Source organism: Paraeggerthella sp. LCP19S3_G8 (assembly GCF_052119225.1).
GTDB classification, from domain to species: domain Bacteria; phylum Actinomycetota; class Coriobacteriia; order Coriobacteriales; family Eggerthellaceae; genus Paraeggerthella; species Paraeggerthella hominis.
Map to the genome: position 1 here is coordinate 1 of NZ_JBQKFQ010000011.1, position 56,065 is coordinate 56,065.

Consider the following 56,065-nt stretch of genomic DNA (forward strand, 5'->3'; position numbering starts at 1 on the left):
GCGGCGGTCGAGCCGGTCACGCCGGAGGTGCCGAGCACCTGGATGCCCCGGTTGTCGGCGGGGTCGGCCGTGCCGTTGCCGTCGGTGGCGTAGCTCACCGCGTAGGTCTGGGTTTCATCGACGACGAAGCGGGCCCAATAGCTGCCCCCGGCATAAACGCCGTCTACCTTAGAAGGAACGAAACGCGCGTCACGGGAAATCGGATTTCCCGATGCCTCCGCGTTGTCATACCAGCCGTCAAATCTATACCCAGAATCTGGCGAAGCCGTCGAGCCAGAAGCGATGCCCGTTACAGGAGCGATCGTTTCGGAAGCACTGCTTACCGACCTGCCCTGTCAAACATACTGTCAGGCAGCGTTACATAATCGTTCTTTTCAGCCGTCCATGTTTCCGTAGCAGGGTTGCTCCCGTAGTTAGCATTGAAGACAAGGCTCACCGCCAAACTAGGATTCACGTAACGAGCAACGAGCTTTGTATCGCCGTTCATCTTGATAGTGTTCCCCGGATAGTACGTGCGACCAGATCCGTCAACCTGCCAACCGACGAATGTCTTGCCGGACGCAGAAAGCAAAGCGTCTTTTACAGGAGCCTTTACGCCAAGCGCGTAGCTGTTAGTATCGACAGGCACGCTTCCGAAACCGATCCCCTTGTCGTACGTCAAAGAAAACCCATCGGTTTTCCAGCGCCCGTACAAGGTCACATCACCGGATACAGGCGTCTCCCAGCTATAGGCAACCAGGCGATCGGTTCCCGGAAGATACCAGTACCATCCAAGAAACTCGCCCAGACCCTCATAGCCCTGACCCACAATGTACACCCCAGGATCTTTGATGTACTCGCCCTGAGCAATACCCTGCGTCTTTACCGGGGTCCCATCTCCCTCGTGCGTGTAGAACTTGGCGGAGTATTGGGAGGACTCCCATTTCGCATATAATTGGACGTTGCTGCCCGGCATAGTGGCTGTACCGAAATCGTAGGGCAGCATATAGTCGCTATCCAGATACCATCCCTTGAATACGTAATGTTCGCGAGTGGGGTCGTCAGGTTCGTGCTGAGCCATAGGAGCTTCGTACAAGACCGTTTTAGAGAGAACAAAGCTTCCGCCCATGGAGTTGAAGGACAAGGTGTATGCATTGCGATCATAATAGAAGTTGTAGGTAGACACCCACTGGCTCCCGTCCCATTCCCAGACAGGATCTGTATTGTAGTCCGATTTTTTGGAAAACCCGCCGATGGTCTTCGCGCTTAGGCTTCCGCTGTGAAGCAGCTCTTGCGTATATTCGTTAAGAGCGCTGTAGTATTTGCCGTTCGGCATTTGTTTCGCATCCGCAGGAAGATTAGAGGGATCCGCCACCTCAAGCCAGTAGTTTACCTGGCTTCGCGACACCGTGTTCCACGACGCTGTCGCCGTTATCACCTTATCGTTGTTGGCGCTCGCTATGATATCTTCGGTCATCGTAAAACGATGGCTCACGAACGTGCTGTAGCCGAAGCCGGTCCACCCGGCAAAGCCCTGATTCCGGTTGCTCCAAAACGTCGCATTCTTAGATGACACCCAAAGGCTTCCGATAGACTGCTCGTATTTTGCTGCAAACGAATACTTGCTGGAGTTCCAGCCTCCACTGTACAGAACACCGTCAAAGCTCATCCAACGAGAACTGCTACTGCCCAGATCGAATTGCACCGTATACAGCGTACGCTTGTAATACACGTTTATTACCGTGGAGCCCGTGCCGGAAATCTGGGTCGTATCGCCGAACGCGTAGTATCCGTACTTAGCCAGGTCGCTGTATTGATTGGGATTCAAAAGACCTGAAGCCCGCAAGCTATCGCCCGACACCGTGCTCCCCGCTTGAGCGCGCATGGTAACTTGCTGGCTAAACGAGTAATTGCTCGTATTCGTGCCGGCATCGCCGGCAATATTCGCATGCTCGAAGTTGTACACAAGCGTGTAATCGACGGTCGCGCCCTTCCATACGCCGTACAAGACCGTATCGGCCTTGATCTGCGTATCGAAGTTGAACGCCCCCGAGCTTCCATCCTCGCTCGTCGACCAATACTGGAAGTCGTACCCCTCGCGAGTCGGATCGTTGGGCTTGGGGACGGTGCCGCCATCGCGCACGATCGCAGAAGGCACAGCCGACCCCTTGGAAACGAAGTGCACATAGTGCGTATCGGCGAAGTGCGGAACGAGCGTAATATTGCCCGTCACCGGGGTATTGAAGTTGTAAGGCTTCCCGTCAAGATACCAGGCATCGAACTCCTGCCCAGAAGGGGCAACGGGAGTATGCTCGGGCTGCTTTGCCTTTTGATTGTTCGAGACCTCTTGCGTCTCGACAACCTTGCCCGCAGCATCCTGGAACAGAACGACCCATTTGTCGCTGAATTTGGCAACAAGCTCGATATCGGCCACAACGGGCGAGGCGAAATCAAAGCGATTGGAAGACAGCGAACCGTCCTCCATCTTTTGATACCAACCGAGAAACGCAACGTAACCTGCAGGAATGACAGGCGTCGCAGGCTCGGGGCACATTTCGCCCTCTACCACGTTTTTCGAAATGGGATCGTTTCCTTCAGCAGTGAACGTGACCGTATGCAACGCAGCGCTCACCGCATCGACGGCAAGAACGGGCGACAAATGGCTCAACGTCGCCCGAGTTCCATCGGAAACCTTCTCAACGTCTGCTATATTGCCCTCGGAGTGATACAAAGACGTGGACCCGGCCTTCAAATCAGCGTTCGCCAACGTCAGGGAAACGTCGCCTTTAGGCTGGATCTGATTCCCCGCGGCGTCGAACAGCGTCACATCCACGGCGACAAAGCCGACCAGCTTCTTTCCTTCGGCCGAAGCTTTCTCCTCGGCAACTTGGCGAACGTCCTCGCCCCCAAGCGGAACGACCTTCATGGCAACGCCCGCAGGGAGCACGCCAGCGGGCGCCTCCAAAGAGACCGTGGTCGCACCGACCGTTTGGGAGAGAGAAACAGCCGGAGCATTGGAATTCCCAGTCGTATCAACCTTCGAGTCGCCGGTAATAGGCGTGGTCTCGGGCGCCGGCGCAGGCTGCTCGGCCTCCACGGCCTCGGCGTTCACGGTAACCACCAGCGTGCTGTCCACGTGCTCGGCGGCAATGGCGTAGCCGCCGTCAATCTCTTGAACCGGTACGTTCTCGCTCGCGGAGTTGCGTGCAACAACCTGGGAAACCCTGTAGCCCGTATCGGCCGAAGCGGCGAACTTCAGCTCTTTGTGCAGCTCGGTTGTAAGCGTCTTGGCATAAAGAATCTGGTCCTTCACGGACACGTAGGCATGCTCGGCCTCAAACGTGACCACCGCTTCGTCAACCTCGGGCGCAACGATAGGCCCGGCCTGCGATGCGGACGAGTCAGATCCAGCGGCATCGGCACCGTGCTGCACGGCGTCTTGAACCGCCTGCTGATCCTGAGAGGCCTCAATGGTCTCCGCCGATTTCTGCGCAGAAGAACCAGCCGACGCTCCGTCGGCGCCGCCTTCGGCAAAAGCCGCGAAATTCGTCATGGTCAAAACCATGACAACCGCCATGAACACGGCCAGGCATTTGCCTTCAAACGTGTTTTTGAGATCGAGCATCTTCTCTAGCATACGTATCACCCACACTTCTACCGGATCGCCATTCCGGATTGACGCTTGCGCCGGGCAACTAGCCCGCACGATGCGAAGCGCGACGAGCGCTTCCCCTGTCAGTGTGCCGTTACGTTATCGAGCATGCTCGTGTTCGTGACTCCCGTGGTAGGCTTGCCCGAGCTTCCGTTCATGCGAAAACCGTACAAACCCTTAATTAGTTTACCATGCAAGCGTTCAAATGTCTCTTTGTCGGGTGCATTTTTCGGCTGTTTACCCAACTGTTGAATAAGCGGTAAAACCTGATGAACGTACATAAACAAGCAAATCGAGCCCTGGGGCGCCCTTCGAAACAACACATCCTCCATGCCTTTCCCGCAGCTTGGCGTACCCTGCGATCCACGCTGCAGCATAGCGGTATAATGCCCAATACGGCTCAACCCCAGAAAGGCGTGCATGCAGGAAGACGCTGCGATAGTCGTCCCTTGTCGACAGTCTGCGAAATCGGCGGCTTCCATGCCCCGGAGAATTCGCGCGCACCGCATCTTCCGCTGCCTGCGCGCGGCCGCGTTCGCCTGCGCGCTCCTGGTTCTTTTGACAAGCTGCAGCGAAAGCGGCCGAGGAACCGACTCTCCGTCAAGCGGCAACCAGGAGCAAACCTCCGGGCCAGCCTTCACGCAGACCGAACCCGCCCTCTCCCCCTTCGACGCATCGGCCGCGACCAACCTCGACGGAGCGCTCATAGACGCTTCCCATCTTTCGGAGGGTTACGTTTCGGTCAGCGCCACATCGCAATCTCGATTGAAGTTCCAAGTGAAAAGCGGGGGTCTGGAGTACAACTACGACCTCCCCAACGACGGTACGCCCATATCGTGCCCGCTCAGCGAGGGCAACGCAACCTACTCTTTCACCGTATGGGAGAACACGTCGGGAAACCGCTATGTCGAACTGGCCAGCCTGCCCGATCAAAACGTGGCCCTTTCCGACGAGTTCCAACCGTTCATCAGGCCCAGCGTCTATTGCAACTACGGACCGGACAGCGCCGCGGCAAAACTGGCGAACGAGCTATGCGCCAACGCGCAGAACCAAGGCGACGTGGTGCGCGCCGTTTACACTTGGATCGTGGACAATGTAGCGTACGACGAGGAGAAAGCCGCTGCACTTGCCGACGCAACCGGATACGTTCCCTCCCCCGACGCAACCATCAACGCCAAAACCGGCATCTGCTTCGACTACGCATCCCTCGCAGCGGCTATGCTTCGTAGCCAAGGCGTTCCCTGCAAGATAATCACCGGAAACGTCTCGCCTGATAATATATACCATGCATGGAACATGATATATATTGATGGCACGTGGATCGGCGCCGGTATCGACGTCAGGCAGAACACCTGGACGCGCATCGATACCACGTTTGCCGCAGGGGGCGCGTCAAGCTACGTCGGAGACGGAACCGGCTACACCGATCGTTACACGTACTGACATGCTAGTTTGCGCATGAGGGCAAGATAAGGAGCGAGTAGGGACATGGCCACGAAGATGCTCGAAAGCAGTGCGATCGCCGCATTTTGCGAAAGCGCCGCCGTCATGCACTCAGCCGGCATTCAGATGGACGAAGCCGTCTACCTGCTAGGCGAAAACATGCAGGACGCCGCGTTCAAGAACGCCTGCGACAGCGTATATGCAGGGCTGATCTCAGGGAAATCACTGGCTGAGGCTTTGGAAAAGTCAGAGAGCTTCCCCCATCACGTGGTGGACATGGTTGCCGCCGGCGAACACTCGGGACGCTTGGAGAACGTGCTGTGGAGCCTGGCGAAGTACTACGACGAAGAAGACCGCCTGTACGCTAAAACCAAAAGCGCCGTTGCCTACCCCGCCGCGCTCCTGTCCGTGATGACGGTGATCCTGCTGTTCACCGTAGCCGTCATCCTGCCCGTGTTCGTTGACGTTTACACCGGCTTGACTGGCAACCTGACCAGCGGATCTTTCGCTTACGTGAACGCGTCCATCATCATCGGATGGACCGCTTTGGGCATTACGCTGCTTTGCACGGTGCTGGTGCTTGTTGGCATCGTCGCCAGCCGCTCGCCCCAAGGCCGCAGCAAGCTTGTCCGGCTGCTCGAACGCATGCCGCTCACGCGCGAACCGCTGCGTCAAATGGCCGTCGGGCGGTTCACGGCCGCACTCGCCACGTTCGTCGCAGCCGGCGTAAACACCGACACCGCTATGGAGCGCGCCGTTGCCATGGTCGACCATCCCGCCTTGAAATCCCAGCTTGAGAACGTGCGCGGCCAAATGACCGACCCGTCGCTCGGCAAAAGCCTGGCGCAAGCAGTATTCGACAACAACGTGTTCGAGCCCGTCTATGCGCGCATGCTCGTGGTAGGCACACGCTCGGGAAGCCTGGAAACCGTGCTGGCCAGCTTGTCGGACACGTTCTTCGACGACTCCTCCATCCGCCTCGATCGCCTCATCGACAGCGTGGAGCCCACCTTGGCGGCCTTTTTGACCGTCAGCGTGGGAGCAACGCTGATAGCCGTCATGCTGCCCCTTATCGGCATCATGGGATCGATCGGATAACGCCATGTACCGCGAGATGACAAAACAGGAGATCAGAAAGCGAACGCGCAAACGTATGTCGATATTTTTCGCCATCGTTGCCGCAGCGGCGCTCATTTGGGTCGCCTACGGTTTCGTCAGCGCAACCCTACGCGAGCAAGGCGAGCTTTCGGTGCGAAACGCCATACTGAACAGCGCGAAGCAATGCTGCGCGATCGAGGGCACCTATCCGCCGTCCTTGGCGTATCTCGAGAAAAACTACGGGCTTGTCGTAAACCGGAGCGACTACGCAATCACCTACGAGGTGTTCGCCGACAACGTCATGCCCAACGTCGTGGTGCTGGCAAAATGAACGGCAACCACAACATAGCACAGGCGCTTGTCCAGGCAACGCACCCGGGTCAAGCCGCAAGCCGCCCGAGCCAAAGTCGCGACCGCGTGTTCATCACGATCTTGTTCGCGGTGCTTTCGCTGTTTCTCCTGATCTCGCTGCTTGTAGGAACGAACGCGTACAAGTCCATCAACGCCGTGCGCACCGCCTCCGACGAAACACGTCTGGGATTGTCGCTCATAGGAAACTCCATTCGCGCAAACGATGCGACCGACGCTGTAGGAGTGGCCGAAGGACCGGAGGGGTCGGCGCTCGTGCTGACCGAGCGCCTGGAAAGCGGCGTGTACGAAACAAGACTGTACGCCTACCAAGGATCGATCGTCGAAGAATACGCTCGCGCCGACGCCGCCTTCACGCCGGAAAAAGCGCGTGAAATCGTGAAATCGAAGCGATTCGACTTCGCATACGAGAACGGCCTGCTAACCGTGTACACCGACCAGGGCTCGACCTCCGTCGCCTTGCGCAGCGTCCGAGGGGGTTCATGATGGTCGTGCAGATTCCGCGCCACAGGCGCGCACGCGAAGAGAACCGCCGTTCATGGCATGGCGGCGCGTTCATCGTTGAATCGCTTGTGCTTCTTGCATTTCTGATGGCCGCGCTTGCCGTGGTGGTTCAGCTTACGGGAATCGCGCACGAGCGCGGAACGGAAGCCGACCACCTTTCAAACGCCGTCACGATTGCTGCGAACAACGCCGAAGCGTTCGCAGCCGACCCAGCATCGGGGAACATGACCGCATCGTTCACCATTGCAAACGGTAGCCTGGTGGAAGTCGACGGTACGCCGGATGCAGGAAACGAAAGCACGACATACCAGGTCAACCGCACGGTAGAGCAACATGACAAGGGCGGCGGAACCCTGTATACCGCCCATATCGCAGTAACGCAAGGTGCCGAAACCGTATACACGTTGGACACGTCCCGCTACTCGACCAGCGCAGAGGAGGCTTGATGAGCAGATCGAAAGGATCGGTACGCATCGGACCCATCAGCCTGTTTACCCTGATGACCGTCTTGTGTTTGGCCGTACTGGGAGTTTTGTCCATCAGCACGGCTCAGGCAACGTACGCGGCAGCGGAGAAGCAGGCGGCGTTCACCGCAGACACCTACGTCAACGAAAGCGCGGCACAGAATCTGCTCGCAAACGTCGACGAAACGCTGGCAAGCGTACGGAAAGCAGGCGGCAGCCTCGACGCCGCCCTCGTTGCGGTGGACGGCATGCTGCCGAGCAACGCCAAGCGCGAAGGAACGACCGTTTCGGCGAAGTTCAGCACCGAAAGCGGCCGAGCGTTGGACATCGAACTAACCGTGCGCGCCAACGCAACGTACGAGATAACGGCATGGAAAGCAACGACGCAGTGGACGAACGCGAGCTCGGGCGAAACGCTCTGGTCGGGCGCCGCTCAAACACGATAGGAGACACCATGAAACTGGAACAGCTTTTGCAGGAGATGGTTGACGCGAAGGCGTCCGACGTCTTCATCATAGCAGGGCTTCCCCTGGCCTACGAAGCGAGCGGTCAGCAAGTTCGGCTGGACACGCCCCCGTTCAAGCCCGCCGACACCGAAGCGTTCGTACGCGCGATCTACGAAGTATCCGGGCGCAACATGGATCGATTCCTCGACAACGGCAATCACGACGAGGATTTCTCATTCGCCATTTCCGGAATCGGGCGTTTCCGCGCGAATATCTTCCGTCAACGCGGGTCGCTCGGCGCCGTGATCCGCGTCATCCCCTTTGGGCTGCCCGACCCCGCAGCGATGGGAATACCGGAGGAAGTCCTGCGCCTTTCGCAGCTGCAAAAGGGACTGGTGCTGGTCACCGGCCCTGCCGGCGTAGGCAAATCAACCACGCTTGCCTGCATCGTCGATCGGCTGAACCACGAGCGCAGCGGCCATATCATCACCATGGAAGACCCCATCGAATACGTGCACAAGCACGGCAGCTGCATCGTGACGCAGCGCGAGGTGCCCACCGACGTGGCCAGCTATTCCGAAGCGCTGCGGTCGGCTATGCGCGAGGCGCCCGACGTGATCCTGCTTGGCGAGATGCGCGACCACGACACGATCGGCACCGCCGTGACCGCTGCCGAAATGGCGCAGCTTCTGCTGTCGACGCTGCACACCACGGGCGCAGCCAGCACGGTCGATCGCATCATCGACGCCTTCCCCGCTTCGCAGCAGCGCCAGATCCGCATCCAGCTGTCCATGGTGCTGCAAGCTATCGTCAGCCAGCAGCTGGTTCCCGCAATCGACGGCGGCGCGGTGCCTGCATTCGAGATCATGTTCGCGAACACCGCCATTCGCAACCTTATCCGCGAAGAGAAAACGCACCAGATCGACAGCGTGATAGCTGCCAGCGGCGCGGAAGGCATGCGCACCATGGATCAAAGTTTGTTCGACCTGGTAAAAGAAGGCCGCGTGACAAAGGATATGGCCCTGCAGTACAGCATCCACCAGGAAGCTCTCAAGCGCCGCTTCGAAGCAGCGAGCCTGTAACAGCTCCCAACCGCATGGCAGAACGAAGGCGAGGTCGATGACCCCGCCTTCGTTTTATTGGGGGGACTGGCGGGGTGTTGCCGGGTAGCGGCGGGCGGCGGGCGCTGCCCGGCATCCCGTTGGCTCCGATCGACAGCGTCCCGCTACCAATCGGAGCGCCGTTGGCAGCTTGTCGGCAGCGCGCCGTTGGCAGCTTGTCGGGAGCGCGTCGTTGGCCGGCTTGTCGGGAGCGCGTCGTTGTCGACAAGCGCCCCCTTACCTGGCGGGGCCCCGCCAGCCGGCAGCGCGCCCCCCTCGTCGCCGCCCCAATCAAGAGGTTGCGCGCGAAAAACCGCTCCCGCTGGCAGGTTTTGACGGCTTGAGGTCGTTTGGTCCGGCGGGACGAGCGCCCTTGGGAACCTCATCCGACATCACAACGCTCTGATCAGGTAAAATAAAAAGTGAGCAAAGGGGTGAGACAAGCGGAGTTCATCTCGACGACCTCAAACCGTCAAAACCTGCCAGCGGGAGCGGTTTTTCGCGCGCAAGTCGTATGCAAGCCTCATTCCGGGGGACGGAGAACATGGGCGCCCCGTCCCGACCGCCGCATCGCATCGAGCGCCAAGCCTGAAGCACCCACCAACGACAAAAAGGGGCGCAGTTCAGTTCGCCTTGAACTGCGCCCCTTGCTCTAATACACGTTGTGGATGACCTCGGCCGACCCTAACAGGTTCGCCACTTCGAACACGGTGCCGTCGTCGAGCGTCACCGTACCGTCGAACCTTCCGAATACCTGGTGCTGGTCGGTGCGAATCACCTTGAAGTCCATCCAGTCAACGCGATCGAGCATCGGCGTGAACACCATATCCAAACGACCCTCGTCGTCGGTTACGTGCCAAGGCTGGTCAAGCTGGTAGCGATCCTCGGTCTTCTTCGCAACCGCAGCCCCCGCTTTCTCGGGAATGCCGAAGTCGACGCGATGCAGCTTGTGGGCAACGCCGTCCACGAACACCATGTTCTCGGACGCAGCGGACGTGTCGCCGAAACCGTACCCCAGGTTGAGTCCGAACCGATGAGCACCGGGCTGCGCCCCTCCGTGCCCATCCTGCCAACCTTGCGCGACGGCCCAGTACCACGTGTTGTCGCGCGTCCACACGCCGCGGCCCCAATCGAGCAAGCCAAACGAACGCTCCGGCGAAAAGCCATGTACGAGCAGGCCCTTCTTGAAGCTGCCCTGCGCTCGCATGGCAACGATCTTCTGGTTGTAGTAGAACGCGAGCGGGTCTTCGGCCCACGGCGTGGCAATCACCATCGTGTCGCGCGGCTCTTCGTCAAGCACCGCCTCAAACGTCAGATCGTCGCGCCCGTCGAATCGAGCGAACTGGGCCTTTATGCGACGGCACCCGTCCTTCACCTCGAAGTCGAACGACACGCGCCCGTTCTGGAACCGCGACACGCCGGAAGACGACGAGGACGGCAGCCGGAACCGGCCCAGGGTCAAGGGAACCATGGTGCTGGCCGTATGCGAAACGCCCTCGGCAAAGTCCATGACAGACGCCGAAATGAGTCCGCCGTACCCCAAATCGCCCAAGGTGAGCGCCACGGCGTACTCATCGTCGTTCACCAGGTAGTAGTCCCATTCCTTGATGCGCAGAGCCGGCGCCTTCACACGCGCGCGGTCGTAGGAACGAACGAGCGCGGTAGCCCAACCGCATTGGGCCAGAGATCCATCGTCGTTATGCAAAGGACCTTCGGTCAATCGCGTTTCAGCCATTCGTCCTCCCTCCCTCGTTTGCGGAATCCTCGGCCACTTGCTGCTTCCCCGCCAAAACACCGTCGATCAGATTAATGCCGCCTTCCCTGGTCAATGGAGCAATGGCACGCAGTACGGCATCGCCTGCCCGAGCACCCGTGCGGCTATCCGCCACGCGAAACACAATGGATCCCTTGAACCCCGCATCTTCGACAGCCGAAAAGGAAAGGGCCGGCTGCTTCGTCAGCTTCGCCACTTCGGATGCGGCCTCGGCGGCAACCCGCTCGATGGCCTCCGCCAAGTCGTCAAGACGGGATCCGTCGGTTGCCACGACAACGGGAATCGATACCTGGTTGGTGGGAGGAAGGTGCACGAGCGCCGTCTTGTTGATGATGGAGTTGGGAATGATGACCTCTGCGCCAGCGCTGTTCCTGATGGTGGTATGGCGCCATGTCACGTCCTTGACCACGCCCGAAGACGAGCCCACTTCTATGTTGTCGCCCGGCTTGACGATGCGCATGAGGCTCACCTGCAAGCCCCCGATCAGGTTGGATATCGTGTCCTGAAAGCCAAGCGAGATGGCGATACCGCCAATGCCCATGGCCGTTATAGCGGCGCTCACATCTACGTTGAAGCAGGTGGACAGCATGATGCAGATGCCCAAGACCCACACTGAAGCACGCGCGATGTTGACGAAGATGGAACTTGAGGGGAGGTTCTTCTCTTCGTTGAAATGCAGCAGCTTGCGCATGAACCGCATCACCAACCGCGCGCACACCGCCGTCAAGGAAAGAATCACCACAACCGTTATCGCCGTGATAACCCAATCGCTTCGCACGAAGCCTTCGATGGCTTGTTCGAGTTGTCCCATGCCGCCGTCCTACCCTCTTGCAATCCTCATCGCCCTGAAAGGCGAACGCCTCACCATGACGGAGGCTTTTGAAACACGTCTTCCTGAGTTTCCCACAAAACGATACGCCCCTGGCTCCTTGTTGCGGGAACGTCAATCAACCGTTGGTTGGAAGAACCGCGCCACGGCAGATCGAAGGAGTGAAACGCCTGCACGAACGGACCGTCCACCAGCACGTCGGTCTGGTCGAGCAAATCGCGTGCAGCGGCATCGGGAAAGCCGTCCTCCAGCTGCTCGTAGCGATAGCCGGAATACGTCCATACGTTCAAGCCTCGTTTTCGCAGCTGACGAGCAAGTTCGGCGCATGCGGCGGCCTGCTCGAACGGCTCGCCGCCCGAAATGGTCACGCCCCGCGCCAGCTTGTTGGCCGCAATCTCGGCCACCAACTCGTCGATGCGGCGAACCTCGCCGCCCGCGCACGGCTGGCTGTCGGGGTTGTGGCAACCCGGACAAGCGTGCGTGCATCCCTGCACGAACACGGCGAAGCGCAGCCCCGGACCATCGACGATGGAGTCCGGGGCCGTACCGTACAAACGAATGGTGGCGGGAGTAGTCACGAGAGGGTCTCCTTATGCGCCCGAAGGGCGCATATTGCACTCACAGGTTGGCGTAGTAAGTCAGCGAGGGCAGCCACGGTGCCCTGAATTCGCGGGATCGCGGAGGCGAAGCGTACTGTGTACGCGAGCTTCCGGGATCGCACGAAGGCAGGGTGCCGTGGCTGGCCGCAGCGGCGGCGCGTTCCGGCGGCCGGCAAAAGCCGCCGGAGCCGCCCGCGTCTGGCTACATCTGATGCTTGACGCGATCGTTCTCCTCGGCGCGCTTGGCGTCGTTGAAGCGATCGAGCGTGCCCACCAGGTAGCCCGTGATGCGGCGAATGCGCTCGAACGACGTGCCGTGCTCGGCCTCGGTGCGACCGCACTTGGGGCACACGTCGCCGATGATGCCGTTGTAGCCGCACACCGGGTCGCGATCCACCGGATGGTTCACGGAGCCGTAGCCGATACCGCTGTCCTTCATGTGACGAATGACCGCCTCGAACGCCTCCAGGTTGTCGGACGGGTCGCCGTCAAGCTCCACATAGGAAATGTGGCCCGCGTTCGTGAGCGCATGATAGGGCGCCTCGATCTCGATCTTGTCGAACGCGCTGATGGGATAGTACACCGGCACGTGGAATCCGTTCGTATAGTAATCGCGATCGGTCACGCCCTCGATGGAGCCGTAGCGCGCACGGTCCATGCGCACGAACCGACCCGACAAGCCCTCGGCCGGCGTAGCGATCAAGCCGTAGTTCATCCCGCGCTCCTGCGACAGCTTGTCCAGGTATCCGCGCATGTGCCCGATGATCTCCAGGCCCAGGTTCTGCGACGACTTCGACTGGCCGTGATGCTGGCCGGTCAACGCCACCAGCGCTTCAGCCAGGCCGATGAAGCCCAGCGACAGCGTGCCGTGCTTGAGCACCTCGCGCTGCTCGTCGTCGGGCGAAAGCTTCTCGGAATCGATCCACACGCCCTGGCCCATCAAGAACGGCGCGTTGTACACGCGCTTGCGCGCCTGGATTTCGAAGCGCTCGTCCAGCTGCCCCACCACCAGCGCAAGCTTCGCGTCCAGAAGGTCGAAGAACAGATCCAGATCGCCCTTGGCGCGAATGGCCAAGCGCGGCAGGTTGATGGACGTGAAGCTGAGATTGCCGCGACCGGGCGTCACTTCGCGATCGGGATCGAACACGTTGCCCATAACGCGCGTGCGGCAGCCCATGTACGCCACCTCGGTCTCGGGCGTGCCCTTGTAGTACTGAATGTTGAACGGCGCGTCCAGGAAGCTGAAGTTGGGGAACAGGCGCTTCGCAGAGCAATGCATGGCAAGCTTGAACAGGTCGTAGTTCGGATCTTCAGGGTTGTAGTTCACGCCTTCCTTCACGCGGAAGATTTGCACGGGGAAGATGGGAGTCTCGCCCGAACCCAAGCCTCCTTCGGTTGCCAACAGCATGTTCTTGACCACCATGCGCCCCTCGGGGGACGTATCCATGCCGTAGTTGACCGAGCTGAACGGCGTCTGCGCACCGGCGCGGCTGTGCATGGTGTTCAGATTGTGCACAAGCGCCTCCATAGCCTGGAACGTCGTGCGATCGGTATCGGCCGTGGCGTTCTTCGCGGCATACGCAAGCGCGCGATCAGCCGTAGCGTCGTCGGCGCCCGCCTGTGCAAGGGCGGCGCGCACGGCGGCCTCGAACTGCTCGTCCATGTGCAGGCTGGCGATCGTGCCCGTCTGGGCTTCCACCGCGTCAAGCGTGTCCTGCGCGAACGCGCGGGCGTCCTCTGCGTTCATCAGCAGATCGACGGCCTCGGCCAAGTGCTTTTTGTACAGGCGACGATACGTCTTGCGCACGCCGTCCGCCAAACCGTAGTCGAAGTCGCAGATAGCCTGGCCACCATGCTGGTCGTTTTGGTTCGACTGAATGGCAATGCAGGCAAGCGCCGCGTAGCTGGCGATGTCGTTCGGCTCGCGCAGCACGCCGTGACCCGTGGAAAAGCCACCCTTGAACAGCTTCTTCAACTCGATCTGGCAGCACGTGGTGGTCAGCGTGTAGAAGTCCATGTCGTGAATATGGATGTCGCCGTCCCGGTGAGCACGCGCAAATTTCGGATCGATGACGCACATTTCGTAGAACTGCTTGGCCGATTCTGACCCGTATTTGAGCATGGTGCCCATAGCCGTGTCGGCGTCGATGTTGGCGTTTTCGCGCTTCATGTCGGAATCGGATGCCTTGGAAAACGTGATGTCCTTGAGCGTTTGGATAAGGCGGCTGTTCACGTCGCGAGCACGGTTGCGCTCGGCACGATAGAGAATGTAGGATTTGGCGGTCTGAACGAATCCGTCCTCGATGAGCGTTTCCTCCACCAGGTCCTGCACGCCTTCCACCGTGGGAACGCCCTCGATGGCGCCGGCTTCAAGCTTGTCCACGACAGCCTGTGCGATGCCGTCGGCAACCGAACGATCCTGCATGGCGCCGCATGCCTGGAACGCCCGCTCCACCGCCTCGGCAATCTTGTCCGCCTTGAACTCCGCCGTGCGGCCGTCGCGCTTTACTATGGTCGTGACCATGCGCCTGATCCTCTCTTCGCCAGTCTTATTCAATCGCTTCCAAATGCGTGCTTTTAAGGGCGCGATCTGTGGTTTCGCTTGGTTTATGCGCAATCTTTCCACAGGATCTACCCAAGATTTTCCACAACATATAGTGGGTGAATGCGTTTCAAATGTTCAGATATAGTACCGGCCCGCCTACGGACGCGCAAGGCGTACACAGTTATTACACGCAGCAAACAGGCCCGGTCGCCGCTATTCGACGGTTCCGTACACCTGCCCCCACGCGTGCCCGCCGATAGCCGAGTTCAGCTGATCGCACAGACGCTGGCGAGTGTACGTGCCCGGAGGCAGCAGCGCGATGATCTCGGCCAGATCTTCGGGAAGATCCGCCGATTCCGCCGCGACAACCACATCGAGCCGTCGCACGGACTTCACGTCCCGATCCGCGAACAAAGACTCGACCACGCTCTGCAATGCGCCGTAGTGGGGACTGCGCACCGTGTTCGTCCGAAAAGAGTCAGCCATGGACTACGCCTCCACGTCCGGACGAACGACGTCGAACCCCTCGCTTGCAGCAACAAGGGCGCCCGTGTACGCCGGCGTGGCAGCGCCGCCAGCCCGCAGGAACTGAGCGCCCGCACCGCGCAGCTGCGTACCGGCCGCCACCAGAACATCCGGGCAGAAATACGGATTGGACTCCGTGGCGCCGCCCTGCTTCGGGTCGTGCGCCCCCACGATCAGCTGAGCCAGAACCGGCAGGGAGCCGGCTGCGCATGCCTGTCGCGCCAAACTCGTTGCGGCCTCAAGGGGAGCGCGCGTCGCAAAGCCCGCCACCGACGCCTCGAAGTCCACCATAACCTCCAACGCCTCCGCGAACGTATGGCGGCCGCCGGAAAGCACGCCGTCAGCATCCACGTCGACCGAAGCGAACACCAGCGCATCGCTCACCTGGCGAACGCCCATGAGTGCGCACTTGAGATCCGACGGGTTCGCGAAACCGTTCAGGAAGAACGCGTCGAACGTCGCCCCTGCGCATGCGCGCGCGGCGTCGGCATACTGGCTGCGATTCTCGTTCAGCGACGCTTTGCTGGAGGGATCGAGCGGCAGCCCGCACGGGCCCACCTCCACCAGCACGTGCTGGGGCTTCAGCTGGCAAGCGATATCCAGTCCGGCCTTCACGACCTCTTGCGCGCGCTCCTCCAGACCGTGGTGCGCCAGACGAGCAGCCGTGATGCCCGCCGTGCTAGTCACCAGGCACTGAGCGCCGGCAACCTTGTTGAGCCGCAGCGCTTCGCGCACAGCCTCGGGCTCCACCAGCGTGGCGTACTCCAGATCTCGGTCGATGTCGAAGCCCTGGCGCTGCAGCACGGCAGCAACCGGAGCGGACAGAACCAGCATATCCCGGTGGAAGCGAAGATCGATATCAGGCATGGAAGATTCCTTTCGTCGAGTGCTTATGATAGCAAAAGAACGGTGCCGCATGGGGCGAGTTGACGTTCACCGATCGTCCGCACCCGTTACACAAGACGAACACGCGCCGGTCACATGTTTTTCAAGGCTGACTTTTATACTGGGTATCGCAAACGAAAGACTCCCCTCCTTTCCGTTTGCACTGCGTAGAAGCAGTAGCGACGCCATCGAGCGTCGCATCATCCCCCTCCTTGTGGGCCGCGAAGTTCCCCTCTTCGCGGCCCGATCTTTTTTCGCGACAACCCCGAATTCCGCTGCTGAACCGCCGTCGACGCGCGTCGCGCTTTCGCCGCTGCGCCGAGCGCTTGCGACGATTTGCCAAGAAATTTGCTTATTTGTTACTTATAAGACCACCAATTCACAAAACGCGCACGTGCGTCACATATCATCTGCAACCTCGGCACGTATACTAGGCTCCAGCAAATGAAAGGCTCCCCTCCTTTTCAGTTTGCTTCTGCTTACCCCTTAAAGCAGAGTCGGTGCCCAAGAGGCACCGTACATCCCCTCCTTGTGGCCCGGCGGAGCTCCCCTCTCCCCGGGCCGATCTTTTTCCAGGGAAGGAATGCGTCCGCAAACCGCGATGAAGGACTCCTCATGAAGTACCTCAAAGACAAGGTTTCACGGCTCCCGCTTCCCGTAGTGCCCGCCACCTTGGGCCTGCTTGTACTGGGAGGGTTTTACGAAACGATCGGATACCCGTTCGTCCATGCGATAACCGCCGTAATCTCGACCGTCGTAGCGCTGGCGTACTGCCTGAAGATCGCCTTCCATCTCAAAAGCGTGATAGCCGCGGAATACGCGAACCCCATGCTTGCCGCGCTATACCCCACCCTCCCCATGCTGATCATGGTGCTGTGCGTATACTACGCAGGTCTCGCGCCCGTCCTGCACGACGGCGCTCAGGCGGTGTTCTTCGCGATGCTCGGGTTGCTGATCGTGCACGTTGCGGTGTTCTTCGTCCGCTTTTTCCTACGGCGATTCGAATGGAAGACGTTCATGCCCAGCTGGTACGTCACCACTAACGGCGTCATGGTGGCCACGGTCGTCGGCATGCCGTTCATGCCCGAGCCGCTGGCACTAGGCATAGTGGTTTGGGGCATCGCGGCGTACGTTGCGCTTACGCCCTTCATGCTTTGGCGCATGAAGCGCTGCGAAGTCGCCGAAGCCACCATGCATTCGCAAGCGATCATGCTCGGTCCGTGCAGCATGTGCCTGGTGTCGTACGTCAACGTTGCAAGCGAGCCGAACCTCATCGTGCTCGCGGCGCTGTTCGCCTGCGTGGCGGTATCGCTTGCGTACGTGGTGGCAAAGCTGCCGAAGTTTTTCAGCGTGCAGTTTCACCCCGGATTTGCCGGCATGACGTTTCCCATGGCCGTAGGGCTGCTGGCAACCCACGGGTTCGCTTCGACGCTCGCCGCCGCCGGATTCGCCAGCGCCGCGTCCATGATTCAGCAAGTGGAGGGCATCCAGCTGCTGCTGGCCACATCCATCGTGGCCATAGTGTACGCACGCTTCCTCGGCATGTTTGCGGCAGGCTTGAAGAACGATCGCGTCAACGGAAAGCTGGCTCCCGAGCAAACCGCAGCGCTGCGCGCGCTCAGAGCGTACCTCAAGCGCGGATCGGACGCGCTTGAGCACCCCGCGAAAGCCGAAGCCTTCGTCCCCGTAGCTGCGGGAATCGATTGCAACGCAGCGTGCGAAGAACCGGGCAAAGCCGAAGAGCGCTAGCATTTGCCGCGTTTTCCTCTCATGGTTACCTTCTTGTTACTTTCAGAAGCATCGATTCACAAAACGCGCACGGTCGACACATACGTTTTTCAAGGTCAACTTTTATACTGGGTATCAGCAAATGAAAGGCTCCCCTCCTTTTCAATTTGCTTCTGCTTACCCCTTAAAGCAGAGTCGGTGCCCAAGAGGCACCGTACACCCCCTCCTTGCGCCCGGCGGAGCTCCCCTCTCCCCGGGCCGATCCTTTTCCGGGCAAAAAGCAAGCAAGGCAAGACGGGGCATCAGCCTCGTTTCCCGCCTTGCTAGTCCTGCTCCCTTGCCCAGCCCGCCAACGCCTACTTTCCCGCGTTCTTTCGCTCGAACAGAATGTTGTTCGTTTCTAGCCAGCTTTCCACGGTACCGGTGTCGAACCCGTCGGCCGGGTCGATGACCAGCGCGTACATCTCCTCTTCGCGCAGCACGGCGTCGAGCGCGTCGGTCAGCTGGATCTCGCCGCCCACGCCCGGCTCCACGTCGGCCAAAAGCTCCATCACCCGCGCGGACAGCAAGTAGCGGCCGAACACCGCCAAGTTCGACGGCGCGTCTTCAAGCGCCGGCTTCTCCACCAGCGCGTCGATCTTCCACACGTCGTCGGTCACGGGAGCTCCCGCAATCACGCCGAAGCGGCTCACCTGGTCATCGGGCACCGGCATGACCGCGATCACGCTGGCTCCGCCGTGAGCGTCGGACACCTCCTGCATGCACGGCAGCATCTTGTTGTCCGGCACCAGCACATCGCCCAGCAGCACGTAGAACGGCTCGTTGCCGGTCTTCTCGTGGGCGCAGCGCACCGCATGCCCCAGGCCCAGCGCCTCGTCCTGGTACACGTAGCTCACGTTGTAGTTGCCCACCTGCTCCACCACGTCGGCGTACGCATCCTTGCCGCGGGCGCGCAGCGTGGCAACCAGCTCCGGGTTCGGGCTGAAGTGATCTTCGATAGCCTGCTTCTCGCGGCTGTTGATGATGACCACCTCGTCGGCGGCGGATGCAAGGCCCTCTTCGACAACGTACTGGATGGCCGGACGATCAACAACCAGCAGCATTTCCTTCGGCTGCGCCTTCGTGGCAGGAAGGAAGCGCGTGCCCAAACCGGCGGCGGGAATCAGAGCTTTCATGGCTTCGGGACCTTTCTTGAGTCGCATTTCATACGCGAAGCGCCGCAAGAGCGGCGCTTCGTCTCATTCGTTTCGCTATTGTAGCACGGACGCAAGATGCGTCGAACGTCCCGCTATTTCGCCGCGGTCTTCTCGGCCAGAGCCTCCTCGAGCACGGCCATGTGCGCTTCGGTCTTCTTCAGACCGCGCACGATAATGAACACGTATACCAGAATTGCAGCCCACATCAGGGCATACGCCGCGATGATATACGGGGCCGACGGAATGATGGTGCTGTAGATTTCAACAAGAACCGGATTCATGGATGCTCCTTCTCAACGACTCGTTCGTCATGTTCGCGCAATTCCCCGCTGCCGCATCGCCTATCGTGCAGACGCGGCAGCCGAGCGCGTTAGTCTTCCAGCTGCTCCTTGACGGCCTCCACGCGCTGCGCCAAGCGAACCTGACGAAAGCGCAAGCGGTACAAGGCGAATCCCACCATGATCATGCCCAGCATGACCACGCCCACCGTCATGCCCATATCCGGCGACATGCCGCCCTCGCGAAGCACCACGGGATGGATGCTCGAGGGAATAAGGCGCGTCACCATGTAGCAGATGGGCACGTCCACGCATGCGATGATGCCCAGAACCGACGAGTACGTGGCACGTCGCTCCGGCTCGTCGATGGCGTTGCGCAGCACGAAGTACGCAATGATGATCAGCATCAGGATAAGGTACGTGGTCAAGCGCGGATCCCACGTCCACCACACGCCCCACTCGAAGCGCGTCCACAAATCGCCCGTGATCATGGTGCACGTCACGAACAAAAGCGCAATTTCCATACACACCTTCGCGCACGTGTCGAAACGCTGGTTCTTCGTCATGAGGAACCGAACGCAGTAGTAGCCTGCAAACGCCAGCGCGCCGAACGAAACCAGGGCGACCGGCATGTGGAAATAGAAGATCTTCTGGGACAGCAGCAGCTTCGACGACACCATTTGGCCGCCGATCAGCTCCACGCCGTTCACGGCGGCGCCGTTCACCGGCCCCGCGTAAAGAAACGCCATAAGGAAGCCGACCGTGGTCAGCACGGCCCCTGCCAGCAACGCCCATGGCGCCACCCGGTCAGGCCACTGCCCCGCCTCCGGCAGCTTGAGCGGCTTTTTCTCGTCAGTCATAAACCCTCCTTTTGTCGAGCGCCCAACACCTTGCAGCGTTGAGCGGCTTCAGCGACCATCAGGCCGGCGAAGCGCCTACGCGCTGATAACGAAATCGTACAGCACCCAGCTCAGCAGCAGCATGATCACATCGTAGCCACCCGCCAGCATAAGCGACAGCGAAAACACGTCCATATACCCCTCGGCCCCCACGATCACGGCCGTCGTGGCCGACGCGCACGCGTACAGCAGCGGGAAGATGAGCGGCACGAACAGCACCGCCAGCATGACGTCCTTGCCGCGCGTGTTGATGGTGATGGTGGACAAAAGCGTGCCAATGCCCGCCATGCCCACGGTTCCCACCAGCAACGGCACTACGAGCAGCCAAAAATGCTCCGACGGCGAAACCGTTGTCAGGAAGAAGAAGTAGAACAGCGGCACGGCCAAAACCTCTACCACCAGCAAAAACAAAAGGTTCGACGTAGCCTTCGCCAGAAAGATGACCGATCGATCCAAGGGCACCAGCAAAATGCCCTCCATGCAGCCCTGCTCCTTCTCGTGCGAAAACGAACGGTTCAAACCCAGCAGCGACGTGAACACGATCAGCGCCCACAGAAGGCCGCCGCTGATCTGGAGCACGTCCAAAGCGCTCGTGGTCTGGCCGAGCGCCGCGCCGTACACGATAAGCACCAACAGTGCGTAGATGCCCATGGACGTGAGCATCTCCTTGGTGCGAAACTCCTGCTCCAAGTCCTTGCGCAAAAGCGTCTTGTACTGCTGGAACGTCGAGGGCTTCTTCAAAACCACGGACATGTTACGCCACCCCCATGCCGACGGTCTGGCGGTACAAGCCGGAAAACTCGTCGAAGTCCAGCGCGTCCTTCTGATCGAACGCGACCACCTTGCCCTTCGCCAGCACCAGCGCGTGCGTGCACATGGCGAAGCCCTTCTGCAGATCATGGCTGACCATGACGAAGGTGCGGCCCTCGCGCTGCTGCTCGATCAGCTCATCGAATATCTCCACGGCATGCGGGTCCAATCCCGAGTACGGCTCGTCCAGAAACACCACGTCAGGATCGTGAATCAGAGCGCGCGCAATGCTCAAGCGCTGCGTCATGCCGCGCGAGAACGTGCGCACGACGTCCAAGCGGCGATGTTTCAGCTCAACCGACTCCAGCAGTTCGAGGACGCGCGCCTCGGGGTTTTCCACCCCGTAGAGACGCGCGTAGATAAGCAGGTTCTGCTCGGCCGTCAAATCCGGGTACAACATGGAGTTGTGCGAAATGAGCCCGATGTGGTCGCGCGCTTTGTCGGGTTCCTCCTTGATGTCGATGCCCATGAGCGTAGCCGATCCCGACGACGCGCGGGCAAGCGTGGACAGCACGCGCAGAAACGTCGTCTTGCCCGCACCGTTCGGCCCGAAGATGGACAGGAACGCGCCTTGGGGAACTTCGATGGACACGTTGTCCACCGCGCGACGGTTGCCGAACACCTTGGAGAGCTTCTTGGTCTTGATAGCCGCTTGCGCATCGGTCATGACGATTACGCCTCCGCTTTCGCAGATGCAGGTTCGCAGCCCTCGCTCTTCGAATCTTCCATCGACGCAGCAGCATCCGCACCCGTCAGCTTGCGGCTGGCGCCGCGCTTGCCTGCCGTGGCAATCAACACGCCTGCCATCAGCAGGAAGAAGCCGATCCAAACCTGGGAGATCAGCGGGTTCACGCGCACGTCCATCGAGAAGTCGCCGTTTTCGTTCACGCCGCGATACACCACGAACAAGTCCTCGGTCGGGAACGAAATAACGCTGGCCACCAGCTTCTGCTGCTGAGTGGACTGCACGAACTGCACGGTCGGATCAACCGAGCCGACGAACTGGCCGTCCTTGTACGCATCGAAGTGCACCGTGTACAGGATGTCGTCCTTGTTGTCCTGCGGCACGATTTCGTTGCCGGTGTACTTGAGCGTGTAGTCCTTGACGACGAAGTCCTCGGAAGCGGTATCGGTGGCCTCGTCGTAGCCGACGTAGGCAACCTTCTCCGTCACGTACATGGACGAGCCGATCAAGCCCACCAGGATGACCGCCATGCCGAAGTGCGCGACGAAACCGCCGAACGTGGAAGCGCGATTCACCAGCATGCCGAAGGCAGCCGACACCGGATTGCCGCCATGCCCCTTTTGGTAGCCGCGAACCGCGCGGCCCAGCATGAACAGCGAGTTGAAGAACAGCAAGCTGGCCACCAGCAGACCCACGGCCGCCAAGCCGTTGTAGTACCACGCCGGACCTTCTTCCATCAGGCCCTCGGCATTGATGCCGCCTGCCGCGATCACCGCGTTGTAGCTGGGAACCAGATACGTCACGAAGTACACCATGAGCACGGCGAACAGCACGAGCGCGCACACGGCCGGCACGCGCGCGCGCTTCCAGAACTGCTTGCCGTCGGTCTTGCCCCACGAAAGCAGAGGGCAAATAGCCAAAATGGCAAGGTAGACAATGCCCAAAGGACGGGCGATGGCATTGTACGTGCCAGCGGAAATAGCCTGGCCGCCAAACGGCATCCAACCCGGCAGCGCAGAAGCGATGGTCAGGTACGCCAGCAACGTGGCGAACACCACCATGATCACGTTGTTGAAGTAGTAGGCCGCATCCTTCGAGAGCATGTTCTCAACATCGTCGGAACCCGAAGCGCCCGGACCGAAGCTCTTCCAACGGATGACCAGCCCAACGATACCGGCCACGACGGACAGCACGATCAGCGCCCCAAACAGCACAAGCGAAACCGGGTCGCCCTCGAACGCGTGAACCGACTGAACCAAGCCGGAGCGCGCGATGAACGTGCCCACGATTACGAACGCGAACGTCAGGCACGCGCACATCACGCTCCAGCGCTTGAACGCGCCGCGTTGACGATACACGGTGAAGCTGTGGATGAGGGCCACGCCCACAAGCCACGACAAAAGGCTTGCGTTCTCCACGGGGTCCCAGCCCCAGTAGCCGCCCCAACCCAGCACGACGTACGCCCAAACCGCTCCCAGGCCGATGCCCACGCCCAGGAAGAACCACGAGAACAGGGTGTAGCGCTGCGAACGGACCACCCACTCTTTAGAGGAGTCGTTCACGATGAGCGCGGCAATGGCGTACGCGAACGGGATGGTCAAACCTGCGTAGCCGATGAACAGCGTGGGCGGGTGAATGGCCATAGCCCAGTGCTCCAGCAGCGTGTTCATACCCAGCATGGAAGCCGAGCTGGTCAGCGTGCCGTCAGAATTGAAGTACTTGAGCGGCGTGGCCGTGAACGGCATGTTGCTTTCGGAAAGCAGCAGCACGCCCACGAACGCGGCCAACACCAGCTGGCTGACCAGCAAGGCCATGGAGTCCAGCTTGCGCGGGCTTTTCAAATTGCGCACGGCCACCACCGCATTGAACGCGGCGATGAGCCACGCCCAGAACAGAAGAGAGCCCTCGCGACCGGCCCACAAGCCGGACAGTTTGTACAGCCAGGCCAGCTCGCCCGAAGCGTCGCTGTGCTGGCGCAAAACGTATTCGATGCTCATGTCGCCCGTCATGAAGCAGAAGACCAGGATGCCGCAGCAGAACGTCAGCGCCACCGCCGACAGGATCACGCCAATATGGCCGCCCCAGGTCAGCGTCTCGCCTATACCGCCTGAGCGCTTACGCGCAAGCAGCGCGCCCGCAAGCAGGCACACGACGGACACCGCCACGCCCGCAAAAGCGACCAGAAGCCCGATCACACCAATAGTTGCCATGTAGTTTCCTTCCGAAGCGGCGGCCGAAGCCGCCGCCTATCGTCTTAAGATTCGCGTTTCCGCTAGCCCTGCAAAGCCACCTCGGTCGCGGCGAACTTGCCGCCAGCGTTGATGGAGCCCGTCAGCACCAGCTGGGTGCCGTCCTTGATCTCGTCGGAGATGGCGCCGTCGAACAGAACCGGCAGCTCTTCCCCGCTTTCCGCGTCGACAAGCACGAAGCGGTCGCCCGACCCGGCCGCGACCAGCGTGCCGGCCTTCACCGAGCCAGCCACCTTGACCGGCTTGTCAAGCACCTCGTCGCCGTAGCCCACCAACTGGGCGACCGTAAGCGCGTCGGCCGAGTTCTCGTACTTCGACGGGCACTTCGTAACCAGCTCGGACGCGTTCAGAACGCCTTCTTCGGTCATCTTGCCCGTGCAGATCGCCGTCACGTCATTGCCGAACGTAGCCGAAACGCCGCCCTCGAAGCGCACTTTGACCTGCTGGGACTTGTCGCCTTCAGGATCGTAAATGGCAAACGTCAGCACGTTGTCCTTCGTTTCGAAAGAATTCTCCACCACGTTGCCGCTCACCTGGATCTTCTGGTCAGCGTATCCCCCGGTTGCAGCTTCTGCAATCGAAACGCTCTTGGCAGAGCTCGATCCCCCGACCACGGCCAAGACCACGACCAGCACCATAACGATAATCCCCGTCACCACGACCATACGACGTTTCGTTTTCGCGTTCACGCTCGCCTCCTCATGCTGTTTCCCGTACTGTTTTCTGCAATGTCTCAAAGTTCCGAAGAGCGCCATGGCAAAATCCAAGAGCTTGCCATGCGAACCGTCCACGGCGTGTGCGCTCGCGATGCGAAGCGTACTTCGCACGTGCCGCGACCAGCCATTTCGTTCTTCGGACCTTTGACAAAAGGAGCCCGTCCAAGCGCATTGCGCTTAAGGCGGGCTCCCTCGTGCTATTCAATTGTTCGCTCGAAACGCGAGCGTACGAAGCAAAGCTTTACGCCGTCTGGAGCTTCTTCGCCTCAGCGACCGTCAGCCAGCCCTCGGGCACCTCGGCCTCGCTGTGGCACGACGTGCAGTACATCACCGACGCACGGTGTGCCTTATGGCACTCGGTGCACTCGATCTCGCCATGCTGCGGCACGTGCGGGTTGAACTCCATGCCGCTCGTAGCCTTCACCAGATCGTCGCGCGTCAGGTTGTGGCAGCTCTCGTTCAGGCAGAACTGGTCAGCCTCAAGACCGCGAGCCTCAACCAGATCGGCGCCCGTGCGCTCCTCAAGCGGATACACGTAGTTGCCGGTAACCCAGTTGATGCCTTCGGACATCTGCTCCGACATAGTCGGAATGTGGCAGCTCATGCACGTTGCGCCAGCGCCGCCCTGATCGGTCGGCATCTTGTGCGACACGCACAGCATAGAACTGGTGTTCTTCACTTCGTTGCCCCACTTGTCAACGCCTGCCGTGTTCGGCTCCTGGTCGTACGTAGCGTTGTACTGATCCATCGGCGTATGGCAAATGGCGTTGCAGAAGCTCGGCTGCTCATGCCAAACCCAGAAGCCGGCACCGGCTGCAATCAAAACAACCGCGACGACACCCACAACGATCGGCCACTTCTTTCCCTTTTTCTTAGGAGCGGCTTCCTTGGTCGTGGAGTTATCAGCCTCAGTTGCCTCGGTGGCGGCTTCCACTTTGGTTTCCTCTTCGCTCATACTCTTTAACCCCCTTTCAAACATACTCGTCTCTTGCATCCCGTCTGCGTCCGTTTAGGGAAGCATCGTTTCGATGCCAAACGGAAACACAAGAACTTTACCACATGCATACTACCGGTCAACCGGGAAAAAACCTATCACCCATTTGGGGGGAATTAGCCCGGATTGCCCCCATTTTTCGTGTGATTCGGCTTTTTTCGCTCAATTTTTTGCATAACCTCGCGTAACCCCGCACGACCGAAATCCGGCTCCCCTGGAACAGGGGAAGGAAGCATGCGCCCCCTTCCCCTGCCCTCAGAAACGTTGGAGAGAACGTCCCTGTCGCGTTATGCGAGTTTCGCAAGCCCCTCGTCGACAGCTTTCTCGGCCTTGTCAAGCGTTTCGAACGTCAGCGTGGGGTTATGGGCGCCCTCGCTGTTTTCGACCATCACGAAATCCCAGTAGAACTGAGCGTTGCGCTGAATCTTCTGCAAGGAGGCCAGTTCCTCGGAAGCGGCGGGAACCTCGGTGCCTGCTTCCTTGGCAGCCTTCATGGCGGCGATCTCGTCAGCGTACTTCTCGGCGATGCCCTTGGTCAGAGCCTCGATCTTCTCGCTGATAGCCGTCACGCGAGTTTCTTCTTCAGCCTGCCAATCGGCAACCTGCTTCTTGAGATCCTTGTGGCAGCTGTTGCAGTCGTTCTCGAGCAGCTGCTTGTTCTCGAGCGGGCTGGTCCAGTTGTGAGACGTGTACTCGCCGTTCTCGCCCTCGACGGTGCCCATGTGGCAATCGCCGCAGCTGTAGCCGTTCTTGGCCATCGTGGTCTGCTTGCCGCCGTAGATGGTCTCGAACTCAGGATGCTGCACCTTCAGCATGGGGGCCAGCGTGTCAGCATGCTCCCAATCTTTGAAGTTGCGTTCGTCGTAGTACGCCAGAATAGCGTCGGGGGTCATCTGCTCGAGGCCCGTGTACGGGTTCGTGGTGGCCTTGGTCTCGCCATCGAAGTAGTACTCGTTGTGGCACTGGCCGCACGCCTGGGCGCCCAGCGGGGCAGCCTTGTCGTCGTTGGCGGCGTTGCCCAGCGAGTCAACCCAGTACGAATGCGTCAACTTGATCTGAGACGGATCGTTCTCGTGGCAGTTGTAGCAGCTGATCGGCTCGGTGAACTGACCGATCATGTCGTTGAACTTCTCCTTGTAGACGCCCTCGCCCTTTTCGTTCACCATGGCGGTGAACTGCGGCGTCTTGCACGTGATACAGCCGGCAAGCTGCTCTTTCTTGATGGTACGAGGAGTCTCCTTCACGCTCTTCAGCGAATACACGTGGCTGGAAGCCTCGTCGTAGCCCAATGCGAACGCATAACCTTTGTACATGGTGTTCAGAGCCGGGTACAGCTCCAGATAGTTATGCTTGCCGGAATCCGGCGAATTGGCATCGTTTTCCTTGTACGTCTTGTACTGATCGGGATAGATGTCCTTCCACGAATCAGCAACGACAACGCCGAACTCGTCTGCAGCGGGCATTTCCACCTTCTGCGTCTTGCTCTCTTCTTTCTGGTCCGCTTTGCCGTCGGTAGCAGCCTGGGGCGCACATGCAACCAGCCCCATGACCATACCAAACGCGCATAGCGATGCGGTCCAGAGAGCGAGTTTGTTCTTCTTGACCTTAGTCATACAAATCTCCTCCCTTTGACTGACGATCTCTCCTCCACAAAATATACAAGCTTTCTCAACATAAAGCGAGCATACCAAGATCAACTGCGGGGATTTCACCCTGCGCATTAGGGGAAAACCCTTACATGCTGCGTCAGCCTCATGCCGATGCGGTTTCGATCCTCAATGTCGCAACCCGTTTATGCGGTATCATGGACTTATGAGTGACGCGCATATCTTTCTCATGTCTAAGGAGTTTGCGCCCGAGCGGGCCTTGCTTCAACTATAGGAGCCCCATGCGTGCAGGAATCAGAAACTCGACAGCTTCGCTGGTTGCCATGCTGGCCATCGACATCTTGGTCGTGCTTATCTTGTCCCTCGGATTTCTAAACAGGGACCAGGGCGACCTGGGAACGTTCCTGCAATTTGGCAGCGGCCGCATAGAGAGTACCCTTGGCCAAGCCTACCTGGGGATCGAGCTTGCGGAAGCCGTAGTGGAATCCGGCTACGATACGCTTTCCGACGACGAACTGGAAATCCTGCTCGACCCCATAGCCCGTCAGCCAGAAGTGCGCAATATCTCGTTTCTCCCCCATGGCATCGTCGAGCACGTATTCCCTCGCGAAAGGAACGAAAGCGCTATCGGAGACAACATTTTCGAAATGCCCGAGCGCAAAAAAGAAGCGGAGATCGCTCTGGAAACCCGCGAGCCCGTGCTATCCGGACCCTACGAGCTTACCCAAGGGGGGTCGGGGTTGATTTTGAGAAAGGCAGTGTTTCTGCCGGACGAAAACGGAACGGAAGAGTTCTGGGGCATGGTGTCTCTTGTGATGGACACTCGGAGCGTGCTTGAAACCATCGACCTGGAAACGGTCGACATGCTGGGATGCGAGTACGAGTTGAGCGCCACGGTCAATGGAGGAGAAAAGACGCTCATGGAGGCCAGCAGCAACTATACGGGGCGCGGCGCCGTGTCCGTCAAGATTCCCCTGGCGAACGGATTTTGGCAGCTTGACATCGAAAAGCGTCCGGACAGCTTGGAAGGCGCCATCGTTTTGACCGTGTTCCTATCGGGCCTGATCATGTCCATCATGCGATTCAGGTACTTGAGGAAAAAGGAAGACGAGCTTGAGCGCGTGCGCAACGAGGCATGCGTCGACAACCTGACCGGGCTGGGAAACAGGAGCATGCTCAAGCAATTCGAGGCTTCGGCGACCAAGGGTTCCGATTCGTACACGATTTTCTACTTGGACCTCGACAACTTCAAGGATATCAACGACACCTACGGCCACGATGCCGGCGACAGGTTGCTGATCAGCGTTGCCGACAGGATACAGTCGATGATACGCAGCGACGATCTGGCTATCCGACTGGGCGGAGACGAGCTTGCGATCGTGCTTCGAGGCGTGTCCGGTGAAAACGGGATTCGCGCGTTCTGCTCCAAGCTGGAAAGCCTGAACAGCGAACGCGTCGACATCGGGCAGACTGAATTGCCGATTGCCTTGAGTTTCGGCTACGCCACCTTCCCGACCGAAGGATCGAGCTTCGAAGAAGTCCTTCAACTGGCTGATTCCAGGATGTACGAGCAGAAGAGAAGCTAAGGCGACGGGCGTCGTATCGGTCGAGCCGCATGCGACGTGGTTATGCTGCGGGTGAGTATGCACTCGCACTTGATTTGCTGCTAAAGCAGCGCCGAGTCCTTAGCTTGTTTATTTTGGGCGACATTCCAGCAACTGGGCCTTTCGGACAAAAGGTGCTCCGTACGAAAATCGGGGCGAAGCCGTTGGCCTCGCCCCGATCAAGTTTCCGTGGTGGAGATGATGGGATTCGAACCCGCGACCCCCGCGTTGCGAACGTGATGCTCTCCCAAAAGGTACGTATACCATCACAATTCAGTAACTTAATTGGTAATTCGTTCTTTGACTTGAAAACGACCCACCATATCCCTCGAACAAGAAGGGGCTCGAGGCACTCTTGATTGCGCTGTTGTTTTTAGGCATACTCGTTTTACCGGCTTCTGAAAGGAACGGCCTTGGAAAACGACGGCGTTGAGATGAGCAGCGGAACTAAAGCGACCAACGATATCGCTTTGACTTCATTCGACCCCATCGATGTCAAGAGCCTCATCTACGTTATGCGAAACCAGCAGGTCATGCTAGATAGTGATCTGGCAATGCTGTATGACGTGGAAACCAAGGTTTTCAATCAAGCAGTGAGGCGTAACGAAAACCGCTTTCCCGAGAGATTCCGATTCCGACTTACCTCAGAAGAGCACGAACGTTTGAGGTCACAAACTGTGACCTCAAACGGAAGAGGAGGAAGACGCTATCTTCCATATGTGTTCACCGAACAAGGGATCGCGATGCTTTCTGCAGTTCTCCGTAGCGACATCGCAGTCGAGACGAGCATTCGCATCATGGACGCCTTTGTGGAGACCCGTCGATTCCTCGCAAACAATGCGGCTCTTTTCGAACGTATCGGACAAGTAGAACTGAGGCAGCTTGAATATCAGAAAGAGACCGACAAAAAGCTCGACCAGGTTTTTGCCTGTATAGATAGCGCGCCTGAGACAACCCAGAAAGCTTTCTTCGATGGTCAGTTATTCGATGCTTTCAGTCTTCTGGTCGAACTCATTCAGAAAGCCCAGTACAAGATCGTGCTCATAGACAGCTATGTCGACGTTTCGACGCTCAACATCTTGGCTAAGAAAGCGACGGGGGCGACTGTGACCATCCATACGTTGCCCAATACAAGGTTGACGCAAACCGACATCGACACGTTCAACTTTCAGTATCCCGCATTGAAAGTGCACCACACTCGGGCCTTCCACGACCGATTCTTGATTATCGACGATTCAATCGGATATCACATCGGGGCATCGCTCAAGGACGCCGGCAGGAAGTGCTTCGCTATAACGAAAATCCAAGATGCCAAAATGGTGGAAGACATCCTGGACCGACTGAAAAAAGCTTAAAAGCGGGAATCCTTAATTAAGCCGAAAGCCGACAATTCCCCACTATGCGGAAAGAGAAAAAATCGGGGCGAAGCCATTGGGCTCGCCCCGATCAAAATTCCGTGGTGGAGATGATGGGATTCGAACCCACGACCCCCACGTTGCGAACGTGATGCTCTCCCAGCTGAGCTACATCCCCACGGCATGTGCGCTTATCGCGCGAGGCAACATTTTGCCCGTATCGGGCCCATTTGTCAAATGGCATTTTGCGGCACTCTGCAAAATGTACACGAACGGGGCCCAGGACCGAATCCGTCAAGGCTCAGCGTACCCATCATCGGAGGGATCGACGCCGAACTCGACCCGATACTCTTCGTCCGACATATACGAAAGGATATCGCCAGGTTGGCACTGCAGCACCTCGCACAACATCCCCAACGTCGAAAACCGCATGGCCTTCACCTTGCCCGTCTTGATGCGAGACAAGTTCACGTTAGTAATGCCGACCTTATCCGCCAGATCGTTCAGCGAAATGCCCCGGTCCGCCATAACGCTATTAAGTGTAAGGACAACTGGCATGTATCCACCTATATGGTTTCGTCCGAGAATTCCTGAAGAAGTACGCCGTATTTGAACACAAACGAAAAAGCGAAGATGACCGCCGAAGCAACAAAGGGAAAAAGGTTCAACGTGGGAACAAAGCCTTCGTCAACGCCGCCCGCCATGAATGGGACAACGCTGGTAAGCACAACCTCAAGCACAGCGTATACCAGGAAGAACGCCGACACAACCCTCAGACGGCGAACCTGAAGCATGGTAAAAGGAGACCGACCTTTCGATGCGTCCGAAAACACCTTGATAAGCGTCACGCAAACCGTGGCCATCGCCGCCGAAGAGGCAATGTACACCAGAAAAAACGGGAAGGTGACCGCGTAATCGTAAAAGCCCGGAACGATCAGTGAGAAAGCCATCACGCTCGCAGAAGCCAGCCACCACGCGCAAAGCAACACGAAAACAACCTTCATGAGCAAGCTGATCGTCTTGCACACCCTGCCCGTCCTGGCCAAAGAATCTTCCACCGATAGAGGCTCACCGCCGAACATGCCCACATCCCCTTCCGAAAACAAATCACGACGGTGCAAGCTCTGCGCCGATCGCACATCTCGATCGCGGCAACTTAAGAAGGCGGGGAGAACCCTCCCCGCCAACCGATCTAAATGCCTATTGCAAAGCAAGAACCGTTAATGCCAATAGGATAGCAGATCGCTTTCGGATCGACATCGCTATAAAACAGCATGGGCCTACCTCCTTCCCTGAATGGACTCGGACATGGCTCGACCCAAGGCATCGTAAAACGCCTGGGTCATCAGGCAATAGGAATCCTTCGATTCCAAATCGCCCGATTCGAACAGCGAGCGGGCCCGACAGCCACCCCCGCAGATTCGCACATAGCGGCACGCTCCGCAGTCCTCGAACTCCGCCGCGTCGAGCATGCGGAACATCCGCGACACGTTTGACCTGAGCGCCTCGGCCACCGATCCGGAAAACGCATTGCCCATCGCATATTCGCCACGATGCAGCATGTGGCAAGGGTATATCGTCCCATCGGCGGCAATGCTCAGCGTATTGTATCCAGCCCCACAGTTTCGACGAACCGACAGGCTCATCCCCACCGGCGCGTCCATGGCGGGAATCGGCTTGCCTTCTCCGAGCGTCAGCAAAGAGCGACCCAGCATGCGCAGCTCTTCATCCCCCGGCAGCAAGCCTCCCAAAACCTCGTCGGATGGCTCACAGGTAAGCAGGCTGAAGTTGAGCGTTGCTCCCAAATCCTTGGACAGCCTCACGTAATCGGCAAGATCGTTCACGTTGCGCGCATGAACCGTCGGGATAATATGCGCGGCGATGCCCGCTTCGCGCACCATGCGCACCGCTTCGACCAGCTCGGAAAAACGCTGCTTTCCACGAATGTACGCCCGCGAGCCCTCAGAACATCCATCGAACGATACGGACACGCAGTCGACAAAAGGCGCCATGCGCTCCAAAGCGGCACGGGACATGCACGTTCCGTTGGAAAGCACCGTCACCGACGCCAAGCCGCACGCTCGCTTCGCATGCTCGACAATAGCGGGAAGATCGTCGCGCAAAAACGGTTCGCCACCCGAAACAACCAACCTCGATGCGCCGGCGACAGCCAGCTCGTCCACGCCGCGCAAAACATCGGCAAGAGGAGCATCGTCAAGCGCATTGCGCTGATCATCCAAGGAATAGCACCCAGCGCACGTCAAATTGCAGCGTTGCGTAACGTGAAGATAGGCGGAAAGCACGCGCTCGGACGCAACGGCCTCCTGGAAGAACCCTCCCTTGACCAAGTGCTCAAGCAGCAGAGGATCGACAGCGGAAACGTCTTCCACCGGCACGTTTTCCTTGAACATGCGCGCGCAAACGCCCGCGCCCGCCTCGTCCAGGCCAATCACATACCCCGTCGAAAGACACCCCACAAGCGTCACTCCCGCAAACTCGAACGAAACAACACCCTCGGCGAATTTCATACACGCTCCTCGTCGCAGTCGAATCGCTTACGTCAAGCATTATGGTGGCGGCCCCCTTGCCCCAAAAGAACAAAACGTACCAACGATCAATCAAATGTTGCAAGCAATACAATTGATATATGATAATTAGCTTCAATATGTAATCCGGGGGTTACGTATTGAAATTACGGCTATCATCTGGGGCTTTATTCAATCCATTTACTCGCAAAACTACACAGCAATTTAATGTTTTATGATAAATTTGTACCTGAGCGAACCAGAGAGGCCAACCCTTCGAAAGAACGACGTCCATGAACATCAGTCAGCTGGAATACTTCGTAACCACCGTGCGATACGGCAGTTTCTCCATGGCTGCAAAGAAGCTTTTCGTGACGCCGCAAGCAATCTCCAAAGCCGTTGGCGACCTAGAGCGCGAACTCCACGTATGTCTTTGCGAAAAGACGGGACGTGCCGTCGAGCCCACCGAGTTCGGCCGCCTGTTCTGCATACGCGCATCGGAAGTGCTCTGCTGCTTGGCGGACCTGGAATCGCTCGCGAAAGACCACGCAGCCGGGCAATCGAAAGAAGGCCGGGCAGCGGTGTCCGTGGCGTGCTCGCCCTGCCGAGGGAACGTGCTGCACGTCCAAGACTTTTCGGCGTTCAACGCGTCGTACCCCCAGATAAAGCTGTCTTTGTCGTTCAACGCGGGCAGCACGGGATTGTCCGCCGTCGAAGAAGGACTCATCGACGGCGCCGTCATCCTCGGCCGCGTGACCAAGCCGAACATCACTTGCATAAAGCTGCATTCCGTTCAGCCGTCCCTGATGGTGTCGCAAAACCATCCGCTTGCATCAAGAAGCGCGATTCACCTTGAGGACCTTCGGAAAACCCCTTTAGCGGCCCCGGAAGACATCAGGTACTGCCAAGGCGTCATAGCCGACCACCTTCGCGCGAAGAACGTCGAGCCAAGCTACACTATGCTCGAACCGTTCGTTGAGGCCCATCGGCGCTTTCTCGACAAAGAGCACGGTGCGGTGTTCGTCATCGACGATCCAGCCTTGCAAGAACTCTATCCGAACGCCGTTGCGCTGCCCCTTGCACCCGAAGATCTTATCTCCATCCCACTTTGCTTCGTGCACGCAAGCGGCAATGCCAACAAAGCGATGCTCCAAGCAGAGCGCTACCTGCTTGGCATCGTCACGCGCCTAAGAAGAAAACCGCAAGCCATGCCCGAGCATCATTGACGACAAGCCAAGCGAAAGAAGGAAGGAAACGATTATGGGAACATCTTCAGATCGCGAGCTGAACCTCCGCATCATCGAACTCTCGCAAGCCATCGCGTCGCTTTTCGACACCGCGGACTCGACCGACGACGTGCCCTCGCTGAGAGACGACGTGGTGCGCGCCATCAGCGAGCAATCCAGCATTGCCCGCCAGAACGTTTCCACCTCAGAGCCGCAAGACTAGCTCCAAGGCGAGTCGCAGTCGCAACCGCACAAGAAAGTTCCGCTTGCTGTTCCTATCAGGCAGCAGTCTGCAAAAAGTCCGGGAAGCTCCTTGCCGCAGGAAGCGAACGTCCCGGTGAAGGGCTTTGCCGTATACTGTGCGCATGGATACTTTCGAAACAGGCGCGCCCAAGCGCGACGCGATACCGCTCGAGCACGAGCACGAAACGCACGGCCCCAGCGACACCGGAATGATGACGCATCGGTTCTATGCGTTCAACACCGTCGTCACGTTGCAAGCCTACGCCGACCCCGATCGATGCCGCACCGCGTTCGAAGACGCGCGCGCTGCCTGCCGCTCGTTCGAGCGATCGCTGTCGCGCACGCTTCCCCATTCGGACATAGCGCGCCTCAACGCTGCCGAGGGGGCGTCGACGCCCATTGGAGCCGATACTGCCCAGCTTCTGAACGAAGCTTTGCGCTACTGCGCGGACAGCGAAGGGCGGTTCGACATCACCATGGGGGCTGCAGTGCGCCTCTGGAACTTCCACAAGGGCGTCATACCTGATCAAATAGCCTTGGAGGAAGCCCTTTCCCATGTGAATTGGCGCGGCGTGCACGTGGAGCAAACGGACGGCGGCTGGGAAGCACGGCTCGACGACCCGCAAGCGGCAGTGGACGTAGGCGGAATAGCCAAGGGATGGATAGCCGATCGCCTGGCGGAACTCCTAGCATCGCACGGCCTTGAATCGTTCATCGTGAATTTAGGCGGCAACGTGGTTGCGCACGGGCAAAAGCCGGACGGAAGCCCTTGGCGCATCGGGTTGCAAGACCCACGCGACAAGCATGCACTGGTAGGAGCTGTTGCGATCAGGGAAGCTTCCGCAGTAACAAGCGGCGTGTACGAGCGGTGCTTCACCCGGAACGGCGCGCTGTACCATCATATCCTGAACCCGGAAACAGGGTACCCCGTCCAAACCGACGCAGCGGGCGCAACCGTGCTCGCGCGCCGATCGATTGACGCCGAAGGATACTCGACCACGCTGCTGGCGCTGGGCATAGAGCGCGGATGCGCTTTCGCTCGCAAGCATCCCGCCATCCTTGCCGCGTACTTCGTCAACGCCGAAGGCAACGTGATCGAAGCGTAGGCCAAGCGTCAAGCGACTCGAAACGAAAGGCGGGCCCGTTCGCACGGTGCCCGCCTTCTCTATAAGTATGCCAAAAGGCTAGGAAAGTACTTTCTCTCCCTCAGCGGGGCTAACCTCGGAAACGGCGCCTTCGGCCTCGGGCACGAAGGGCTCGAACAGCGGCTCGCCGTTCTGGGAAAGCTCAACCATGCCGGTTAGAACGTCAACGTACTGGTAGGACTGACGAGCGGTGCGCCCGCGCTTGCGATCGACCTCCAGGATGAACAACTGAGGGTGCACCTGCATGAGCACGCCTTCGCTCTCAACAATCTTGGAGCGGCCCATGTTGGCGCGCACTTTTAGGCGTTGACCGACGAAGTCATGTAACGTATCATGAATGGAGTCGACGATTTTGGCTTGTTTCGCTAAATCCATGCTCACTCTTTCTCGCTTATGCTATATACAGAGATAACAAATTAAAATTATACCATTACAGTCAATACAGAGGGAAATCTGCACGAATCCCCCTTAATTCGCATGTTTTCAGCCCCTTACAACCTTTTTCATGCAGAATCGCTCGCGTGCTCTACGCAATGTTTTCTTAGGTAAACTATGTCGCTTTCGTTTTGCTCGTTCACAAGCTTCGTCCTTATATGCTACTTTATTGGCATCATATAAGGACGAGGACGAGCAGGAAGCACCATGGGAAAGAAACGCGATCAGGAGAAGAAAGCCGCCAAGAAGAAAAAGTCCGCGAAGGCCGTCGAGAAAAGCAAGAAGGCTTCCGCGAAAAAAAGCGGAAGTCCGATTGAGGGGCGGACATGCCCTTGTTGCAAAAAGTCATGTCCGCTCGCAAACCCCAAATGCGGAAAAGGCAAGGCGCTCAGGAAAAAGCTGCTGCAAGCTTTCAAGAACGCAGCCTAAGACGCGAGAAATGGGCGGGTCGTTGGCCCGCCCGCAACAAGGCAAGAGCGCTGCGCCGGCGAGGCGTCTCCCCTGGCTCACGGGCTCCGCCTCCCCGCTTCGCCCCTAAACGATTTGCTGCAAAGCAGCTCCCAGCTTAATGAACTCGGGCAGGTCAAGGGTTTCTCCACGACGCTTGGGGTCGATGCCGGCATGATCAAGCAGTTCGGGCAGGCGCTCGATCACGCGCGCCCCCTCGGCACCGCGCCCGCCGAAATACGTCTTGCACGAATTCGCTATGGTCTTGCGGCGCGTCGCGAACGATGCGTCCGCCATCACGGCAGCAGCCTTGAGGGCGGCGGCGTCAAGCGGATCGCCGGCCTCGTCGAACACGGGACGACGATCGAGCCGCAGGACCGCGCTTTCCACGCGCGGAGGCGGGAAGAAGTTGCCCGGCCCCACCGCAAAACGACCCGCCGGCTCCGCGTACAGGCGCAGCTTGACGGTGTACGCGCCGTACGTTTTGGTGCCGGGCTGCGCCGCCATGCGGTCGGCGACTTCCTTCTGCACCATAACGGTGGCGCTTTCCAGCGACGCAAAGCCCTCGAAGTAATCGAGCACCACGGTGGCGGCAACCGCATACGGAAGATTCGCTACCAGCTTGGTCGGGGAAAACGGCAAGTCCTCGGTGCGCAAATCAAGCGCATCCTTGCTGATCAGCGTAAAGCGGTCCGCCCAGGGCGCAAGCGTTTCCGCCAGCACGGCAGGCAGATCCGCATCGCGCTCGACCGACGCGACGCGCCCCGCATGCTTCAGCAAAGCGATGGTAAGCGTCCCGATTCCGGGGCCCACCTCCAACACGTCGTCGCTTTCGGACACCTGGGACAGCGCGACGATCTTTTGCAGGATAGCGTCGTTGATGAGGAAGTTCTGGCCAAGCGAGTACTTGGTCGTCAAGCCGTGCGCTTCCAGAACCGCACGCGTTTCAGCCACGCTCGCCAAAGGCGAAAGCTTGGTCATAGCGAATCTCCTGTCGCAGTTTCGGCGCGCGGCTCGACCGCACGCGGATGGACGCCATCGGGGCCCGAGCACGTGTAAGCCGAAGCGGGGTGCACGCGCCCGCCCGTCAAAACGTCAGTACCTTCGGGCACGCTGCCATCAGGCGGAATAAGGCCCACCCAATCATGCACCGTATCCAGCCGAAGCCCCGCCACGGCCAAAGCCGATCGCACGGTGCCCACAAGCGGGCCGAATCCGTGCGGATCGCCGCCCTCCCCCATCACGTGCAGGTCAGCGGGGCGCTTCCGCTCTTGACGGCGATTCGTCCAAAAGTAAGGTTGCAGCCGATCGAGAAACGCCTTGAACTGCGCGGGGACCCCGGCAAAGTACACCGGCGTCACCACGACAAGCTGATCGCACTCGTTGAGCAGCCGGCGAACGCGCACCATGTCGTCGGCGATGATGCAGTACAGCTCGTCGCGCCCGGGCACGTTTCGCCTGCACACATCGCACCCCGTGCACGGCGCGATATGCACGTCGGACAGCATGACCACGTCGACGCGATCGTCGGGGCACGCATCCTCGTACGCCCACCGAATCGCCTCGCACAAGGCCGCGCTACGACCTCGCGCGCGCGGAGACCCGCATATAATCAGGCGATTCACGTGCATCACAACCCTTCGCGCGACAAGGCAGCACCTGCGGAACCGGCTGCTCGAGCTTCGGACGCCGCCTTCTGCCACGCCGTTGCAGGGCGATCCAACAGATCGCGCGCGTTTTCCATCATGCGCTCAAGAAGCGTCGCGCGGTCTTGCCCCGGCTCGCACCCGCGCACCTGCGCCATGCGCTCTGCGGTGAAGATGACGTGCTCGGGACCGCAGGTCATGCCGCGCATGGGCTCAGGCGTCATGTACGGAGCGTCCGTTTCGGTGACCAGGCGATTCTCCGGAACGCGAGAGGCGGCATCGCGCACGTCGTCGGCGTTCTTGAACGTGAGCGGCCCGCCAAAGGCCACATAGCACCCCTCTTCGACCCACGGCTCCAGCACGTCCCACCCCAAATTGAAGCAGTGGAGCAGCGTCCCCGCCGCAGGGAAGCCCTCTTCGCGCATGAGGGCAAGCGCCTCGTCGTGAGCCTCGCGCACGTGCAGCACAACGGGAAGCCCCGCCTCTTTCGCCAGGCGAACCTGACGGCGAAACGCACGGCGCTGATCTTCGCGCGGCGAGAAATCGTAATGGAAGTCCAGCCCTATCTCGCCGACGGCGCACACGCGAGGATCGGCCAGTCGCGCGCGCAGATCGGCTTCCAACCCGTCGTCGTAGTACCGCGCGTTATGGGGATGGCATCCCGTTGCAATGCGAATCCGCGGCACGCGCGGAAACGGATCGCTTCAAGTCCATCCCGTGAAACGCTTCGCAGCGGCAGCCGCTTCGAAGCGCCACGAATTCAGACGATCGAACGTGGTCGACCCGTCCTCGAACACATCGACGATCGTGCAAAGGAAGCCCACCTTGTGCGCGGCGCAGCGCGCGATCGCAAGCGACGGGTCGGGCAACAGCTGCAAATGCACGTGCGTATCGGCCACCTCGGCCTCCAGCTGCGGCGCTTCTACCACGCGGTACGTTCCATGCTTGCGCTTCTGACGAAACAGCGGGTCGTCGAAAACGGGTTCTTGTCGTTCGTCGGTCATGGGCAGGCCCTTTCTTTCTTGCAGGTTCTCCCCAGGTCAGCGAGGTACGCTCCCGCGCGTGATCTTCGTGCGAGAACGTACCGCAGCGTCGGGTGGTTCCGCCGACCCGGCGGCCGGCGAAACGCGCTTATTCCATATTCAGATCGATAGAGTCCATATCCAAGCGCGGGAACAGCGGATCGCCGATCTCCACCTGGTTGCCGGCGGGAAGCTGGCCCCATGCCGTAGCGGCTTCGATGTCGGTCACGGCCGTGATGTCGCCCAAACTCAAGCGACGGAACACCTCGGCCGACGTGTTCGGCATGAACGGAGCCATGTACAGCGCGATGATGCGAATGGCCTCGAGCGCATTGTAGATAACGGCTTTCAGCTGGTCAGCCGTCTCTTCGGACTTCGCCAGGTTCCACGGCGCGGACTCCTCCACGTACAGGTTCACGCGACCGGCAAGCTTCTGCACCGCAGCCGCCGCACCGGTGAAGTCAACCTGGGACATGCACGCGTCGTATTCGGCATACAGCTCGTCGGAGATCTCGCGCAGCGGGTTTTCCGCAGCGAACGCCGGTGCCTCCGGAACCTTCGAGTCGAAGTACTTCTTCGTCATGTTGAACACGCGGCTGCACAGGTTGCCCCACGTGTTCGCCAGATCGGCGTTGTACACCTGCACCATGCGCTCCATGGAAATGGAGCCGTCGCTGCCGAACTGGACGTCGCTCATGAAATAGTAGCGGTACGCGTCCACACCGAACACCTTTACCAGATCGGCCGGCTTGAGGGCGTTGCCGCGAGACTTCGACATCTTCTCGCCCTTGGTCAGCAGGAAGCCGTGCCCGAACACGGTATGCGTGATGGGCAGTCCTGCGGCCATGAGCATGGCGGGCCAGATCACGCAGTGGAATCGCGTGATGTCCTTCCCCACGAAATGGTACTGCATGGGCCAGCGCTGCTCGAACTCGTCGGAGCGTTCGTCGTCGGCGTACCCGATGCCCGTGAGGTACGCGATCAGCGCGTCGGCCCACACGTACGCCACGTGGCTTTCGTCAAACGGCAGCGGCACGCCCCAATCGAACGTGGAACGGCTGATGGACAGGTCTTTCAGGCCGCCGGCCACGAACGACACGATCTCGTTCCTGCGCGTTTCGGGGCGGATGAAATCCGGATGCTCCTCGTAGAACTTGAGCAGCGGCTCCTGGAATTCGGACAGCTTGAAGAACCAGTTCTCCTCGCCGCCCGCCTTCTGCACGGGGCGCTTGCAATCGGGGCAGACGAACGCGCCTTCCTCGTTCTTCTCAAGGTCGCTCTCGGCGTAGTACGTTTCCTCGTGCACGCAGTACCAGCCCTCGTAGCTGCCCTTGTAGCACCAGCCCTTGTCGAAAAGCTCCTGCCAGAACTTCTTGACGGAACGCGCATGGCGCGGCTCGGTGGTGCGCACGAAATCGGTGTACGTGATATCCAGCATATCCCATGCATCGCGAAACGCCGGCTCCATGGAGTCGCACCAATCCTGCGGGGTCATGCCCTTGGCCGCCGCCGTATCGGCCACCTTCTGGCCATGCTCGTCCATGCCCGTCACGAACGCCACGTCGTAGCCGTTCATGCGCTGATAGCGCGCAACGGTGTCCGGCGCGATGGTAGCGTAGGCCGTGCCCAAATGCGGGGCTGCGTTTACGTAGTAGATCGGAGTGGTGAACGAGTAGGTTCCCTTTGACATGGTGCTTCCTTTGTTCTCGGGGCCGCGCGGCGCATGATGCCTCGTCGGCCGGATGGTCGGCGCGCTCCGCGGATGATGCGGGCGCCTGCATGTGCCGTCTGCGCGAGCAAGGCTGCGGCGCAACAGCAACTGGTTATTTTAACACGGCCGTTTGCCGCCGCCGCAAAGCACGTCGAAAACGCACGGCACGACGATCCCGCGCGTAAATGCGCGGGCGCGGGATGGGGGCACGCACGTTGGGCGGGCTGCGGCGCCCCGTGCGGAGGGGGGCGCTCGGCTGCAGCGCCCCATGCGGGGGGGGGTTCGGCTGCGTTGTTGCGTGCGTCCGCGCGCGGGGCGGGCTGCGGCGCCCCATGCGTCCGTGGGGCGGGCTGCGCTCGGCTGCGGCGCCCCATGTGTCCGCAGGGGGGGGTTGCGCTCGAAAACTTGCGATTCTTGGCAGGTTTTGACGGTTTGAGGTTGCTGCACGGACGCACAGCCTCGGCACTAATCGACACGCTTTTCGTTTCCCCAGTTCAAAGCGGTGCGTCAATACGCTTGGCACTTAGGTTGCTTCCGCAAGCCCGAAACAACAACCCCTAACCGTCAAAACCTGCCAGCAAACGCGATTTCGCGAGCGCAAGCTGGCAGCGACAGCGCGCAAGTCGCCGCAGGCATCACGCAAACCGCTGCAGTCGTATCGCAAACCGCTACAGACGCCAACCGCGCAAGCCGAAAACGCATGGGGCGGCGCTTTTTGCGGAAACCCCTTCAAACCCAATCGCCGAAAGCGTACGCTGGAAGTGTCGCTTCGCGCCGTTTTCCGCGAAGCGCGCCAACCCGCTCTCGAAGGAGGCATCTCATGGCAAAGCAGGCGTACGAAGGCCGTTTCGACGGAAAAGTCATGATCATAACCGGAGCCGCGCGTGGCATCGGACGTGCCACCGCTCTGCGCGCAGCCGCAGAAGGCGCGAAGCTCTTGCTGGTCGACCGCCTTGAAGACGAGGGCGAGAGAACGCTTGCCGAGGTTCGCGCCGTAGCTCCCGACGCGCTGTTCCTACCCCTCGACCTCTCCATAGAAGAGAACGCCCAGGCTATGGTAGCCCGAACGGTCGAAGCGTTCGGACGTCTGGACATTGCCGTGAACAACGCCGGCGTGATGGGCCAGCCCGACAACGTGCACGAGCTGACCAAGGAGCAGATGGACTACACCATGGCGAACAACCTCTACACGGTGTTTTTCTGCGCAAAGCACGAGCTTCGGCAGTTCATCGCGCAGGGCGGCGGCGGGTCCATCGTCAACGTAGCGTCCATCGCCGGCATGACCGGCTTGCCGGGCAACCCCGCCTACGTTGCATCGAAGCACGCCGTCAACGGTCTGACCAAGAACCTCGCGCTGGATTACGCACGCTACGGCGTGCGCGTCAACTCGGTCAATCCCGCCGGAACCGCCACGCCCATGGTCGAAGAGGCGTACGCATACGTGATGGAGAAGCAGCAGGCGGCCGTAGCCGCCGGGGCGGATCCGGCCGACGCCGCATCGATGGCCGGGCAAAAGACCGAGTCCATGCTGAAACGAGATGCCGAAGCCGAAGAGCAAGCCGCCTCGATCCTGTTTTTGGCCTCGGACGATGCCTCGCACATGACCGGCGAAATCGTCGCAACCGACGGCGGTTGGACGTCGTTCTAGCTTCACCCGCACGTGAGGCGCGCGAAACCTTAAGGAAAGTTAACAACGTGCGCCGGAAAGGTCTTCTTTGCGTGAAGACGCGCGGCTGCCTGCAAGGCTGCCCCTATACTGAAGCCTCTCGCAAGCAGCCGCGCCGTTCGCATTGACAGGAGGCCCATGCGCACCACGCCCGCACGCCGCGTCGCGTCCACCGCCGCGGCCATCTTCGTCAGTCTTATGTTCTTGGGAATGTTCCTGATCCCCCTTCGCTATCTGGGCGCCACGATGGGCATTGTGCCCACGGCACGCGTGACCGCCGAAGCGTCTGCGCCTGCACCGACCCCCTCGGCAACAGGCAAGACCATCACGGCCGAATACTGCAGCGAGGCCGTAACGGCAAGCAATCCATCGAACCTTGCGGGACGGACGTCAACGAACTTGGTCTTCAACGACTCCTGGTTGCTTCAAGATGCCGATTCCTACCACCACGATCTAGCCACGGCTTGCGCAGTGCTCGCAGCGGTGTGCAATTCGGAATCGCAATACTACAGCAATGTCGAAGGAGCGGCCCCCTACGCCGAGCAATCGCTTTGGGCCCTGGGCTTCGCCGACGTGCGCACGGAATCCTACGCGCTGCGCAGCAACATCCTTGACGAGCTGGGAGCGCTTTTCATAGGATCCCACGACGTTGCCGCCTACACCTTCGCCAGCAAAACCATTCCCGACCCGCAAGGAGGAACGCCCCTCACGCTGGTGTTCGTGGGCGTGCGCGGAAGCTACGGCATCGAATGGATCAGCAACTTCAACCTGCACGATGCACAGGGAGACAGCGACGACCACCACGGGTTCGGAAAAGCCGAAACCGAAGTGGAACGCGCGCTCGCCCGCTACGCGCATGAAATAGGAGCAAGCCCGGAACGCACCCGCATTCTGATCACCGGCCACAGTCGCGGAGGGGCCATCGCGAACCTGCTGGCCGCAAGGCTGAACAACCTTGGCGAAACATCGAACAAGATTGCTCCCGCTTCGGGCATCTACGCCTACACGTTCGCAGCTCCCGGGTGCACGCGCGAATCCGACCGGCAAAGCCCTGCGTACGACAACATCTTCAACATCGTGAACGAATCCGACATCGTGCCGAAGCTTCCGCTCTCAACCTGGGGATACGGGCGATACGGAACCACCGTTGCGCTGCCAAGCGTTTCCAGCGACCAGTTCTCGACGCTGTTCGACCGCATGCGAGAGGCATTCCAGCGCAATACGGGAATCATGCCGACCTACGACAAGGCGGGGCTGGCGTCGATCGATACGTTCGAGAACAACATGGACGAAGTGCTGACCTCGATCGGAAGCCCGGTCAATCCCGCACGCATCGTCGCGGCAGCCGGATCGCTGCTGGGAGTGGACTTCGGCGCGGCTCTGGCCTCGCACTTCCCCGATACGTACATCGCTTGGATGCAAAGCACCGACGACAACAGCCTCTCGTTCGACGCGCCCGCCAAGCGCACGGCGATCGCCTTGTAAGCAGGCGGGTCGTCAACGTCCACCAAGACGCGAAACGCGTTTCGCTCAAACGCATCGTCGCCGGCAAAGCAGCAGCGAAAGCGTCACTCGAAATAGAACAAGTCTTCGAACTTCTTATCCAGCGCAATGCAGAGCACGAGCGCAAGCTTCGCCGTTGGGTTGAACAAACCCGTCTCGATAGATGAAATGGTCTGACGCGACACGCCCACCAATCGAGCAAGCTCCAACTGAGAAAGCCCCGCTTCGGCTCGCGCCGCTTTCAGGCGGTTCTTCAGTTCCAACTCGCCATCGTTTCGATGAACGTCGTCAAAGCCGAACGAGGGCATCTTAATCACGAACGATCCCCTTACATCGTGATCAACACATGCTGGACAGCCCAGATCACGGCGGCAACAGCAGCGAAAGCGCCCAGGAAGAGCGCCCCTTTCATGCGCAGTTTGGAGTACTGCGCAAACCCCATGCTGGCAACCCCCGCCATGAAAACCGCGTTGATCCCGTTCGTTTCAAGACCGTGCGACCGATCCCACACCTGCAAGATTGCCAACCCCAGCATCAGCGTACTTCCCACGATCACGAGCATACGCTGCTCCATAGACCGGAAGCGCTCGTCGACCAGCCCATTGTCCTCACGGCTTTTCTCAAGAATCTCATGCTTGTCCATACCGAATCCTTTCCGGCAGTCCCGAAGGAGAACCCGCGCACAACCCATAATCCCAGCCCAACCGTGTTCCGATCCAACGGTAATGTCAAGTACACTTGACATTACGATAAGTTTACTTGACATCATGCAAGAATACAAGCTGCGTGCCCCAAATCAGAAACCCTGCATCGCTTTCTTTTGCTACCATAACGATCATGAAAGCTAACGACGAAACACCCCAAGCCAAGAAGGCGCACAAGCCGCGCGCGAAGTGGCCGCGCCGCCTTGCAATCGCCCTAGCGATTGCGCTGGTCGCAGCGTGCTTGGCAGCAAGCGCCTTTCTCGTGTACGCCAGCTCGTACTACCACGACGCAGACGCGCATCACGAAAACCTCGCGTCCACCGCGCAGCTTCCCGTTGAGCAGGGCGACGGATACCTGGCATTCGGAGACCCGAACGCCAGCGTCGGCTTGGTGTTCTACCCGGGAGCGAAGGTCGAGTACAGCGCCTACGCCCCGCTCATGCGCGACCTAGCCGAACGCGGCGTTTTCTCCGTGGTGGTGCAGATGCCGTTCAACTTCGCGTTCTTCGACATCAACGCAGCCGACCGCGTTCGCGCCGCATACCCCGCGATCACCTCATGGTGGGTGGGCGGTCACTCCCTCGGCGGATCCATGGCCGCACAATACACTGCTGATCACGCAGACGACCCCAGCATGAAGGGCATCGTTTTGGCGGCCTCCTACTCCGCGAGCGATCTTTCGCACGCCAACCTGGGAGCCGTTTCCGTATACGGCTCGAACGACCAGGTGCTCAACCGCTCGAAACTCGAAGAAAACGCGGGGCTTCTGCCTTCCGAGTCATCCACCGTGGAGATAGCGGGTGGAAACCACGCAGGTTTCGGCGACTACGGCCCGCAAGACGGCGACGGCTCCGCGTCGATCTCCCCCGAACAGCAGCGTGGCCAGGCGGCGGACATCATTGCAGCCTACCTGCTCGATCGCGAGCAGGCGGCAACGCCCCAAAGCGCAAGCCTGCCCCAAGCAGCTTAAAACGAACGAGCCGCTTTTCCGCACCAGCAAGCAAGCCGCCGCACGTTACGCCGCCTTCCGAGCTTTTCCACGCGGAAGCAAGAGCATCCCTGCCACGAACCCGGCCACGATGACGCCCGCCTGCACCTCGAAGCTCACGCCGAAGCCGAACGCATCGATGCCCAGGTCGTTCGAAGATGCCTGCGCCATGATGGCGATGAGTACCGAGGAGGCAAGCGCCCCGAAGATCTGCCGAAACGACGTGATGATGGCCGTTCCTTGAGCCAGGTCCTCGGCAGGAAGCGCCGCGCACGCGTACGCCGTCATGGGCATCATCAGGCACGCCACGCCCACGGTGCGCACGCCGAACAGCGCGGTCACCGCCCACTCAGGCGTACTGGCATCGCACGCCGCGAAGGCAAGCGTCCCAACAGCCAGCACCGCGGATCCAACAACGATCAAAGGGCGCGGACCGCATCGGTCCAGCAACCGGCCCGTCACGGGGTTCAGCACCCCCAGCAGCAACGCCCCGGGAAGAATGGCCAGGCCGGACGACGTGGCGCTCAGCCCCTGCACATCCTGCACGAACAGCGGGACCATGATCGACCCCGCCATGAACGCAATCTGCGCGATCATGACCAAGCCGGTAGCCACGGCGAAGGTTCGGTTGCGAAAGCACGCAAGCTTGAGAAGAGGTTGATCGATGCGCGCCTGCCTTCGAGCGAACACCGCCAAAGCCGCCACGCCGCTCACAAGCGCAAGGACGGGCAGCGCGCTCAAGCTCCCGTCCGCCTCCATGAACGTAGTCCCTGCCATGATGGCGCAGAACCCAAGCGCATAGAGCAAACCCGAGGGGACATCGAAACGCTCGCGCTTCCCTTCGCGCTTCATCACATCGGTCAGCAGGGGAAGCGCCAGCGCTATCACAACAATGGTCACGGCGCCCAACACGATGAACACCGAGCGCCAACCCCAAAAGTCTATGAGGAAGCCCGATACGGTGGGGCCGATAGCCGGCGCGAACCCGATGATCAAGCCCACCAGGCCCATAGCGCGTCCGTACTCGTTGCGCGGATACACCGAAAGCGCCACCACCTGAATGAGCGGCAACGCGATGCCGGCACCGCCCGCCTGCAGCAAGCGCGACGCCAGCAGCAGCGGGTAGTTCGGTGCGAACAGGGCGGCAGCGCACCCCGCCACGAAGCACAGCATGGCGGCAACGAACAGCTTCTTCGCATCAACGCGATTCACCAGGTAAGCCGTCATGGCCGAAATAAGGCCCAGCATGAAAATATAGGACGTGGTAAGCAGCTGACCAAGAGCGGCGTTCACCGCGAACTCGTGCATGATGGTGGGCAGCGCCGCTATCATCATGCTTTGGGAAATGCACGCGGCAGTGGTGCCGGCCATCATGATGGACAGCACGACGGTTCGCTGCCTGCGCGGCAGTCCGTCGTGCGCGGCAAGCGCATCGTCGCCCGCAGCCTGGTGTTTCGCTCTGTCCGTTTGCTGTCCCATAAGGCCATGGTAGCACCGGCACTTTGGGAGCCCCCACCCTTCGGCAAACGTGCACATTACAGTTCGGCAACGTATCGCATGCAAACTAATTTGCCTTCTAACCAGGCTTTATCGCAGCTTATCGCGCCGTTCGCACCAATCGGGCATGAAGGTATCCATAAGCTCTTTGAAGCGCGGGCCGTGGCCCCGTTCCAAAAGATGGCACAGTTCGTGAACCACCACGTACTCCAGGCATTCCGGGGGATACAGCGCCAGGCGCACGTTCAGGCAGATGCGGCCCGTCGAAGGCTGGCAGCTGCCCCAGCGACTGGTCATGTTCCGGTACGCCAGCTTGCCCGCCTTCACGCCCATGATGGGCTCCCAAGCTTCCACCAGCACCGGAGCGCACGCCTCCACCACGGCGCGCCATGCGGCAACCTGCTCCGGCGAAGCCTGAGCCGCCCGAGCCGCAGGCGACGACGCAGCCTGCGCGCGCTTCTGGTCGATCCACGTCCGCTTCTCCCGAACGAAGCGCTCCACATCCTGGTCGCGCACATGCAGCGGAGCGGAAACTTCCACGCAGCCGCCCGTGCGCGCGATGCGCAGGTTGAGGTTCTTCACGCGCTTGCGCGTCAAGCGTACGGGCAGACCGTCCACAAGAAGCTCTACCGCAGCATCGCCCGCACGACGCCCGCGCGCCGAACGACCTGCGGGTGCAAGAGCGCCGCTCCCGCGCTGCGCATCGCGAAAACCCTGGGACATGCGGCTCCCTACGCCTCGAGCGCGATGTCGTAGGCCGCGTTGCGCGCAATGCCGAACTCGTCGGCTATGGTGCGAGCTACGTCCTTGTTGCGCGCGCCGGCAGCCTTCAGCTCTGCCGCTCGAGTCCGAGCGGCAGACTCGGCGTCTTCCTCGGCCGCAGCACCCTCCGCCACGCTGGGACCATCGATCACCAGCACGATCTCGCCCTTGATGCCGCCGCCTTCCGCACGAGCGGCAAACATGTCGCGCAGGCGCGGCAGGGAGTCGCGCGCCACTTCCTCGTGCAGCTTCGTCAACTCGCGGCATACGGCACCCTCGCGGTAAGGGTACGCCTCGGCAAGCGATTCAAGTGCGCTGACCAGGCGATTAGGACTTTCGTAGAAGATGAGCGCGGCGTCGAGGGCACGCAACGACTCCAGCGTGGCGCGGCGCTCCGCATCCTTGCGCGGGAAGAAGCCGCCGAAATAGAACCGCGGGTTCGTGCTGCCGCTGGCCACGTACGCCGTAGCCGCAGCAGTCGGACCGGGCAGCACCTCCACGGGCACGCCGGCCTCATGCGCGGCGCGCACCAAACGCAAGCCGGGATCCGACACGCCGGGCATGCCGGCATCGGAGCAGTACGCGATCACCTCTCCGGCCGCCACGCGATCGACGATGGCCGACGCGCGCTCGCCCATGAGCGCTTCGTCAAGGCGCTCGATGCGCTTCTCGATGCGATACGCCGCCAAAAGCCTGCCCGTGACGCGCGTGTCTTCGGCGCATACCGCATCGGCGGACTGCAAGGCCGCAAGCGCACGCTGCGGCATGTCCCCCAAGTTGCCGATAGGCGTCGGGCATATAACCAGCTTTCCAGCTGCGCGAGTTCCGGCTGCACAAGATTCCACTGGCTACCCCGCTACTTTCGACGCATAAAAACGAACGCCACCACCAGCACGACAAGCGCGAGCGCCACCACGCCGCCCACGATGAACGGTAGCGGATTGTCTCCCGTACAGGCCAGGCAGCCATACGCAAGCTCCATGCAACTCCCCTTTCGTCGTGCCGGCGCCTCGGTGCGCAACGGCGTTTCAACCGGTCTCCATTGTCGGGCATGACGAGCCCAATGGCAAACGCAACCCGCCAACCATCGCTCACAAAACGCAAGTCGGCGGGTTGCGCGCGAACGCTAGCGCGGCCGACAGGCTGCGCGCGAGGCTAGCGCATCTTCTGAGCTCGGGCAACCCACGCGTCGCCCAAAAACTGTATCGCCTGTACAAGCACGATCAGCACCGCAATGCACGACACCATGACATCGGCCTGATAGCGCTGGTAGCCGTACCGGTACGCCAGATCGCCCAGGCCCCCGCCGCCCACGATGCCGGCCATCGCGGAAAAGCCCAGGATGGAAATGGCCGTGATGGTAATGCCCTTGATCAGCGGAACACGCGCCTCTGGCAGCAGCACGAACAGCACGACCGCGGTTTTGCTGGCGCCGGCGGCGAACGCGGCCTCCAGCATACCCCGGTCAACCTCCGCGAACGAGGTTTCCGACAACCGCGCGAAAAACGCGATCGCGGCAATGGACAGGGGAACCACCACGGCCTCGCTGCCGATCTTCGTGCCCACGATCAAAGACGACAGCGGAAGCAAGAAGATGAGCAGGATGAGAAACGGAATGGAGCGCACCACGTTCAGCACGGCCCCCACCAGCCTGTTGACCCAGACGTTCTTCACGAACAAGCGCGTGCCGGTGACGTACAGAAGAATTCCCAGAGCGCCCCCGACCACCACGGCGGCCGCCAGCGCAACCGAGCACATGAACGCGGTCTGACCCAACGCAACGCCAAGCTCCGGCGCAATTCGCACGATGTTATCCAGCATGGCGCACCACCTCCAAACGCTCCACGCGCGCCCTCAAGTGCGCCGCGACTTTCTCTATTTCCGCAGGCTCGCCGTTCACCAGCACGTACAGAATCCCGTAAGGCTGTTGGGCAAGGTACTCTATCCGCCCGTGCACGATCGATATCGTCACGTCGAACGAAGACCCCGCTTCGAACAGAACCGGCTCGGTTGCGGCAGGGCCCGCGTACGTTAATTTGAACAGCGCTCCGCTTTGCTGCAGCACCTCTTCAGGCAGGTCGAAGCGCTGCGTTTGCTCGACAAGGCCCTTCGCCACCTCCGACTGGGGATTCGAAAGCACGTCGAACGTGTTGCCATGCTCCACGATGCGGCCCTTGCCCATAACCGCCACCCGATGGCAGATGCGCTTCACCACGTCCAGCTCGTGCGTGATGACCACCATAGTGACGCCCAGCTCCTCGTTCGCGCGCCTAAGCACGTCTAGGACCGATGCGGTGGTCTCCAGGTCGAGCGCGCTCGTAGGCTCGTCGCACAGCAGGATGCGCGAACTGGGGGCAAGCGCCCGCGCGATCGCCACGCGCTGCTTCTGCCCGCCACTGAGCGTGCGCGGGTAGACGTCCTTCTTGTCCAGCAGGTTCACGAACCTCAGCACCTCGTCAACGCGCTCGTCCGTCTGCCGCTTGCTCCACCCGGCCTGCTTGAGCGGAAACGCAACGTTTTGGCCGACGGTCTTCGCGTTCCACAGATTGAAGTGCTGGAAGATCATGCCGATGCCCGCGCGGGTTTCGCGCAGCTGCCTGCCCCTTTGCCCCACGATGGAAACGCCATCGACGATCACCTCCCCGGCGGTGGGCGCTTGCAGCAGGTTGATCGTTCTGACAAGGGTGGACTTCCCAGCGCCGCTCGACCCGACGATGCCGAGCACCTCCCCTTCGCGCACGGCCAGGCTCACCCCGTCAACGGCCGGCGCCTTGGATTGCCCCGAGGGAAATTCGACGCGCACGTTTTTCAACTCGATCATGATGCTCCTCACGTGGACGAATCCTCTTAGTAACCGCTCGGCCTACTGAAGGCGGAGAAGGGGCGGCTGGGGTCCTCGATGGCGCGTCGGAAGGCGTCCGAGCCCACAATGGCAACGATGTCCTGGGCAAAAGGAGCGGCAGCATCCTCTCCGCGCACCGCGATCACGTTGTAATAGCCCTCGGAAAGCTGCTCCATGTAGGCCGCGTCGGCAAGGTCGAGGCCCGCGCCGATGGCGTAGTTGCCGTTGACCACGGCTGCGTCCACGCTATCGAGCACCGTGGGCAGAATCTCGGCGTTGACCTGCTTGATAACGATGTTCTTGGGGTTGGACGCGATATCGTCGACCGTCGCCTTGGCGGGGTCCACCGCCGAATCAAGAAAGACAAGACCAGCCTGTTGCAACACGCGCAACGAACGCGACAGGTTGGTGTCATCATTGGGAACGGCCACCGTCGCCCCTTCGCTCAACTGGTCGAGCGAACCCACCTTGTTGGAGAAAACGCCCATGGCCGCCGTAGGAATTTCGGCGAGAGCGGCCAGATCAAGGCCATGCTGCTGGGCAAAGCTGTTCAGATACGTGGAATGTTGGAACACGTTAAGCGAAATGTCTCCGTTGACAAGGGCGTTGTTGGGCTGGACGTAATCCGAGAACTCAACGTAGCTCACGGAATACCCCCGTTCCCTCAACGACGGCTCGACGGCTTCGCGAAACAGATCCTGATACGGACCGGCGACCACGCCCACTTTGAGCGACTTCGCGCCGGAATCATCCGTTCCAGGGGCCGAACAGCCCGAAAACAGGACCAGCGCGGCGCACAGGCTCGCAACGATCGAGAGCAGAGCAACAAGCTTGCATTTCATGACAAGTACCTTTCTTTTGCAGGAGGACGACCCGAGTTCGGGCATAAAAAAAGAAGCCTGAGGCTTCCGAGAATCGCGACACGGTATGTACGTTCACCCTAAGAAACAAGGATAGCGTTGCGACAATTCTCGAAGCACGACATGCGCATGCGCGGACGCATGCCCATCAGCACGGACAGAGCGCGGGGCATCATCATGTTCATGTACGAGAAAACAGCTATCATGGCCAACCTCCTTCCGGGTGCAAAAAGCCGATCCGAATACTACAGCAAATCACTAGGTGTTCAGTATAGGGAAGGAATCCGCGCCGTCAAGACCCCAATAAGAATCGATGCAACGGGCGACGGCGCGGGGCTCGCGAGGTCCGTGGGGTTCGCGGACGACGCGGGGTTCGCGGGGTTCGCGGACGACGACGCAGGACTTGCGAGGTCCGTGGGGTTCGCGGACGACAGCGTGGGACCCGCGGGGTTCGCAGGGCTCGCGGACGGCGCGGAACCCGCGAACGACAGCGCGGGGTCCGTGGGAGCAGGAAACGCACATGGAGCACGGGCGGTTGGGGATGGCGTGCATCGCGGGCCCGTGATGCGCCCGGAAGCCGGGTCGCGCGCGGCACGCAGGCGCGGATGCGCAATGCGCCCGTGTCTGCGCATCGAGCGTCGCCGCCGCGCAGCCGGCCCCGCTTCCCCCTGCGCAACGCGCTACAATGGAACCAACGTCGTACCCGATAGAGAGAAGGTCCCATGCACCAGGAACTCACGAAGAAGGCAGCAGAAGGATTCCTGCTGGTCGGACGCATCGACGCGCCCGAAAACCCGAAGGCGTGCGCGGTCATCGTCCATGGCCTGTGCGAGCACTACGGCCGCTACGATTACGTGGTGGAGCAGCTGCTGGCGGCCGGTTACGCCGTGGTGCGCTTCGACCATCGCGGGCATGGCCGGTCGATGGGCAAAGCGGTCTGGTACGACAACCGCCAGCAGATCGTGGCCGACACGGATCTGTTCGTGGAAGAGGCTCGCGCGCACTTCCCCGACCTGCCGCTGTTCATGATCGGGCATTCCATGGGCGGGTTCGGCGCAGCCAGCTACGCAACGACGTACCCCGGGAAGCTGGACGGCTACGTGCTGTCGGGAGCCTGGACCCGCGATCATGCCGGCTTGGCAGCGGGCGTGGTCGAGCAGGGGCTCGACCCGCAAACCTACCTCCCCAACGAGCTGGGCGACGGCGTATGCTCGGACCCCGCCGTGGGCGAAGCGTACCTGGCCGATCCGTTCGTCGTCAAAGAGTTCTCCGTTGCGCTGCTGCGCGCCGTGCACGACGGCCACGTATGGCTCCGCGAGCACGCTGCGAATTTCTCCGACCCGGTGCTTTTGCTGCACGGCGGCGATGACGGCCTAGTCAGCCCGCAAGACAGCATCGACATGTACAAGGAGGTGTCGGCCACGGACAAGTCTTTGCGCATCTACGCCGGCCTCTACCACGAGATATTCAACGAGTTCAAGCGCGACCGCGTTATCCGCGACGCCATCGAATGGCTGGACGACCGCGCACGGTAAGCGCTCCTCGCCGAAAAAACGCCGCCGAGCATTCCCCCTGAGAGATCGAACGGGTACAGTTCCACGAAACCGCTCGACAATCAGGGGGATTATCATGTCGCAAGGAGCCTTTGCTTCCTTTCTCGCGCGCAAGGACATCGAGATCTCGCCGCAGCGCTACGCTATCGACGCGCTGTCGGCCATGGCGCAAGGCTTGTTCGCCTCGCTTTTGATCGGAACCATCCTCGCCACCGTGGGAGACCTTACGGGAATCGCGTTCTTCAACGAGGTAGGCAGCTTCGCCAAAAGCGTTGCCGGGCCCGCCATGGCCATCGCCATCGGGTACGCCCTGAAAACGCCGCCGCTCGTTCTGTTCTCGCTTGCCGCCGTGGGTTACGCCGCGAACGCTGCGGGCGGCGCGGGCGGGCCGCTTGCCGTGCTGGTGGTTGCCATCGTGGCATCGGAGTGCGGCAAGGCCGTGTCGAAGGAGACGAAGGTCGACATCCTGGCAACGCCCGCCGTCACCATCCTGGCGGGCTGCGGGCTGTCGATCGCCGTCGCCCCGGCCATCGGCGCCCTGGCGTCGTCCGTGGGCGGGTTCATCATGTGGGCAACCGAGTTGCAGCCGTTCTTCATGGGCGTCATCGTGTCGGTGGTCATCGGCATCGCCTTGACGCTGCCCATCTCGTCGGCCGCCATCTGCGCCGCCCTCAGCTTGACGGGGCTGGCAGGCGGCGCGGCCGTAGCTGGATGCTGCGCCCAGATGGTGGGGTTCGCCGTCATGAGCTTCAAAGAGAACAGCTGGGGCGGATTGGTGTCGCAAGGCTTGGGTACGTCTATGCTGCAAATGGGCAACATCGTGCGCAAGCCGATCATCTGGCTGCCGCCCATTCTGGCATCGGCCATTACCGGCCCCATCGCCACCTGCGTCTTTCAACTCCAGCAAAACGGCAGCGCAATCGCATCGGGCATGGGAACGTGCGGGCTGGTAGGCCCCATCGGCGTGTACACGGGATGGGTTGCAGACGCCATGGCGGGCGCACCGGCAGCCGGGCCCCTCGACTGGCTGGGGCTAGCGCTGATCTGCTTCATCCTGCCCGCCCTTCTCAGCTGGGGAATATGCACCGGCATGAGAAAAGCGGGGCTCATCAAGGACGGCGACCTCAAACTGGAGGCGTAAAGGCGCGCAGGTGCAAAACGGGGTGCCCAAGCGTTGCTCGGCACCCCGGTCGGAAAGCAACTTGGCCCGCAACCGACTACAGCAGCTCTTCCACGGCGGGCGCGACCGCATCGGGAATGTTTGCCGTGGGCTCGAAGCGGCGAACGACGTTCCCGTCGCGATCGACCAGGAACTTGGTGAAGTTCCACTTGATGGAAGGCTTCTGGGCGTATCCGGGATCGGCCTTTGCCAGCAGGTCCTCCAGAACAGGCGTCAGCTCATGGCCCTGGTCGAACCCCTCGAAGCCCTTTTGCTCTTGCAGGTACGCGAACAGCGGATCGGCGCCTTCGCCGTTGACCTCGATCTTCGCGAACTGAGGAAACGTCACGCCGAAGCGGGAGGTGCAAAACGCCGCGATCTCCTCGTTCGTTCCCGGAGCCTGATGGCCGAACTGGTCGCACGGGAAGTCCAAAACGTCCAGCCCGCGCTCGCGCAGGGCGCGATACAGTTCTTCGAGCTGGGCATACGTCGGCGTAAAGCCGCATTCGGTGGCGGTGTTCACAATAAGCAGGACGCGTCCGCGGTAATCGGCAAGCGAAACGGCGTTGCCCTGCTGGTCTTTCACGGTGAAATCGTAGATGCTCATGAGCGCCTTCTTTCGAGAGGTTTCCAAGAGGGTCCGATGGACGACCTTAGTGTACGCCCAATTGATACTTTGTTGATTACAGTTTACGAAACCGTTGCCGTCGCCCTTGGCGTCCGCTCCTCCACTGCCGCAAACGGCTTGCTCGCGCGGGCGGCGATGCGCTTCGAAGCCTTTGCCCACACCCCGTCCGTCGCCCGCTCCCTCAAGGCGTCCCCGCAACCAACCTGGTATCATGAGTCCAACAAGGAGCTAAAGCGTACGGCGATCTCGCCGCTTTCCAAGGAGACTCATGAACTTCATTCGCAGCACCTGGAGGCTGTTCGCGTACAACCTGCGAACCGTTTTCCTGTTCGAAGCAGGATTCCAGATTGCATTCGCCATTTTGTTCGTGCCGCTTAGTTTAGGGCTCATAGACTTCGCGCTGTACGCCGCCGGCCTTTCCTACCTGTGCGACGCGAATCTGGCGACATTCCTTGGCAGCCCCGTAACCTGGCCGTGCGCCTTGTTCGCCATACTCTTGCTAAGCCTGGGGTCGCTGTTCGAAATGTGCGCGCTCGTGCTGCTGATGCAGGCCGGGAGGATGCGGCGAAAGATTGGGGTGCGCGAGCTGGCGAACCGCACGTTCGAGCAAGCCGTGCGCATCGTCCATCCACGCAACTGGCTGCTGATCCCCTTCGTGCTGCTGCTTGTTCCGCTCACGAACCTGGCCGTGACCTCGTCGGTCTTGACCGATTTCAGGCCTCCCGAATTCATCATGGACTTCATCTGGGAAAACAACGTGCTTTCCTGCGCGTTGATCGCGTTGTTCGTTGCCCTGTACATCCACGCTTTCTTCCTTGCGTTCGGCGTGCACTTCTTCACGCTGCGCAACGAGGACTGGATGCAGGCGCGCGCTTCGAGCAAGCGCCTGCTGCACGGCGCTCGCTGGATGCTGGCTCGCCGCATCTTGGCGCTTGTCGGCCTGTTCGCCGCAGAAGCGGCGGCGGTAGCGCTCATTGGGATATTCACGCTAACGGTGCTGATCGAGGGAGACGCCTCCCCGGTTGCCTCGATAGGGCTTGCCGTCATTTCGCTCGGGTTCTTGATAATCACGCAATGCCTGCTCACCCCGTTCAGCTACGCTGCGCTGAGCTGCACATTCTACGAACTCACCGACAAAAAGAACATCCCCGTCGACTACCGCTTCGAGCC

General features: G+C 60.4%; 55 protein-coding genes and 1 tRNA gene (1 of these 56 cut by a window edge). 19 read left to right on the forward strand and 37 right to left on the reverse strand.

Going from position 1 to position 56,065, the window contains the following annotated elements; translation table 11 throughout:
* Nucleotides 1-319 precede the first annotated feature (319 nt).
* On the reverse strand, nt 320-3,616 hold the full coding sequence (locus ACTQZK_RS11120; RefSeq protein ID WP_441899667.1) for an InlB B-repeat-containing protein: 3,297 nt from the start codon (nt 3,614-3,616) through the stop codon (nt 320-322).
* A 495-nt stretch (nt 3,617-4,111) separates the two neighbouring features.
* On the opposite strand from ACTQZK_RS11120, the gene ACTQZK_RS11125 reads away from it, so the two are divergent.
* The 7 genes from ACTQZK_RS11125 to ACTQZK_RS11155 are packed head-to-tail and all read left to right on the forward strand — an operon-like array spanning nt 4,112 to nt 9,037.
* The gene (locus ACTQZK_RS11125; protein WP_441899668.1) at nt 4,112-5,074 is read left to right on the forward strand and encodes a transglutaminase domain-containing protein; all 963 of its coding nucleotides are present in this window, start codon (nt 4,112-4,114) and stop codon (nt 5,072-5,074) included.
* A 45-nt stretch (nt 5,075-5,119) separates the two neighbouring features.
* A complete protein-coding gene (locus tag ACTQZK_RS11130) occupies nt 5,120-6,172 on the forward strand; it encodes a type II secretion system F family protein (protein ID WP_441899669.1) in 1,053 nt (350 codons plus the stop codon).
* Between the two features lie 55 nt (nt 6,173-6,227).
* Nucleotides 6,228-6,503, forward strand: coding sequence for a hypothetical protein (locus ACTQZK_RS11135; protein ID WP_225748662.1), 276 nt, complete (start codon nt 6,228-6,230; stop codon nt 6,501-6,503).
* Nucleotides 6,500-7,027, forward strand: a complete 528-nt coding sequence (locus tag ACTQZK_RS11140) for a DUF4860 domain-containing protein (RefSeq protein WP_441899670.1) — start codon at nt 6,500-6,502, stop codon at nt 7,025-7,027. Before ACTQZK_RS11135 ends, ACTQZK_RS11140 begins: the two co-directional genes overlap by 4 nt.
* Nucleotides 7,024-7,491: a hypothetical protein gene (locus tag ACTQZK_RS11145; protein WP_225748660.1), complete on the forward strand. Its 468-nt coding sequence runs from the start codon at nt 7,024-7,026 to the stop codon at nt 7,489-7,491. Before ACTQZK_RS11140 ends, ACTQZK_RS11145 begins: the two co-directional genes overlap by 4 nt.
* Complete coding sequence (locus ACTQZK_RS11150) at nt 7,491-7,955, forward strand: S4A5 electrogenic sodium bicarbonate cotransporter 4 (RefSeq protein ID WP_114566519.1); 465 nt, start codon at nt 7,491-7,493, stop codon at nt 7,953-7,955. Before ACTQZK_RS11145 ends, ACTQZK_RS11150 begins: the two co-directional genes overlap by 1 nt.
* 8 nt (nt 7,956-7,963) lie before the next feature.
* Nucleotides 7,964-9,037: a type IV pilus twitching motility protein PilT gene (locus ACTQZK_RS11155; RefSeq protein WP_114566518.1), complete on the forward strand. Its 1,074-nt coding sequence runs from the start codon at nt 7,964-7,966 to the stop codon at nt 9,035-9,037.
* A 670-nt stretch (nt 9,038-9,707) separates the two neighbouring features.
* Here the strand turns inward: ACTQZK_RS11155 and ACTQZK_RS11160 are convergent.
* From ACTQZK_RS11160 to ACTQZK_RS11185, 6 genes are all read right to left on the reverse strand, one after another.
* Entirely contained in the window at nt 9,708-10,790 is a 1,083-nt protein-coding gene (locus ACTQZK_RS11160; RefSeq protein ID WP_216529039.1) for a DUF2804 domain-containing protein, read from the reverse strand.
* Nucleotides 10,783-11,640, reverse strand: a complete 858-nt coding sequence (locus tag ACTQZK_RS11165) for a mechanosensitive ion channel family protein (RefSeq protein WP_216529038.1) — start codon at nt 11,638-11,640, stop codon at nt 10,783-10,785. Before ACTQZK_RS11165 ends, ACTQZK_RS11160 begins: the two co-directional genes overlap by 8 nt.
* Before the next feature lie 50 nt (nt 11,641-11,690).
* Entirely contained in the window at nt 11,691-12,236 is a 546-nt protein-coding gene (gene nrdG / locus ACTQZK_RS11170; RefSeq protein ID WP_216529037.1) for an anaerobic ribonucleoside-triphosphate reductase activating protein, read from the reverse strand.
* Between the two features lie 223 nt (nt 12,237-12,459).
* Nucleotides 12,460-14,781, reverse strand: coding sequence for an anaerobic ribonucleoside triphosphate reductase (locus ACTQZK_RS11175; protein ID WP_216529036.1), 2,322 nt, complete (start codon nt 14,779-14,781; stop codon nt 12,460-12,462).
* A gap of 234 nt (nt 14,782-15,015) precedes the next feature.
* A complete protein-coding gene (locus ACTQZK_RS11180; protein ID WP_114566513.1) occupies nt 15,016-15,288 on the reverse strand; it encodes a hypothetical protein in 273 nt (90 codons plus the stop codon).
* Nucleotides 15,289-15,291: 3 nt separating this feature from the next.
* Nucleotides 15,292-16,194, reverse strand: coding sequence for a homocysteine S-methyltransferase family protein (locus ACTQZK_RS11185; RefSeq protein ID WP_216529035.1), 903 nt, complete (start codon nt 16,192-16,194; stop codon nt 15,292-15,294).
* A gap of 633 nt (nt 16,195-16,827) precedes the next feature.
* On the opposite strand from ACTQZK_RS11185, the gene ACTQZK_RS11190 reads away from it, so the two are divergent.
* The gene (locus tag ACTQZK_RS11190; protein ID WP_441899671.1) at nt 16,828-17,961 is read left to right on the forward strand and encodes a TDT family transporter; all 1,134 of its coding nucleotides are present in this window, start codon (nt 16,828-16,830) and stop codon (nt 17,959-17,961) included.
* 335 nt (nt 17,962-18,296) lie between these two features.
* On the opposite strand, the gene ACTQZK_RS11195 is transcribed toward ACTQZK_RS11190, so the two are convergent.
* The 9 genes from ACTQZK_RS11195 to ACTQZK_RS11235 all read right to left on the reverse strand — a co-directional run bounded on the left by ACTQZK_RS11195 (nt 18,297) and on the right by ACTQZK_RS11235 (nt 27,380).
* Nucleotides 18,297-19,115 (reverse strand): UTP--glucose-1-phosphate uridylyltransferase, encoded by an 819-nt coding sequence (locus ACTQZK_RS11195; RefSeq protein ID WP_418830163.1) that lies wholly within the window; start codon nt 19,113-19,115, stop codon nt 18,297-18,299.
* Nucleotides 19,116-19,228: 113 nt separating this feature from the next.
* On the reverse strand, nt 19,229-19,417 hold the full coding sequence (locus ACTQZK_RS11200) for a hypothetical protein (RefSeq protein WP_114566510.1): 189 nt from the start codon (nt 19,415-19,417) through the stop codon (nt 19,229-19,231).
* Nucleotides 19,418-19,506: 89 nt separating this feature from the next.
* Nucleotides 19,507-20,274 (reverse strand): cytochrome c biogenesis protein, encoded by a 768-nt coding sequence (locus ACTQZK_RS11205; protein ID WP_114566509.1) that lies wholly within the window; start codon nt 20,272-20,274, stop codon nt 19,507-19,509.
* Nucleotides 20,275-20,349: 75 nt separating this feature from the next.
* Entirely contained in the window at nt 20,350-21,066 is a 717-nt protein-coding gene (locus ACTQZK_RS11210) for a heme exporter protein CcmB (protein WP_114566508.1), read from the reverse strand.
* Between the two features lies 1 nt (nt 21,067).
* Nucleotides 21,068-21,790 carry an ABC transporter ATP-binding protein gene (locus ACTQZK_RS11215; RefSeq protein ID WP_114566507.1) on the reverse strand — a complete coding sequence of 241 codons (723 nt, stop codon included), beginning with the start codon at nt 21,788-21,790 and terminating at the stop codon, nt 21,068-21,070.
* A gap of 5 nt (nt 21,791-21,795) precedes the next feature.
* Nucleotides 21,796-24,018: a heme lyase CcmF/NrfE family subunit gene (locus tag ACTQZK_RS11220; RefSeq protein WP_225748658.1), complete on the reverse strand. Its 2,223-nt coding sequence runs from the start codon at nt 24,016-24,018 to the stop codon at nt 21,796-21,798.
* 62 nt (nt 24,019-24,080) lie between these two features.
* A complete protein-coding gene (locus ACTQZK_RS11225) occupies nt 24,081-24,746 on the reverse strand; it encodes a cytochrome c maturation protein CcmE domain-containing protein (protein ID WP_114566592.1) in 666 nt (221 codons plus the stop codon).
* A gap of 268 nt (nt 24,747-25,014) precedes the next feature.
* Complete coding sequence (gene cgr1, locus ACTQZK_RS11230) at nt 25,015-25,728, reverse strand: cytochrome c-type protein Cgr1 (protein ID WP_114566505.1); 714 nt, start codon at nt 25,726-25,728, stop codon at nt 25,015-25,017.
* Nucleotides 25,729-26,054: 326 nt separating this feature from the next.
* Nucleotides 26,055-27,380, reverse strand: coding sequence for an ammonia-forming cytochrome c nitrite reductase subunit c552 (locus ACTQZK_RS11235; protein WP_428420244.1), 1,326 nt, complete (start codon nt 27,378-27,380; stop codon nt 26,055-26,057).
* Nucleotides 27,381-27,655: 275 nt separating this feature from the next.
* On the opposite strand from ACTQZK_RS11235, the gene ACTQZK_RS11240 reads away from it, so the two are divergent.
* Together ACTQZK_RS11240 and ACTQZK_RS11245 are read left to right on the forward strand one after the other, a co-directional pair.
* Complete coding sequence (locus ACTQZK_RS11240) at nt 27,656-28,960, forward strand: sensor domain-containing diguanylate cyclase (protein WP_418830169.1); 1,305 nt, start codon at nt 27,656-27,658, stop codon at nt 28,958-28,960.
* A gap of 431 nt (nt 28,961-29,391) precedes the next feature.
* The gene (locus tag ACTQZK_RS11245) at nt 29,392-30,333 is read left to right on the forward strand and encodes an ORF6N domain-containing protein (RefSeq protein ID WP_441899672.1); all 942 of its coding nucleotides are present in this window, start codon (nt 29,392-29,394) and stop codon (nt 30,331-30,333) included.
* A gap of 102 nt (nt 30,334-30,435) precedes the next feature.
* Here the strand turns inward: ACTQZK_RS11245 and ACTQZK_RS11250 are convergent.
* The 4 genes from ACTQZK_RS11250 to ACTQZK_RS11265 form a co-directional block, all read right to left on the reverse strand.
* A tRNA-Ala gene (locus tag ACTQZK_RS11250) sits at nt 30,436-30,511 on the reverse strand.
* A gap of 116 nt (nt 30,512-30,627) precedes the next feature.
* Nucleotides 30,628-30,891: a helix-turn-helix domain-containing protein gene (locus ACTQZK_RS11255; protein ID WP_114566494.1), complete on the reverse strand. Its 264-nt coding sequence runs from the start codon at nt 30,889-30,891 to the stop codon at nt 30,628-30,630.
* A gap of 8 nt (nt 30,892-30,899) precedes the next feature.
* Nucleotides 30,900-31,415 (reverse strand): DUF2975 domain-containing protein, encoded by a 516-nt coding sequence (locus ACTQZK_RS11260; protein WP_231088247.1) that lies wholly within the window; start codon nt 31,413-31,415, stop codon nt 30,900-30,902.
* A 198-nt stretch (nt 31,416-31,613) separates the two neighbouring features.
* Nucleotides 31,614-32,861 (reverse strand): radical SAM/SPASM domain-containing protein, encoded by a 1,248-nt coding sequence (locus ACTQZK_RS11265; protein WP_216529023.1) that lies wholly within the window; start codon nt 32,859-32,861, stop codon nt 31,614-31,616.
* Between the two features lie 290 nt (nt 32,862-33,151).
* Here ACTQZK_RS11265 and ACTQZK_RS11270 point away from each other — a divergent pair, with 290 nt between their 5' ends.
* The 3 genes from ACTQZK_RS11270 to ACTQZK_RS11280 all read left to right on the forward strand — a co-directional run bounded on the left by ACTQZK_RS11270 (nt 33,152) and on the right by ACTQZK_RS11280 (nt 35,433).
* Nucleotides 33,152-34,084, forward strand: coding sequence for a LysR family transcriptional regulator (locus ACTQZK_RS11270; protein ID WP_216529022.1), 933 nt, complete (start codon nt 33,152-33,154; stop codon nt 34,082-34,084).
* A 34-nt stretch (nt 34,085-34,118) separates the two neighbouring features.
* A complete protein-coding gene (locus ACTQZK_RS11275; RefSeq protein ID WP_114566490.1) occupies nt 34,119-34,307 on the forward strand; it encodes a phenylalanyl-tRNA synthetase subunit alpha in 189 nt (62 codons plus the stop codon).
* A gap of 142 nt (nt 34,308-34,449) precedes the next feature.
* Nucleotides 34,450-35,433 (forward strand): FAD:protein FMN transferase, encoded by a 984-nt coding sequence (locus ACTQZK_RS11280; RefSeq protein ID WP_216529021.1) that lies wholly within the window; start codon nt 34,450-34,452, stop codon nt 35,431-35,433.
* Between the two features lie 78 nt (nt 35,434-35,511).
* On the opposite strand, the gene ACTQZK_RS11285 is transcribed toward ACTQZK_RS11280, so the two are convergent.
* The 6 genes from ACTQZK_RS11285 to metG all read right to left on the reverse strand — a co-directional run bounded on the left by ACTQZK_RS11285 (nt 35,512) and on the right by metG (nt 40,712).
* Nucleotides 35,512-35,847, reverse strand: coding sequence for a Veg family protein (locus ACTQZK_RS11285; protein ID WP_114566488.1), 336 nt, complete (start codon nt 35,845-35,847; stop codon nt 35,512-35,514).
* A 594-nt stretch (nt 35,848-36,441) separates the two neighbouring features.
* Nucleotides 36,442-37,335 (reverse strand): 16S rRNA (adenine(1518)-N(6)/adenine(1519)-N(6))-dimethyltransferase RsmA, encoded by an 894-nt coding sequence (gene rsmA, locus ACTQZK_RS11290; protein ID WP_216529020.1) that lies wholly within the window; start codon nt 37,333-37,335, stop codon nt 36,442-36,444.
* Nucleotides 37,332-37,985 carry a flavodoxin family protein gene (locus ACTQZK_RS11295; RefSeq protein WP_231088248.1) on the reverse strand — a complete coding sequence of 218 codons (654 nt, stop codon included), beginning with the start codon at nt 37,983-37,985 and terminating at the stop codon, nt 37,332-37,334. Before ACTQZK_RS11295 ends, rsmA begins: the two co-directional genes overlap by 4 nt.
* A complete protein-coding gene (locus ACTQZK_RS11300) occupies nt 37,985-38,686 on the reverse strand; it encodes a TatD family hydrolase (RefSeq protein WP_216529019.1) in 702 nt (233 codons plus the stop codon). Before ACTQZK_RS11300 ends, ACTQZK_RS11295 begins: the two co-directional genes overlap by 1 nt.
* Nucleotides 38,687-38,704: 18 nt before the next feature.
* Nucleotides 38,705-39,004, reverse strand: coding sequence for a nitrate ABC transporter substrate-binding protein (locus tag ACTQZK_RS11305; protein ID WP_441899673.1), 300 nt, complete (start codon nt 39,002-39,004; stop codon nt 38,705-38,707).
* A gap of 127 nt (nt 39,005-39,131) precedes the next feature.
* Nucleotides 39,132-40,712 carry a methionine--tRNA ligase gene (gene metG, locus ACTQZK_RS11310; protein ID WP_216529018.1) on the reverse strand — a complete coding sequence of 527 codons (1,581 nt, stop codon included), beginning with the start codon at nt 40,710-40,712 and terminating at the stop codon, nt 39,132-39,134.
* A gap of 841 nt (nt 40,713-41,553) precedes the next feature.
* On the opposite strand from metG, the gene ACTQZK_RS11315 reads away from it, so the two are divergent.
* Nucleotides 41,554-42,381 (forward strand): SDR family NAD(P)-dependent oxidoreductase, encoded by an 828-nt coding sequence (locus ACTQZK_RS11315; protein WP_418831902.1) that lies wholly within the window; start codon nt 41,554-41,556, stop codon nt 42,379-42,381.
* Between the two features lie 156 nt (nt 42,382-42,537).
* Nucleotides 42,538-43,884, forward strand: coding sequence for a lipase family protein (locus tag ACTQZK_RS11320; protein WP_441899674.1), 1,347 nt, complete (start codon nt 42,538-42,540; stop codon nt 43,882-43,884).
* Nucleotides 43,885-43,967: 83 nt separating this feature from the next.
* On the opposite strand, the gene ACTQZK_RS11325 is transcribed toward ACTQZK_RS11320, so the two are convergent.
* Both ACTQZK_RS11325 and ACTQZK_RS11330 read right to left on the reverse strand, forming a co-directional pair.
* Nucleotides 43,968-44,210 (reverse strand): helix-turn-helix transcriptional regulator, encoded by a 243-nt coding sequence (locus tag ACTQZK_RS11325; protein WP_225748978.1) that lies wholly within the window; start codon nt 44,208-44,210, stop codon nt 43,968-43,970.
* A gap of 20 nt (nt 44,211-44,230) precedes the next feature.
* Complete coding sequence (locus ACTQZK_RS11330) at nt 44,231-44,545, reverse strand: DUF6442 family protein (protein ID WP_216529014.1); 315 nt, start codon at nt 44,543-44,545, stop codon at nt 44,231-44,233.
* Between the two features lie 194 nt (nt 44,546-44,739).
* On the opposite strand from ACTQZK_RS11330, the gene ACTQZK_RS11335 reads away from it, so the two are divergent.
* Nucleotides 44,740-45,576 (forward strand): alpha/beta hydrolase, encoded by an 837-nt coding sequence (locus tag ACTQZK_RS11335; RefSeq protein ID WP_418831898.1) that lies wholly within the window; start codon nt 44,740-44,742, stop codon nt 45,574-45,576.
* A gap of 45 nt (nt 45,577-45,621) precedes the next feature.
* On the opposite strand, the gene ACTQZK_RS11340 is transcribed toward ACTQZK_RS11335, so the two are convergent.
* The 8 genes from ACTQZK_RS11340 to ACTQZK_RS11375 form a co-directional block, all read right to left on the reverse strand.
* A complete protein-coding gene (locus ACTQZK_RS11340; protein ID WP_418831896.1) occupies nt 45,622-47,073 on the reverse strand; it encodes a DHA2 family efflux MFS transporter permease subunit in 1,452 nt (483 codons plus the stop codon).
* Nucleotides 47,074-47,181: 108 nt separating this feature from the next.
* Nucleotides 47,182-47,814, reverse strand: coding sequence for a M48 family metallopeptidase (locus ACTQZK_RS11345; protein WP_225748645.1), 633 nt, complete (start codon nt 47,812-47,814; stop codon nt 47,182-47,184).
* A gap of 8 nt (nt 47,815-47,822) precedes the next feature.
* Entirely contained in the window at nt 47,823-48,698 is an 876-nt protein-coding gene (gene rsmI / locus ACTQZK_RS11350; RefSeq protein ID WP_225748644.1) for a 16S rRNA (cytidine(1402)-2'-O)-methyltransferase, read from the reverse strand.
* Nucleotides 48,699-48,709: 11 nt separating this feature from the next.
* Nucleotides 48,710-48,835 (reverse strand): hypothetical protein, encoded by a 126-nt coding sequence (locus ACTQZK_RS11355; protein ID WP_441899675.1) that lies wholly within the window; start codon nt 48,833-48,835, stop codon nt 48,710-48,712.
* Nucleotides 48,836-49,008: 173 nt separating this feature from the next.
* The gene (locus ACTQZK_RS11360; protein WP_225748643.1) at nt 49,009-49,674 is read right to left on the reverse strand and encodes a methionine ABC transporter permease; all 666 of its coding nucleotides are present in this window, start codon (nt 49,672-49,674) and stop codon (nt 49,009-49,011) included.
* Nucleotides 49,664-50,674 carry a methionine ABC transporter ATP-binding protein gene (locus tag ACTQZK_RS11365; protein ID WP_225748642.1) on the reverse strand — a complete coding sequence of 337 codons (1,011 nt, stop codon included), beginning with the start codon at nt 50,672-50,674 and terminating at the stop codon, nt 49,664-49,666. Before ACTQZK_RS11365 ends, ACTQZK_RS11360 begins: the two co-directional genes overlap by 11 nt.
* Before the next feature lie 26 nt (nt 50,675-50,700).
* Entirely contained in the window at nt 50,701-51,537 is an 837-nt protein-coding gene (locus ACTQZK_RS11370) for a MetQ/NlpA family ABC transporter substrate-binding protein (protein WP_418831893.1), read from the reverse strand.
* Nucleotides 51,538-51,635: 98 nt separating this feature from the next.
* Nucleotides 51,636-51,761 carry a hypothetical protein gene (locus tag ACTQZK_RS11375; RefSeq protein ID WP_255616260.1) on the reverse strand — a complete coding sequence of 42 codons (126 nt, stop codon included), beginning with the start codon at nt 51,759-51,761 and terminating at the stop codon, nt 51,636-51,638.
* A gap of 516 nt (nt 51,762-52,277) precedes the next feature.
* Between ACTQZK_RS11375 and ACTQZK_RS11380 the strand changes: the two genes are divergently transcribed.
* Nucleotides 52,278-53,090: an alpha/beta hydrolase gene (locus tag ACTQZK_RS11380; RefSeq protein WP_225748640.1), complete on the forward strand. Its 813-nt coding sequence runs from the start codon at nt 52,278-52,280 to the stop codon at nt 53,088-53,090.
* A gap of 94 nt (nt 53,091-53,184) precedes the next feature.
* The gene (locus tag ACTQZK_RS11385; protein WP_418831891.1) at nt 53,185-54,249 is read left to right on the forward strand and encodes a PTS transporter subunit IIC; all 1,065 of its coding nucleotides are present in this window, start codon (nt 53,185-53,187) and stop codon (nt 54,247-54,249) included.
* A 76-nt stretch (nt 54,250-54,325) separates the two neighbouring features.
* On the opposite strand, the gene ACTQZK_RS11390 is transcribed toward ACTQZK_RS11385, so the two are convergent.
* Nucleotides 54,326-54,874 carry a glutathione peroxidase gene (locus ACTQZK_RS11390; RefSeq protein WP_418831889.1) on the reverse strand — a complete coding sequence of 183 codons (549 nt, stop codon included), beginning with the start codon at nt 54,872-54,874 and terminating at the stop codon, nt 54,326-54,328.
* 289 nt (nt 54,875-55,163) lie between these two features.
* On the opposite strand from ACTQZK_RS11390, the gene ACTQZK_RS11395 reads away from it, so the two are divergent.
* A protein-coding gene (locus ACTQZK_RS11395; RefSeq protein ID WP_441899676.1) for a glycerophosphodiester phosphodiesterase family protein crosses the window boundary here: on the forward strand, nt 55,164-56,065 show its 5' portion. Its footprint extends 856 nt past the window's final position; 902 of the gene's 1,758 nt are visible here — the first part of the coding sequence; its start codon is at nt 55,164-55,166; the stop codon falls past the right edge of the window.

Bases quoted from the DNA above. Each gene is read 5' to 3' on its own strand.
- ACTQZK_RS11120 (WP_441899667.1), bottom strand. From the start codon at position 3,616: ATGCTAGAGAAGATGCTCGATCTCAAAAACACGTTTGAAGGCAAATGC.
- ACTQZK_RS11125 (WP_441899668.1), top strand. From the start codon at position 4,112: ATGCCCCGGAGAATTCGCGCGCACCGCATCTTCCGCTGCCTGCGCGCG.
- ACTQZK_RS11130 (WP_441899669.1), top strand. From the start codon at position 5,120: ATGGCCACGAAGATGCTCGAAAGCAGTGCGATCGCCGCATTTTGCGAA.
- ACTQZK_RS11135 (WP_225748662.1), top strand. From the start codon at position 6,228: ATGTCGATATTTTTCGCCATCGTTGCCGCAGCGGCGCTCATTTGGGTC.
- ACTQZK_RS11140 (WP_441899670.1), top strand. From the start codon at position 6,500: ATGAACGGCAACCACAACATAGCACAGGCGCTTGTCCAGGCAACGCAC.
- ACTQZK_RS11145 (WP_225748660.1), top strand. From the start codon at position 7,024: ATGATGGTCGTGCAGATTCCGCGCCACAGGCGCGCACGCGAAGAGAAC.
- ACTQZK_RS11150 (WP_114566519.1), top strand. From the start codon at position 7,491: ATGAGCAGATCGAAAGGATCGGTACGCATCGGACCCATCAGCCTGTTT.
- ACTQZK_RS11155 (WP_114566518.1), top strand. From the start codon at position 7,964: ATGAAACTGGAACAGCTTTTGCAGGAGATGGTTGACGCGAAGGCGTCC.
- ACTQZK_RS11160 (WP_216529039.1), bottom strand. From the start codon at position 10,790: ATGGCTGAAACGCGATTGACCGAAGGTCCTTTGCATAACGACGATGGA.
- ACTQZK_RS11165 (WP_216529038.1), bottom strand. From the start codon at position 11,640: ATGGGACAACTCGAACAAGCCATCGAAGGCTTCGTGCGAAGCGATTGG.
- ACTQZK_RS11175 (WP_216529036.1), bottom strand. From the start codon at position 14,781: ATGGTCACGACCATAGTAAAGCGCGACGGCCGCACGGCGGAGTTCAAG.
- ACTQZK_RS11180 (WP_114566513.1), bottom strand. From the start codon at position 15,288: ATGGCTGACTCTTTTCGGACGAACACGGTGCGCAGTCCCCACTACGGC.
- ACTQZK_RS11185 (WP_216529035.1), bottom strand. From the start codon at position 16,194: ATGCCTGATATCGATCTTCGCTTCCACCGGGATATGCTGGTTCTGTCC.
- ACTQZK_RS11190 (WP_441899671.1), top strand. From the start codon at position 16,828: ATGAAGTACCTCAAAGACAAGGTTTCACGGCTCCCGCTTCCCGTAGTG.
- ACTQZK_RS11195 (WP_418830163.1), bottom strand. From the start codon at position 19,115: ATGAAAGCTCTGATTCCCGCCGCCGGTTTGGGCACGCGCTTCCTTCCT.
- ACTQZK_RS11200 (WP_114566510.1), bottom strand. From the start codon at position 19,417: ATGAATCCGGTTCTTGTTGAAATCTACAGCACCATCATTCCGTCGGCC.
- ACTQZK_RS11205 (WP_114566509.1), bottom strand. From the start codon at position 20,274: ATGACTGACGAGAAAAAGCCGCTCAAGCTGCCGGAGGCGGGGCAGTGG.
- ACTQZK_RS11210 (WP_114566508.1), bottom strand. From the start codon at position 21,066: ATGTCCGTGGTTTTGAAGAAGCCCTCGACGTTCCAGCAGTACAAGACG.
- ACTQZK_RS11215 (WP_114566507.1), bottom strand. From the start codon at position 21,790: ATGACCGATGCGCAAGCGGCTATCAAGACCAAGAAGCTCTCCAAGGTG.
- ACTQZK_RS11220 (WP_225748658.1), bottom strand. From the start codon at position 24,018: ATGGCAACTATTGGTGTGATCGGGCTTCTGGTCGCTTTTGCGGGCGTG.
- cgr1 (WP_114566505.1), bottom strand. From the start codon at position 25,728: ATGAGCGAAGAGGAAACCAAAGTGGAAGCCGCCACCGAGGCAACTGAG.
- ACTQZK_RS11235 (WP_428420244.1), bottom strand. From the start codon at position 27,380: ATGACTAAGGTCAAGAAGAACAAACTCGCTCTCTGGACCGCATCGCTA.
- ACTQZK_RS11240 (WP_418830169.1), top strand. From the start codon at position 27,656: ATGCGTGCAGGAATCAGAAACTCGACAGCTTCGCTGGTTGCCATGCTG.
- ACTQZK_RS11255 (WP_114566494.1), bottom strand. From the start codon at position 30,891: ATGCCAGTTGTCCTTACACTTAATAGCGTTATGGCGGACCGGGGCATT.
- ACTQZK_RS11260 (WP_231088247.1), bottom strand. From the start codon at position 31,415: ATGTTCGGCGGTGAGCCTCTATCGGTGGAAGATTCTTTGGCCAGGACG.
- ACTQZK_RS11265 (WP_216529023.1), bottom strand. From the start codon at position 32,861: ATGAAATTCGCCGAGGGTGTTGTTTCGTTCGAGTTTGCGGGAGTGACG.
- ACTQZK_RS11270 (WP_216529022.1), top strand. From the start codon at position 33,152: ATGAACATCAGTCAGCTGGAATACTTCGTAACCACCGTGCGATACGGC.
- ACTQZK_RS11275 (WP_114566490.1), top strand. From the start codon at position 34,119: ATGGGAACATCTTCAGATCGCGAGCTGAACCTCCGCATCATCGAACTC.
- ACTQZK_RS11280 (WP_216529021.1), top strand. From the start codon at position 34,450: ATGGATACTTTCGAAACAGGCGCGCCCAAGCGCGACGCGATACCGCTC.
- ACTQZK_RS11285 (WP_114566488.1), bottom strand. From the start codon at position 35,847: ATGGATTTAGCGAAACAAGCCAAAATCGTCGACTCCATTCATGATACG.
- rsmA (WP_216529020.1), bottom strand. From the start codon at position 37,335: ATGACCAAGCTTTCGCCTTTGGCGAGCGTGGCTGAAACGCGTGCGGTT.
- ACTQZK_RS11295 (WP_231088248.1), bottom strand. From the start codon at position 37,985: ATGCACGTGAATCGCCTGATTATATGCGGGTCTCCGCGCGCGCGAGGT.
- ACTQZK_RS11305 (WP_441899673.1), bottom strand. From the start codon at position 39,004: ATGACCGACGAACGACAAGAACCCGTTTTCGACGACCCGCTGTTTCGT.
- metG (WP_216529018.1), bottom strand. From the start codon at position 40,712: ATGTCAAAGGGAACCTACTCGTTCACCACTCCGATCTACTACGTAAAC.
- ACTQZK_RS11315 (WP_418831902.1), top strand. From the start codon at position 41,554: ATGGCAAAGCAGGCGTACGAAGGCCGTTTCGACGGAAAAGTCATGATC.
- ACTQZK_RS11320 (WP_441899674.1), top strand. From the start codon at position 42,538: ATGCGCACCACGCCCGCACGCCGCGTCGCGTCCACCGCCGCGGCCATC.
- ACTQZK_RS11325 (WP_225748978.1), bottom strand. From the start codon at position 44,210: ATGCCCTCGTTCGGCTTTGACGACGTTCATCGAAACGATGGCGAGTTG.
- ACTQZK_RS11330 (WP_216529014.1), bottom strand. From the start codon at position 44,545: ATGGACAAGCATGAGATTCTTGAGAAAAGCCGTGAGGACAATGGGCTG.
- ACTQZK_RS11335 (WP_418831898.1), top strand. From the start codon at position 44,740: ATGAAAGCTAACGACGAAACACCCCAAGCCAAGAAGGCGCACAAGCCG.
- ACTQZK_RS11340 (WP_418831896.1), bottom strand. From the start codon at position 47,073: ATGGGACAGCAAACGGACAGAGCGAAACACCAGGCTGCGGGCGACGAT.
- ACTQZK_RS11345 (WP_225748645.1), bottom strand. From the start codon at position 47,814: ATGTCCCAGGGTTTTCGCGATGCGCAGCGCGGGAGCGGCGCTCTTGCA.
- ACTQZK_RS11355 (WP_441899675.1), bottom strand. From the start codon at position 48,835: ATGGAGCTTGCGTATGGCTGCCTGGCCTGTACGGGAGACAATCCGCTA.
- ACTQZK_RS11360 (WP_225748643.1), bottom strand. From the start codon at position 49,674: ATGCTGGATAACATCGTGCGAATTGCGCCGGAGCTTGGCGTTGCGTTG.
- ACTQZK_RS11365 (WP_225748642.1), bottom strand. From the start codon at position 50,674: ATGATCGAGTTGAAAAACGTGCGCGTCGAATTTCCCTCGGGGCAATCC.
- ACTQZK_RS11370 (WP_418831893.1), bottom strand. From the start codon at position 51,537: ATGAAATGCAAGCTTGTTGCTCTGCTCTCGATCGTTGCGAGCCTGTGC.
- ACTQZK_RS11375 (WP_255616260.1), bottom strand. From the start codon at position 51,761: ATGATAGCTGTTTTCTCGTACATGAACATGATGATGCCCCGCGCTCTG.
- ACTQZK_RS11380 (WP_225748640.1), top strand. From the start codon at position 52,278: ATGCACCAGGAACTCACGAAGAAGGCAGCAGAAGGATTCCTGCTGGTC.
- ACTQZK_RS11385 (WP_418831891.1), top strand. From the start codon at position 53,185: ATGTCGCAAGGAGCCTTTGCTTCCTTTCTCGCGCGCAAGGACATCGAG.
- ACTQZK_RS11390 (WP_418831889.1), bottom strand. From the start codon at position 54,874: ATGAGCATCTACGATTTCACCGTGAAAGACCAGCAGGGCAACGCCGTT.